The sequence below is a fragment of the Paracoccus sulfuroxidans genome (assembly GCF_007830335.1).
In the GTDB taxonomy this organism is placed as follows: Bacteria; Pseudomonadota; Alphaproteobacteria; order Rhodobacterales; family Rhodobacteraceae; genus Paracoccus; species Paracoccus sulfuroxidans.
Genome location: NZ_VLKU01000008.1, coordinates 161,611 through 216,718, shown reverse-complemented (window position 1 = coordinate 216,718; position 55,108 = coordinate 161,611). Strand labels below are relative to the sequence as shown.

The 55,108-nt window shown below is 65.2% G+C and carries 52 protein-coding genes, 1 tRNA gene, 1 pseudogene and 1 riboswitch (2 of these 55 running past the window's edge); of the genes and pseudogenes, 25 read left to right on the top strand and 29 right to left on the bottom strand.

The genetic code is table 11. From position 1 onward, the window contains the following. On the top strand, nucleotides 1–756 hold the 3' end of the coding sequence (locus IQ24_RS14165; RefSeq protein ID WP_145398913.1) for a S8 family serine peptidase. Its footprint begins 993 nt before the window's first position; the window shows 756 of its 1,749 coding nt (coding positions 994–1,749); its start codon lies beyond the left edge, outside the window; it ends in the stop codon at nucleotides 754–756. Nucleotides 757–818: 62 nt separating this feature from the next. Here the strand turns inward: IQ24_RS14165 and IQ24_RS14160 are convergent, their stop codons facing one another. The 5 genes from IQ24_RS14160 to IQ24_RS14140 all read right to left on the bottom strand — a co-directional run bounded on the left by IQ24_RS14160 (nucleotide 819) and on the right by IQ24_RS14140 (nucleotide 6,086). Next, nucleotides 819–1,670 carry a dipeptide ABC transporter ATP-binding protein gene (locus tag IQ24_RS14160; RefSeq protein WP_145398911.1) on the bottom strand — a complete coding sequence of 284 codons (852 nt, stop codon included), beginning with the start codon at nucleotides 1,668–1,670 and terminating at the stop codon, nucleotides 819–821. Continuing rightward, nucleotides 1,667–2,506 (bottom strand): ABC transporter ATP-binding protein, encoded by an 840-nt coding sequence (locus tag IQ24_RS14155; RefSeq protein ID WP_145398909.1) that lies wholly within the window; start codon nucleotides 2,504–2,506, stop codon nucleotides 1,667–1,669. The genes IQ24_RS14160 and IQ24_RS14155 overlap by 4 nt, the downstream gene beginning before the upstream one ends. A 3-nt stretch (nucleotides 2,507–2,509) precedes the next feature. Further along, complete coding sequence (locus IQ24_RS14150) at nucleotides 2,510–3,412, bottom strand: ABC transporter permease subunit (protein WP_145398907.1); 903 nt, start codon at nucleotides 3,410–3,412, stop codon at nucleotides 2,510–2,512. Further along, complete coding sequence (locus IQ24_RS14145; RefSeq protein WP_145398905.1) at nucleotides 3,409–4,416, bottom strand: ABC transporter permease subunit; 1,008 nt, start codon at nucleotides 4,414–4,416, stop codon at nucleotides 3,409–3,411. The genes IQ24_RS14150 and IQ24_RS14145 overlap by 4 nt, the downstream gene beginning before the upstream one ends. A 71-nt stretch (nucleotides 4,417–4,487) precedes the next feature. Beyond that, a complete protein-coding gene (locus IQ24_RS14140; protein WP_145398903.1) occupies nucleotides 4,488–6,086 on the bottom strand; it encodes an ABC transporter substrate-binding protein in 1,599 nt (532 codons plus the stop codon). 256 nt (nucleotides 6,087–6,342) lie between these two features. On the opposite strand from IQ24_RS14140, the gene IQ24_RS14135 reads away from it, so the two are divergent. The 3 genes from IQ24_RS14135 to purN all read left to right on the top strand — a co-directional run bounded on the left by IQ24_RS14135 (nucleotide 6,343) and on the right by purN (nucleotide 8,537). Then, nucleotides 6,343–6,822, top strand: coding sequence for an ABZJ_00895 family protein (locus IQ24_RS14135; protein ID WP_145398902.1), 480 nt, complete (start codon nucleotides 6,343–6,345; stop codon nucleotides 6,820–6,822). 81 nt (nucleotides 6,823–6,903) lie between these two features. Then, nucleotides 6,904–7,950 carry a phosphoribosylformylglycinamidine cyclo-ligase gene (gene purM, locus IQ24_RS14130; RefSeq protein WP_145398899.1) on the top strand — a complete coding sequence of 349 codons (1,047 nt, stop codon included), beginning with the start codon at nucleotides 6,904–6,906 and terminating at the stop codon, nucleotides 7,948–7,950. After that, complete coding sequence (gene purN, locus IQ24_RS14125; protein WP_145398897.1) at nucleotides 7,947–8,537, top strand: phosphoribosylglycinamide formyltransferase; 591 nt, start codon at nucleotides 7,947–7,949, stop codon at nucleotides 8,535–8,537. Before purM ends, purN begins: the two co-directional genes overlap by 4 nt. 73 nt (nucleotides 8,538–8,610) lie before the next feature. Here purN and IQ24_RS14120 read toward each other — a convergent pair whose 3' ends face one another. The 6 genes from IQ24_RS14120 to IQ24_RS14095 form a co-directional block, all read right to left on the bottom strand. After that, entirely contained in the window at nucleotides 8,611–9,951 is a 1,341-nt protein-coding gene (locus IQ24_RS14120) for a branched-chain amino acid ABC transporter permease (protein ID WP_145398895.1), read from the bottom strand. A gap of 15 nt (nucleotides 9,952–9,966) precedes the next feature. Next, nucleotides 9,967–10,974 (bottom strand): branched-chain amino acid ABC transporter permease, encoded by a 1,008-nt coding sequence (locus IQ24_RS14115; protein WP_145398893.1) that lies wholly within the window; start codon nucleotides 10,972–10,974, stop codon nucleotides 9,967–9,969. A gap of 75 nt (nucleotides 10,975–11,049) precedes the next feature. Next, a complete protein-coding gene (locus tag IQ24_RS14110; RefSeq protein WP_145398891.1) occupies nucleotides 11,050–11,760 on the bottom strand; it encodes an ABC transporter ATP-binding protein in 711 nt (236 codons plus the stop codon). Next, entirely contained in the window at nucleotides 11,757–12,545 is a 789-nt protein-coding gene (locus tag IQ24_RS14105; protein ID WP_145398889.1) for an ABC transporter ATP-binding protein, read from the bottom strand. The genes IQ24_RS14110 and IQ24_RS14105 overlap by 4 nt, the downstream gene beginning before the upstream one ends. Before the next feature lie 105 nt (nucleotides 12,546–12,650). Further along, the gene (locus IQ24_RS14100; RefSeq protein WP_145398887.1) at nucleotides 12,651–13,835 is read right to left on the bottom strand and encodes an ABC transporter substrate-binding protein; all 1,185 of its coding nucleotides are present in this window, start codon (nucleotides 13,833–13,835) and stop codon (nucleotides 12,651–12,653) included. Between the two features lie 150 nt (nucleotides 13,836–13,985). Next, the gene (locus tag IQ24_RS14095) at nucleotides 13,986–14,948 is read right to left on the bottom strand and encodes a GlxA family transcriptional regulator (protein ID WP_145398885.1); all 963 of its coding nucleotides are present in this window, start codon (nucleotides 14,946–14,948) and stop codon (nucleotides 13,986–13,988) included. A gap of 150 nt (nucleotides 14,949–15,098) precedes the next feature. Between IQ24_RS14095 and IQ24_RS14090 the strand changes: the two genes are divergently transcribed. After that, the gene (locus IQ24_RS14090; protein WP_145398883.1) at nucleotides 15,099–16,505 is read left to right on the top strand and encodes a class II 3-deoxy-7-phosphoheptulonate synthase; all 1,407 of its coding nucleotides are present in this window, start codon (nucleotides 15,099–15,101) and stop codon (nucleotides 16,503–16,505) included. A 54-nt stretch (nucleotides 16,506–16,559) separates the two neighbouring features. On the opposite strand, the gene IQ24_RS14085 is transcribed toward IQ24_RS14090, so the two are convergent. Further along, complete coding sequence (locus tag IQ24_RS14085; RefSeq protein WP_145398881.1) at nucleotides 16,560–17,300, bottom strand: PAS domain-containing protein; 741 nt, start codon at nucleotides 17,298–17,300, stop codon at nucleotides 16,560–16,562. A 181-nt stretch (nucleotides 17,301–17,481) separates the two neighbouring features. On the opposite strand from IQ24_RS14085, the gene gmk reads away from it, so the two are divergent. The 3 genes from gmk to IQ24_RS14070 are packed head-to-tail and all read left to right on the top strand — an operon-like array spanning nucleotide 17,482 to nucleotide 19,687. Continuing rightward, nucleotides 17,482–18,117, top strand: a complete 636-nt coding sequence (gene gmk / locus IQ24_RS14080) for a guanylate kinase (protein WP_145398879.1) — start codon at nucleotides 17,482–17,484, stop codon at nucleotides 18,115–18,117. Further along, complete coding sequence (locus tag IQ24_RS14075) at nucleotides 18,114–18,638, top strand: gamma carbonic anhydrase family protein (protein ID WP_145398877.1); 525 nt, start codon at nucleotides 18,114–18,116, stop codon at nucleotides 18,636–18,638. The genes gmk and IQ24_RS14075 overlap by 4 nt, the downstream gene beginning before the upstream one ends. Next, nucleotides 18,635–19,687, top strand: a complete 1,053-nt coding sequence (locus IQ24_RS14070; RefSeq protein WP_145398875.1) for an ATP-binding protein — start codon at nucleotides 18,635–18,637, stop codon at nucleotides 19,685–19,687. Before IQ24_RS14075 ends, IQ24_RS14070 begins: the two co-directional genes overlap by 4 nt. A 46-nt stretch (nucleotides 19,688–19,733) precedes the next feature. Here IQ24_RS14070 and purF read toward each other — a convergent pair whose 3' ends face one another. The 6 genes from purF to IQ24_RS14040 all read right to left on the bottom strand — a co-directional run bounded on the left by purF (nucleotide 19,734) and on the right by IQ24_RS14040 (nucleotide 25,701). Beyond that, complete coding sequence (purF, locus tag IQ24_RS14065; RefSeq protein ID WP_145398874.1) at nucleotides 19,734–21,230, bottom strand: amidophosphoribosyltransferase; 1,497 nt, start codon at nucleotides 21,228–21,230, stop codon at nucleotides 19,734–19,736. 157 nt (nucleotides 21,231–21,387) lie between these two features. Then, nucleotides 21,388–22,041 (bottom strand): CvpA family protein, encoded by a 654-nt coding sequence (locus IQ24_RS14060; RefSeq protein ID WP_145398872.1) that lies wholly within the window; start codon nucleotides 22,039–22,041, stop codon nucleotides 21,388–21,390. Nucleotides 22,042–22,082: 41 nt separating this feature from the next. After that, complete coding sequence (radA, locus tag IQ24_RS14055; protein ID WP_145398870.1) at nucleotides 22,083–23,447, bottom strand: DNA repair protein RadA; 1,365 nt, start codon at nucleotides 23,445–23,447, stop codon at nucleotides 22,083–22,085. A 110-nt stretch (nucleotides 23,448–23,557) separates the two neighbouring features. Beyond that, entirely contained in the window at nucleotides 23,558–24,748 is a 1,191-nt protein-coding gene (locus IQ24_RS14050) for a UbiH/UbiF family hydroxylase (RefSeq protein ID WP_145398868.1), read from the bottom strand. Between the two features lie 21 nt (nucleotides 24,749–24,769). Then, complete coding sequence (locus tag IQ24_RS14045; protein WP_145398866.1) at nucleotides 24,770–24,967, bottom strand: hypothetical protein; 198 nt, start codon at nucleotides 24,965–24,967, stop codon at nucleotides 24,770–24,772. A 17-nt stretch (nucleotides 24,968–24,984) separates the two neighbouring features. After that, nucleotides 24,985–25,701 (bottom strand): pyrimidine 5'-nucleotidase, encoded by a 717-nt coding sequence (locus IQ24_RS14040; protein WP_145398864.1) that lies wholly within the window; start codon nucleotides 25,699–25,701, stop codon nucleotides 24,985–24,987. Between the two features lie 64 nt (nucleotides 25,702–25,765). Between IQ24_RS14040 and IQ24_RS14035 the strand changes: the two genes are divergently transcribed. The 3 genes from IQ24_RS14035 to IQ24_RS14025 are packed head-to-tail and all read left to right on the top strand — an operon-like array spanning nucleotide 25,766 to nucleotide 27,689. After that, on the top strand, nucleotides 25,766–26,407 hold the full coding sequence (locus tag IQ24_RS14035) for a GntR family transcriptional regulator (protein ID WP_145398862.1): 642 nt from the start codon (nucleotides 25,766–25,768) through the stop codon (nucleotides 26,405–26,407). Further along, complete coding sequence (locus tag IQ24_RS14030) at nucleotides 26,407–27,030, top strand: DNA-3-methyladenine glycosylase family protein (RefSeq protein ID WP_145398860.1); 624 nt, start codon at nucleotides 26,407–26,409, stop codon at nucleotides 27,028–27,030. The genes IQ24_RS14035 and IQ24_RS14030 overlap by 1 nt, the downstream gene beginning before the upstream one ends. Further along, a complete protein-coding gene (locus IQ24_RS14025) occupies nucleotides 27,027–27,689 on the top strand; it encodes an alpha/beta hydrolase (protein WP_145398858.1) in 663 nt (220 codons plus the stop codon). The genes IQ24_RS14030 and IQ24_RS14025 overlap by 4 nt, the downstream gene beginning before the upstream one ends. Nucleotides 27,690–27,906: 217 nt before the next feature. Here the strand turns inward: IQ24_RS14025 and IQ24_RS14020 are convergent, their stop codons facing one another. Further along, the gene (locus tag IQ24_RS14020) at nucleotides 27,907–28,326 is read right to left on the bottom strand and encodes a VOC family protein (RefSeq protein ID WP_145398960.1); all 420 of its coding nucleotides are present in this window, start codon (nucleotides 28,324–28,326) and stop codon (nucleotides 27,907–27,909) included. 96 nt (nucleotides 28,327–28,422) lie between these two features. On the opposite strand from IQ24_RS14020, the gene IQ24_RS14015 reads away from it, so the two are divergent. After that, nucleotides 28,423–28,740, top strand: coding sequence for a DMT family transporter (locus IQ24_RS14015; protein WP_145398856.1), 318 nt, complete (start codon nucleotides 28,423–28,425; stop codon nucleotides 28,738–28,740). A 398-nt stretch (nucleotides 28,741–29,138) separates the two neighbouring features. After that, nucleotides 29,139–29,705 carry an HNH endonuclease gene (locus IQ24_RS14010; RefSeq protein ID WP_145398854.1) on the top strand — a complete coding sequence of 189 codons (567 nt, stop codon included), beginning with the start codon at nucleotides 29,139–29,141 and terminating at the stop codon, nucleotides 29,703–29,705. Nucleotides 29,706–29,709: 4 nt separating this feature from the next. On the opposite strand, the gene qhpG is transcribed toward IQ24_RS14010, so the two are convergent. Further along, complete coding sequence (gene qhpG, locus IQ24_RS14005) at nucleotides 29,710–30,960, bottom strand: flavin-dependent monooxygenase QhpG (protein ID WP_145398852.1); 1,251 nt, start codon at nucleotides 30,958–30,960, stop codon at nucleotides 29,710–29,712. 210 nt (nucleotides 30,961–31,170) lie between these two features. On the opposite strand from qhpG, the gene peaA reads away from it, so the two are divergent. The 6 genes from peaA to IQ24_RS13975 are packed head-to-tail and all read left to right on the top strand — an operon-like array spanning nucleotide 31,171 to nucleotide 38,061. Next, on the top strand, nucleotides 31,171–32,718 hold the full coding sequence (peaA, locus tag IQ24_RS14000; protein WP_145398850.1) for a quinohemoprotein amine dehydrogenase subunit alpha: 1,548 nt from the start codon (nucleotides 31,171–31,173) through the stop codon (nucleotides 32,716–32,718). Nucleotides 32,719–32,730: 12 nt separating this feature from the next. After that, nucleotides 32,731–34,215 (top strand): quinohemoprotein amine dehydrogenase maturation protein, encoded by a 1,485-nt coding sequence (gene peaB, locus IQ24_RS13995; RefSeq protein ID WP_145398848.1) that lies wholly within the window; start codon nucleotides 32,731–32,733, stop codon nucleotides 34,213–34,215. Further along, entirely contained in the window at nucleotides 34,212–34,538 is a 327-nt protein-coding gene (gene qhpC, locus IQ24_RS13990; RefSeq protein WP_145398846.1) for a quinohemoprotein amine dehydrogenase subunit gamma, read from the top strand. The genes peaB and qhpC overlap by 4 nt, the downstream gene beginning before the upstream one ends. 5 nt (nucleotides 34,539–34,543) lie before the next feature. Next, nucleotides 34,544–35,632: a quinohemoprotein amine dehydrogenase subunit beta gene (gene peaD, locus IQ24_RS13985; RefSeq protein ID WP_242008190.1), complete on the top strand. Its 1,089-nt coding sequence runs from the start codon at nucleotides 34,544–34,546 to the stop codon at nucleotides 35,630–35,632. Between the two features lies 1 nt (nucleotide 35,633). Beyond that, the gene (qhpE, locus tag IQ24_RS13980; RefSeq protein WP_145398845.1) at nucleotides 35,634–36,317 is read left to right on the top strand and encodes a subtilisin-like serine protease QhpE; all 684 of its coding nucleotides are present in this window, start codon (nucleotides 35,634–35,636) and stop codon (nucleotides 36,315–36,317) included. Then, the gene (locus tag IQ24_RS13975; protein WP_145398843.1) at nucleotides 36,301–38,061 is read left to right on the top strand and encodes an ABC transporter ATP-binding protein; all 1,761 of its coding nucleotides are present in this window, start codon (nucleotides 36,301–36,303) and stop codon (nucleotides 38,059–38,061) included. Before qhpE ends, IQ24_RS13975 begins: the two co-directional genes overlap by 17 nt. Here IQ24_RS13975 and qhpR read toward each other — a convergent pair. After that, on the bottom strand, nucleotides 37,965–38,906 hold the full coding sequence (gene qhpR / locus IQ24_RS13970; protein ID WP_242008181.1) for an AraC-like transcriptional regulator QhpR: 942 nt from the start codon (nucleotides 38,904–38,906) through the stop codon (nucleotides 37,965–37,967). The genes IQ24_RS13975 and qhpR overlap by 97 nt on opposite strands. A gap of 388 nt (nucleotides 38,907–39,294) precedes the next feature. Here qhpR and IQ24_RS13965 point away from each other — a divergent pair, with 388 nt between their 5' ends. Both IQ24_RS13965 and IQ24_RS13960 read left to right on the top strand, forming a co-directional pair. Further along, a complete protein-coding gene (locus IQ24_RS13965) occupies nucleotides 39,295–40,698 on the top strand; it encodes an aldehyde dehydrogenase family protein (RefSeq protein ID WP_145398840.1) in 1,404 nt (467 codons plus the stop codon). Between the two features lie 142 nt (nucleotides 40,699–40,840). After that, nucleotides 40,841–42,511, top strand: a complete 1,671-nt coding sequence (locus IQ24_RS13960; protein ID WP_199756581.1) for an acetate--CoA ligase — start codon at nucleotides 40,841–40,843, stop codon at nucleotides 42,509–42,511. 32 nt (nucleotides 42,512–42,543) lie between these two features. Here the strand turns inward: IQ24_RS13960 and IQ24_RS13955 are convergent, their stop codons facing one another. Beyond that, complete coding sequence (locus IQ24_RS13955) at nucleotides 42,544–42,966, bottom strand: DUF1489 family protein (protein WP_145398838.1); 423 nt, start codon at nucleotides 42,964–42,966, stop codon at nucleotides 42,544–42,546. A 97-nt stretch (nucleotides 42,967–43,063) separates the two neighbouring features. On the opposite strand from IQ24_RS13955, the gene IQ24_RS13950 reads away from it, so the two are divergent. Further along, complete coding sequence (locus IQ24_RS13950; RefSeq protein WP_145398836.1) at nucleotides 43,064–44,296, top strand: multidrug effflux MFS transporter; 1,233 nt, start codon at nucleotides 43,064–43,066, stop codon at nucleotides 44,294–44,296. Between the two features lie 136 nt (nucleotides 44,297–44,432). Continuing rightward, entirely contained in the window at nucleotides 44,433–45,098 is a 666-nt protein-coding gene (locus tag IQ24_RS13945; RefSeq protein WP_242008178.1) for a L,D-transpeptidase, read from the top strand. Between the two features lie 152 nt (nucleotides 45,099–45,250). Here the strand turns inward: IQ24_RS13945 and IQ24_RS13940 are convergent. The 4 genes from IQ24_RS13940 to IQ24_RS13925 form a co-directional block, all read right to left on the bottom strand. Then, nucleotides 45,251–45,325, bottom strand: a tRNA-Glu gene (locus IQ24_RS13940). Between the two features lie 127 nt (nucleotides 45,326–45,452). After that, entirely contained in the window at nucleotides 45,453–47,195 is a 1,743-nt protein-coding gene (gene recJ, locus IQ24_RS13935) for a single-stranded-DNA-specific exonuclease RecJ (protein WP_145398834.1), read from the bottom strand. Nucleotides 47,196–47,243: 48 nt separating this feature from the next. Further along, nucleotides 47,244–48,209: a class II fructose-bisphosphatase gene (gene glpX, locus IQ24_RS13930; RefSeq protein WP_145398831.1), complete on the bottom strand. Its 966-nt coding sequence runs from the start codon at nucleotides 48,207–48,209 to the stop codon at nucleotides 47,244–47,246. 84 nt (nucleotides 48,210–48,293) lie between these two features. Then, entirely contained in the window at nucleotides 48,294–48,545 is a 252-nt protein-coding gene (locus IQ24_RS13925) for a BolA family protein (RefSeq protein WP_145398956.1), read from the bottom strand. 69 nt (nucleotides 48,546–48,614) lie between these two features. Between IQ24_RS13925 and IQ24_RS13920 the strand changes: the two genes are divergently transcribed. Continuing rightward, a complete protein-coding gene (locus IQ24_RS13920) occupies nucleotides 48,615–49,241 on the top strand; it encodes a J domain-containing protein (protein WP_145398829.1) in 627 nt (208 codons plus the stop codon). A gap of 150 nt (nucleotides 49,242–49,391) precedes the next feature. Here the strand turns inward: IQ24_RS13920 and metK are convergent, their stop codons facing one another. The 3 genes and pseudogenes from metK to IQ24_RS13905 all read right to left on the bottom strand — a co-directional run. Then, complete coding sequence (gene metK / locus IQ24_RS13915; RefSeq protein WP_145398827.1) at nucleotides 49,392–50,558, bottom strand: methionine adenosyltransferase; 1,167 nt, start codon at nucleotides 50,556–50,558, stop codon at nucleotides 49,392–49,394. Between the two features lie 6 nt (nucleotides 50,559–50,564). Beyond that, nucleotides 50,565–50,616, bottom strand: a riboswitch (SAM-SAH riboswitch). A 33-nt stretch (nucleotides 50,617–50,649) separates the two neighbouring features. Further along, the gene (lnt, locus tag IQ24_RS13910; RefSeq protein ID WP_145398824.1) at nucleotides 50,650–52,194 is read right to left on the bottom strand and encodes an apolipoprotein N-acyltransferase; all 1,545 of its coding nucleotides are present in this window, start codon (nucleotides 52,192–52,194) and stop codon (nucleotides 50,650–50,652) included. A 570-nt stretch (nucleotides 52,195–52,764) separates the two neighbouring features. After that, nucleotides 52,765–54,327 (bottom strand): annotated as a pseudogene (locus IQ24_RS13905) (DEAD/DEAH box helicase); the annotation flags it as partial. 372 nt (nucleotides 54,328–54,699) lie between these two features. On the opposite strand from IQ24_RS13905, the gene argS reads away from it, so the two are divergent. After that, a protein-coding gene (gene argS, locus IQ24_RS13900; protein ID WP_145398820.1) for an arginine--tRNA ligase crosses the window boundary here: on the top strand, nucleotides 54,700–55,108 show its 5' end (the start). Its footprint extends 1,337 nt past the window's final position; only the first 409 of its 1,746 coding nucleotides appear in the window; its start codon is at nucleotides 54,700–54,702; the stop codon falls past the right edge of the window.

Below are 55,108 nucleotides of genomic sequence, written 5' to 3'. Positions count from 1 at the left end.
CCGAACGGGCCGCTGGGCCAGATCGCGCGGCTGAAGGACAGCCGGGGGCGCGAGCTTGCGCGCTTCATGCTGCAGCGCAGGGCGGTGCTGGACGGCTTCCGGCAATGCCTGACCGTCATCCTGCCGCCGACCACGGGGCCAGAGCAGGGCGACCGCGCGCCGGTCGGGCTGTGGCAGCTGAAGCTGGTGAAGGCCTCCGGTGCCTGCAGCTTCGATATCCAGCGCGATGACAAGATCCCGGGCTTTCGCGGCGGCGGGCGGCAGACGATCTTCCGCGATCCGCGCTATCAGGCCCGGCAACCGGACGGATTGTGGATCGACCGTGACCCGCAGCCTGCGGACTGTCTGGTGCGGCGCAATGGCACGCTGAACGCTTATGCGGGCGGGACGCGGCAGATCCGGGCCGGGGCGGCGATCCTGAACGCCGTGCCGGGGCAGGGGGCGCCGATCTCGCATTACTGCTCACTGCTCGATACGGGATTGGGCGGCGATATCGTTATGGCGGGGGACCGGGGGAATGCCGCTTATGGGCTGAACCTGCCGGGCGTGAGGGGCAGCGCGATGCAGACGGTGACCGGCACCAGCATCACCGCGCCGCAGGTCACCCGCTGGCTGTCGGGGAAACTGTCGGCGGGCGACAACCTGCAATCGCGAGCGCAGATCGTTGCGGCCGCGCAGGCCTCGGCCCGGCCCGGCAGCGTGCCGCCGCTGGTCGACACCGATCTGCCATGGCGCTGGAACGGGCAGGGCGAGTGAGCCATGAAAAAGGGCCCGGGCGTTTCCACGCGCCGGGCCCTTGATCCATTCGGCAGGGCGGTTCAGCCAGCCGCCATCGCCTCTCGGGCCGCCTTGCGGCGGGCGACGCGGGCGCGGATCGCCTCGATATCGGTGACCGGGGTCGCGGCGAACAGCTTCTTGGTGTAATCGTGCTGCGGATTGCTGAAGACCGCCTCGCGGGGCCCGTATTCCACCACCTCACCCTTGTAGAGCACCAGCACGTCATCCGCGATGTAACGCACCACCGACAGGTCGTGGCTGATGAAGACATAGGTCAGGTTGAATTCATCCTGCAGATCCGCCAGCAGGTTCAGCACCTGCGCCTGCACCGACAGGTCCAGCGCCGAGACCGGCTCGTCCAGCACCAGAAGCGCGGGGTTCAGCATCAAGGCGCGCGCAATCGCGATCCGCTGGCGTTGCCCGCCCGAGAACATATGCGGATAGCGGTTGTAATGCTCGGCCTTCAGGCCGACGCGCTCCAGCATGGCCTGCGCCCGCGCCCGCCGCTCGGCGGCGGGGACGTCGGTGTTCAGGATCAGCGGCTCGGTCAGGACGTCGCCAACCTTCTGGCGCGGGTTGAGGCTGCCATAGGGGTTCTGGAAAACGATCTGCACCTTCGAGCGCATCGCCTTCGTTACCGCCTGCCGCGAGATGTCGATCTTCTGCCCCTCGATCAGCAGATCACCCCCGGACGCCGGGTCGATCAGCGTGATGATGCGCGCCAGCGTCGACTTGCCCGAGCCGGATTCGCCCACGATGGCCAGCGTCTTGCCACGCTCGACCGAGAAGTTGATCCCATGCAGGGCGCGCACGGTTTCGGGACCGCGGAACATCCCGCCGCGCGAAACATAGTCGCGCGTCAGATTGCGGCCTTCGATGACGACCTCGCTCATGCGACACCTCCTTCGGGAATGAAGTCGCCCACGGTCGGCAGGCGGTCCCCCGTCGCATTCTCGGGCAGGGCCGACAGAAGCGCGCGGGTGTAGGAGGATTTCGGGTTCTCGAACAGGGTCAGCACATCGGCCTCTTCCATCTTGCGGCCCTTGTACTGGACCATGACGCGGTCGGCGGTTTCGGCCACCACGCCCATGTCATGGGTGATCAGGATCAGGCCCATGCGGTGTTGTTCCTGCAGCTTCATCAGCAGGTCGAGGATCTGCTTCTGAATGGTCACGTCCAGCGCCGTCGTCGGCTCATCGGCGATCAGCAGGCGCGGGTTCAGTGCAATCGCCATGGCGATCATCACCCGCTGGTTCTGCCCGCCCGACAGCTGGTGCGGATAGGATTTCAGCCGCTCGGCCGGGTTCGGGATGCCGACCGAGGACAGCAGTTCCACCGCCCGGTCCCGCGCGGCCTTGCGGCCAAGGCGCAGGTGCTGGCGCAGCACCTCCTCGATCTGGAAGCCGATGGTGAAGCTGGGGTTCAGACTGGCCATCGGTTCCTGAAAGATCATGGTGATGTCGCGGCCGATCAGCTTGCGCCGCTCGCGCGCGGGCATGGTCAGCAGGTCGCGGCCATCGAAGCGCATGACATCGGCCGAGACCGTGGCGGTCGAGGGCAGAAGCCCCATCGTCGCCAGCATCGACACGGATTTGCCCGAGCCGGATTCGCCGACGATGGCCAGAACCTCGCCTTCATCGACATGGGCGTCGATGCCGTCCACGGCCTTGAAGGGGCCGGTTGCGGTGTCGAAACTGACGGTCAGATTGCGGATTTCCAACAAAGGCATGGGTCAGCTCCGCTTCAGTTTCGGGTCAAGCGCGTCACGCAAACCGTCGCCCATCAGGTTGATGGCCAGCACGGTCAGCAGGATCGCAAGGCCGGGGAAGGTCACGACCCACCAGGCGCTTTGAATGAACTCACGCGCTTCGGCCAGCATGGTGCCCCATTCCGGCGTCGGCGGCTGCGCGCCCATGCCAAGAAAGCCCAGTGCGGCAGAATCGAGCACCGCCGACGAGAACGAGAGCGTCGCCTGCACGATCAGCGGCGCAAGGCAGTTGGGCAGGATGGTCTTGAACATCAGCCGCAGATTGCCTGCACCCGCGACCCGCGCGGCCGAGACATATTCCCGCTCTTTCTCGCCCATCACGGCGGCCCGTGTCAGACGCGCGAAATGCGGCTGATAGACGATGGCGATGGCGATCATCGCATTCGTCAGGCCGGGGCCAAGAATCGCCACCAGCACCAGCGCCAGCAGCAGCGAGGGGAAGGCCAGGATCACGTCCATGACGCGCATGATGACCGTATCGACCCAGCCGCCGAAGAAGCCCGCGACCAGCCCGATTAGGATGCCGCCGAAGAGCGCGATCGAGACGACGACGATGCCGATGAACAGCGAATACTGCGAGCCATAGATCAGCCGCGACAGCACGTCGCGCCCAACCGCATCCGTGCCCAGAAGGAAGGCCGCGCGGCCATTCTCTTCCCAGGCGGGCGGCAGCAGGAAGGCATCGCGATACTGCTGCGAGGGGTCATGCGGCGCCAGCAGCGGCGCAAAGATCGCCGTCAGCACCAGCAGCACGAAGAACACAAGGCCAATGACGGCACCGCGGTTCTGGCTGAAGTAGAACCAGAACTCTTTCAGCATCTGCCGACGGATGGCGCTGTCCGAAATTTTAGTTGTCATATCGGTCATTGGCGCCGGATCCTCGGGTTGATGAGACCATAGGTCAGGTCGACGAGAAGGTTGACGATCATCACGATGCCCGCCGTCAGCAGCAGGCCCGATTGCACGACCGGATAGTCGCGCCGCGAGATCGAATCGATCATCCACTTGCCGATGCCCGGCCAGGAGAAGATGGTCTCGGTCAGGATTGCCCCGGCCATCAGCACCCCGATCTGCAGACCGATGGTGGTGATCACGGGGATCATCGCGTTGCGCAGCGCATGGACGCCGATGACGCGGGCGGGGCTCAGGCCCTTGGCCTTGGCGGTGCGCACGTAATCCTCGCCCATGACCTCAAGCATGGCCGAGCGCGTCTGCCGCGCGATCACCGCAAGCGGGATCGTGGCCAGAACGATCGAGGGCAGGATCAGGTGCGAGACCGCCGATTTGAAGGCGCCCGCCTGACCCGACAGCAGGCTGTCGATCAGCATGAAGCCGGTCACCTGCGGGAAATAATACATCAGCGAGATCCGCCCCGAGACGGGCGTCCATCCCAGCGTCCCCGAGAAGAAGATGATCAGCAACAGACCCCACCAGAAGATGGGCATCGAGAAGCCGACCAGCGCGCCGGTCATCGAGATCTGGTCGAACCACGATCCGCGTTTGATCGCCGCGATGACGCCGACGGGAACACCGATCACCGTCGCGATGATGATCGCGACCAGCGACAGTTCGACCGTGGCGGGAAACAGTTGCAGGAACTCGGTCAGGACCGGTTTCTTGGTGACGATCGAGTTGCCGAAGTCGCCTTGGAACAGGTTGCCCAGATAGGTCAGATACTGCTGCCAGATCGGCTTGTCATAGCCAAGCTGCGCCGAGATCTGGGCATAGCGCTCGGCCGAGACGCCGCGCTCGCCAGCCATAAGAAGGACAGGATCGCCCGGAAGCAGCCGGATGAAACTGAATGAAATCAACGTGATTCCGATAAACGTTGGAATCAGGTACAGCAGTTTTGAGAATATGAATCTGAGCATCAAACCCTAGCCCGATGGGCCGCGCAAGGTTTGCATTGCGCGGCCCGAAAGTGAAAAGCCTATAGCGCCGCTTATTCGGTGATATCTACAGTATCGAAGGCGTAGTCACCAAGCGGAGATTGCACGAAGCCGGTCACATTCTTGGCCATCGGCACATATTGGGTCGAATGCGCCAGCGTGGCCCAGGGAGCCTGGTCCTTGAAGATCACCTGGGATTCTTCGTAAAGCTTGGTGCGCTCGGCCTGATCGGTCGAGGCCTTGGCTTTGGCCAGAAGGTCCGAGAACTCTTCGTTGCACCAGAACGCGCGGTTCGCACCTCCGTCCTTGGCGGCGGCGCAGGACAGCAGCACCGACAGGAAGTTGTCGGGGTCACCGTTGTCGCCGGTCCAGCCCAGGATGACGGCGCCCTTGCGGCCCGGCTCCATCGACTTCTTCAGATATTCGCCCCATTCGTACGAGACGATGTCGACCTTGACGCCAACCTTGGCGAAGTCGCTCTGGATCATCTCGGCCGCGCGGCGGGCGTTGGGCATATAGGGACGCTGCACCGGCATCGCCCAGACTTCCATCGCCAGATCCTTGACGCCTGCGTCCTCGAGCATCTTCTTCGCGGCTTCGGGGTCGTATTTGTCGTCCTCGATCGCGTCGTTATAGCTCCACATGGTCGGCGGGATCGGGTTCTTCGCCACGACGCCCGAGCCCTGATAGACGGCATCGACCAGCGCTTTCTTGTCCATCGCCATGTTCAGCGCACGGCGGACTTCCGGCTTGTCGAAGGGGGCGACGGTGGTGTTATAGGCCAGATAGCCGACGTTCAGGCCAGCCTGCTCGTCCAGCTTCAGGTTCGGGTCGTTGCGGATCGCCTCGATGTCGGCGGGGGCCGGATAGGGCATCAGGTGGCATTCGCCGGCCTTCAGCTTCTGCAGGCGGACCGAGGCGTCAGGCGTGATCGCAAACACCAGATCGTCGATCTTGGGCGCTTCGCCCCAGTAATCGGCGTTCTTCTGGTAACGGATCACGGCGTCTTTCTGGTAGGCCACGAATTTGAACGGACCGGTGCCGATCGGCGTGTTGTTCATCTCTTCCATGGTGCCTGCGGCCTCAAGCGCGTCCGCATATTCTTTCGACACGATCGAGACGAAGGGCATGGCGATGTTCGCAAGGAACGGCGCTTCCGGTTGGTTCAGCGTGAACTTCACCGTGTAATCGTCAACTTTTTCAATGGATTTGATCAGCTTGGCCATCTCCATCGAGCTGTAATACTCATAGGTGATGCCCGAGATATAGTTGTGCCAGGGGTTCTCGGTGTTGCCCTGACGGTCGAACGAGAAGATCACGTCATCGGCGTTGAAGTCGCGGGTCGGGGTGAACTTGTCGTTCGAGTGGAACTTCACGCCCTTGCGCAGGTGGAAGGTGTACTCAAGCCCGTCCTCGGACACGTCCCAGCTTTCGGCCAGCGCAGGCTCGACCTCGGTCGTGCCCGGCTTGAACTGCGCCAGACGGTTGAAGATCGCATGCGCCGTGGCGTCGAAGGTGGTGCCAGCGGTGTAGGGGGCCGGATCGAAGCCCTCGGGCGAACCTTCCGAGCAATAGACGAAGGTTTTCGCGCTGGCAGCGCCCGCGGCCATGACGGCCAAGGCGGACACAGCAGCAAGATGACGGATTTTCATTGTAAACTCCCTGATTTGGCCGGTGGCTTTCATTATGCCCCCAGTTTGCCAGATCGCCAAACACAGCATGTCGGGCGCAGCCGAGGCAAGACGGTTATATCTGATTGACCCAGCGTCAAATCGTCGTTCTGCCAATATGCCGATGCTTTTCGTCATTCTGACATCGCAATGCGCCGCATCGGGGCAAACATCCTGACTTGCGTGGCGCGCCAACATGTGTGTGATGGCCGCAGATATTTCTGAACGAGGGCCGATCTTGTCTGTCAATTCCATCTCTCTGGGCCGTCTGGCCGTCCAATATGTGCTTTATTACGTGTTGATGTTGCTGGCTTTTGCCGCAATCGTCTGGGCGCTGGCCACATATGCGAACTTCACCTCATCGAATTCGGCCATGGGGGTCGTCATTCCGATGGTCGCGGCCATGCAGGCCGGGCAGTATTACTTCACCCGCACCGGGCAGCGCCCCGCATCGGGGCTCAGCTGGCGCGCGGCGCTCATCTTCACCGTCATCGCGATGATCCTGCCGATCACCCTCGCCGTCCTGCTGATTCTGGGCGCGGGTACGGATATGGCGATCCCCGGCATGCCCTATAGTGTCTCGCGCGAGGATCAGCAGATCATTGCCATCATTCTGGGCGTCTTCGCGCTGCTCTTCCTGCTCATTCACCGCTGGTTCTTCGGCATGGGCGCGCGTCAGGCGGAAAAGCTGGCACTGAAACGACAGAAGCAGGCCTGAACCGCTGCTTTCCGGTCCCGGCGTCATTGCCTGACCGCAGACCTTGCGCTATCGGAGCGCAGGCGAGCGAAAGGAATGACGATGACCGAGCGCAAGAATGGCCTGTCCTATGCCGAGGCCGGAGTAGATATCGACGCAGGCAATGCCCTGGTCGAGCGGATCAAACCGGCAGCCGCCGCGACCCGGCGCTCGGGCGTGATGGAGGGTCTGGGCGGCTTCGGCGCGCTGTTTGACCCGCGCGCCGCCGGTTACAACGATCCCGTGCTGGTGGCGGCGACCGATGGCGTCGGCACCAAGCTGCGCATCGCCATCGATACGGGTGAGCTCGACGGCGTCGGCATCGATCTGGTCGCCATGTGCGTGAACGATCTGGTCTGCCAGGGCGCCGAGCCGCTTTTCTTCCTCGACTATTTCGCCACCGGCAAGCTGTCCATTGATGAAGCCGCGCGCGTCATCAACGGCATCTCGGAAGGCTGCCGCCTCTCGGGCGCAGCCCTGATCGGCGGCGAAACGGCCGAGATGCCCGGAATGTATGCCAAGGGCGATTTCGACCTCGCAGGTTTTGCCGTCGGCGCGATGGAACGTGGCACCGCGCTTCCCGCCCATGTCGCGGACGGAGACGTCCTGCTGGGCCTCGCCTCGGACGGCGTGCATTCGAACGGCTTCTCGCTGGTGCGCAAAGTGGCCGAGCACGCGGGGCTTGACTGGAATTCCGCCTCGCCCTTCGGTCCGGGCACGCTGGGTCAGGCGCTGCTGGTGCCGACGCGGCTTTACGTCAAACCGCTGCTGGCGGCGATTGCCGCAGGCGGTGTCCATGCGGCCGCCCATATCACCGGCGGCGGCATCACCGAAAACCTGCCGCGCGTCCTGCCCGAAGGTCTGGGCGCTGAGGTCGATCTAAACTCCTGGAGCCTGCCGCCCGTCTTCGACTGGCTGGCCGAGGCCGGTGGCATCGCCGATGCCGAGATGCTCAAGACCTTTAACTCGGGCGTAGGCATGATCCTGACCGTCGCACCCGACCGCGCCGCCGAGATCGAGGCGCTACTGCAAGCCGCTGGCGAGACGGTCTATCGCCTCGGCACGGTGACGCCGGGCACGGGCGTGCGCTACAGCGGCGCGCTTCGGTGAAACGTGTCGCGATCCTGATCTCGGGCGGCGGGTCGAACATGGTCAAGCTGGTCGAATCGATGACCGGCGACCATCCCGCGCGGCCCGTGATCGTAGGCTCGAATGACCCGGGGGCCAGCGGCCTCCAGCGCGCCGAACGCCTCGGCGTCGCAACCTTCGCCGTCGATCACCGCCCCTTCGGCAAGGATCGCCGTGCCTTCGAACAGGCGCTGCTGGAACCCCTGCTTGCGGCAGAACCCGACATCCTCTGCCTTGCCGGTTTCATGCGCATCCTGACGTCCGATTTCGTCGCGGCCTTCAAGGGCTGGATGCTGAACATCCACCCCTCGCTGCTGCCGAAATACCCCGGGCTCCACACCCACCAACGCGCCCTTGACGCAGGCGATGCGGTGGCCGGTGCCAGCGTCCATCTGGTCACGCCCGAACTCGACGCCGGCCCCATCCTCGGCCAGGCGCAGGTCCCGATCCTGCCGGGCGACACCGCCGACACACTCGCCACCCGCGTCCTCGCGATGGAACATCAGCTCTACCCCGAGGTCCTGCGCCGCTTCAGCGCCGGTGACACCCGCCCCGTCCAGCTCGGCTAAGACGGGACGCCCCTCTCCATTCTCCGTTGAAAAATACCCCGGGGGTGCGGGGGCAGCGCCCCCGCGTGCCCGCTCATTTCTCCGGCAGCAACCCGCGCGGCGCGAAACGCAGAACCAGAAGCAACACCACCCCCATCGCGATGAACCGCATCTGCGGCGCACTGCCGATCAGATGGGAACGCAGCCCGCCATCGGGCAGCGGCATGGTCAAGAGGCGCATGATCTCTGGGCCCCAGACCTCGGCCTTGATCCATAGGAACCAGATCAGGATCGCGCCCAAAGCCGCGCCCCAGTTGTTGCCCGAGCCGCCGACGATCACCATCACCCAGATCAGGAAGGTATAGCGCAGCGGGTTATACCCGGAAGGCGACACCAGCCCGTCCAGCGTGATCATCATCGCGCCCGCTAGCCCGATCACCGCGCTGCCGATCACGAAGATCTGCAGATGGCGGCGGGTGACGTTCTTGCCCATGGCCTCGGCGGCAGTCTCATTGTCGCGGATCGCGCGCATCATCCGCCCCCAGGGCGATTTCAGCGCCAGTTCCGCCAGCAGGATCAGCAGCAGCAGAACCACCGTGAACAGCCCCGCATAACAAAGCTTCACCCAGATACCCGAGGCCGTGGCCGGGTCCAGCCCCCATTCGGCGGCGCGGGCCACAAAGCCCGGATCGTTCTGCAGGTCCAGCTCATAGGGGACCGGGCGCGGAATGCCGGAGACGTTCTTGACGCCGCGCGCCAGCCACTCCTCGTTGCGCATCACGGCGACCACGATTTCGCCAATGCCTAGCGTCGCAATCGCCAGATAGTCCGAGCGCAGCCCAAGCGCCACCTTGCCCACGCCCCAGGCGACGGCGGCAGCGAACAGCGCCCCCACCGGCCAGGCCAGCAGCACCGGCAGGCCCAGCCCGCCGATATTCCCGGCCGAGGCGGTGTTATTGGCCTCGATGGCGGTGACAGCCGGGTCAAACAGCCAGCGGTAAAGGACGAAGCCAAGCGCGAGAGTCGCGATCAGCGCCCAGACGCGCAGGTGCCGGTCGACCTGCTTCCAGACCTGTGCGGCCAGAACCAGCGTGCCGATGCCGACGAACAGCGCCAGCAGCAGCCGGACCCCGCCCGCATCCCAGGCACCGGGCACGGGCGCGGTCGCGATCAGGACCGGCGCCAGCCCGCCAAGGGCCAGAAAGCCCACGACACCGGCGTTGAAAAGGCCCGCATAGCCCCATTGCATATTGACCCCAAGCGCCATGACGGCCGAGATCAGCCCCATGTTCAGGATCGCGAGCGAGGTGTTCCAGCTGCCCGAGAAGAAGGCGTTGCGCACGCTGCCCTCAAGGACGAACAGGACCACGATCACCAGGAACAGCAGCACCCCGCGCCAGGGGCTGGAGGCTTCGGCTTGACGAGTATTTGACATGATCTGCCTCCTTTCTCAGACGGATTTGCCGCGGAACAGGCCGGTGGGCTTGAACAGCAGGACGACGATCAGGATGACGAAGCTGACCGCGAACTTGTACTCGGTCGAGAGCAGCTGCAGCAGCCCCTCGGGTTGCCAGTCCGGGAACAGATAGCCCGCGACCTTCTTCCAGGGATAGGTGATCGCGACCTCCGAGAAGGCCACGACGAAACCGCCGACGACCGCGCCCAGCGGGTTGCCAAGGCCACCCACGATGGCGGCCGCAAAGATCGGCAGCAGGATCTGGAAATAGTTGAAGGCCTTGAAGGTCTTGTCGAGGCCGTAAAGCGTCCCCGCGATGACCGCCAGCGCCGTGCCGATGATCCAGGTGATGCGCACCACCTGATCGGGGTCGATGCCCGACAGCAGCGCCAGATCCTCATTGTCGGAATAGGCGCGCATGGCCTTGCCGGTGCGGGTGCGGTTCAGGAAGACGAACAGCCCCCAGCAAACCAGCGCCGTGATGATCAGCGTCAGCAGCTGCGAGACGCGCAGCGACAGCCCTTCGGTCAGCCCGGACCAGGCGCGGAAATCCTGCACGCTGAAAAGGAAGCGCGCGCCGTCGTCGAAGCGGATCTCCTCGACCCCGATCAGCACGCGGGTCAGCCCGTTCATCACGAACATGACGCCGACCGAGGCCATGACCATCACGATCGGATCGACCTTCTTGCGTCGATAGAAGCGATAGACGATGCGGTCGGTGAAAAGCACGATGAGCGCGGTGACGGCGATGCCGAAGGGCAGGGCGATCAGCGCCGTGGGCAGCGGGAAGATGGCAATGCCTAGCGCCTGGATCGCCCAGGTTACCATGATGGTGAAGGCGGTGCCCATGGCCATGGTGTCGCCGAAGGCGAAGTTCGAAAAGCGCAGGATGCCATAGATCAGCGTGACGCCAAGCGCGCCAAGCGCCAGCTGTGCGCCATAGGCGGCGGCGGGCACCACGACGAAGTTCAATAGCGCCACACCGGCATTCAGAATGTCCATGGGGCGACCTCCGGGCGGTAAGATTTGCGGCCCAAGGCCTTCGGGTTGCAGCAGGGGCGAGAGGATTTGCTCATGTCAGCCCCCCAGGAAGGTGCGCCGGACCTCGGGATTGGCCAGCAGGGCCTCACCGGTATCCGTGTAGCGGTTGGTGCCCTGCACCAGCACATAGCCCAGATCCGCGATCTCGAGCGCCTGACGCGCGTTCTGCTCGACCATGAGGATCGAGATGCCGGTGCGGGCGATCTCGATGATGCGGTCGAAAAGCTCGTCCATGACGATGGGGCTGACGCCCGCGGTCGGCTCGTCCAGCATCAGAAGCCGGGGCTGGGTCATCAGGGCGCGACCCACGGCGACCTGCTGGCGCTGACCGCCCGACAGTTCGCCCGCGTTCTGGCGGCGCTTGTCGGCGACGGCCGGGAACAGCTCATAGACCTGCGCCAGCGTGCCGCTGTAATCATCCTTGCGGATGAAGGCCCCCATCTGAAGGTTCTCTTCGACCGTCATGTTGGGGAAGATGTTATGCGTCTGGGGCACGAAGCCCATGCCCTTGTGCACGCGCTGCTGCGGGGTCAGCGCGGTGATGTCCTCGCCCGCCAGCCGCACCTCGCCCTCGCGCAGGTTCAGCATGCCAAACACGGCCTTCATCGCGGTGGATTTCCCCGCGCCGTTCGGCCCGACGATGACGGCGATCTGGCCCTGATCGACGGTGATGGTGCAATCGTTCAGGATATCGGCCTTGCCATAGCCGCCGCGCATCCCGGTCGCGGAAAGATAGGGCGCGCTCATGCCGTGCCTCCTGCCGTGACCTTGTTCTTCAAGCCGGTGCCCAGATAGGCCTCGATGACGTCTTCGTTCTGCATGATATGCGCGGCCGAGCCCTTGGCCAGCACCTGACCCGCCGCCATGACGATGACCGGGTCGCAGATGCGGCCGATGAAGTCCATGTCATGCTCGATGACGCAGAAGGTATAGCCGCGTTCCTTGTTCAGCCGAATGATGGCATCACCGATGGTGCCCAGAAGGGTGCGGTTCACGCCCGCGCCGACCTCATCCAGAAAGACGATCTTGGCGTCGACCATCATCGTGCGGCCCAGTTCCAGAAGCTTCTTCTGCCCGCCCGAGAGGTTTCCGGCCTTTTCATCGGCGACATGAGAAATCGTCAGGAATTCAAGGACCTCGTCGGCCTTCTTGCGGATCTCTCGTTCCTGTTCGCGGATGCGTCCCCGGCGGAACCATGTGTTCCACAGCGTCTCGCCCGCCTGCATGTCGGGCACCATCATCAGGTTTTCGCGCACCGTCAGCGATGAGAACTCATGCGCCAGTTGGAAGGTGCGCAGCAGCCCCTTCTTGAACAGCTCATGCGGCGGCAGGCCGGTGATGTCTTCGCCATCCATCAGAACCGTGCCGGAAGTCGGCGGAAGAACTCCGGCTATCACGTTGAAAAGTGTGGACTTTCCCGCACCGTTCGGACCGATCAACCCGGTGATCGAGCCGGTTTCGATTTCGATGCTGGCACCCTGGACGGCCTTGAAGCCGCCGAAACTCTTGTGAAGATCCTTGACCTGGATCATTAGCGCTCCCCAGTCTTCATGTATTTCATGAAGTTTTCCCGTTACGGGATTGTTATATTTTTAAAAAAGGCCCGGAAATCCGGGCCTTTCCTGATGTGATGCGGCTTAGTGATAGCCTACGGTGTTCAGCTTGCCGCCCTTGAAGTCGACTTCGCGATAGACACCAGCGCTTTCGCCCGGCTCGATCAGCTCGACCGCGGTCGCGCCGACATAGTCGATGTCGGTGCCTGCAGCCAGCAGCTCCAGCGCCTTGGCCAGCTCGCCCGGGTAGATCTTCTCACCCGGAGCGTTGGCGATCTCCATGACCTTGTCCTTGTAGACCTTCGGGTCCGAGGATTTGGCCGCCTGCATCGCCAGCAGCATCAGCGCGGCTGCGTCATAGGATTCGCCCGCGAAGGCCGAGGTGCCGTCGAAACCGGCTTCCTTGGCCATGGCGACGAATTTCTCGTGCCCTTCGCCTTCGGCGGTCGGGTTCTGGCCGAAGGAATTCTCAAGCTGCGTGCCGAACTTGTCGACTGCGGCCTGGCTGACCATGCCGTCGGGGAAGACGAAGGTGTCAAACGCACCGGTGTCGAGCGAGCCCTGAACGACGCCCGCGCCGCCCTGATCGACATAGCCCGCCACGACCAGCGCATCGCCGCCCGCTGCGGCCAGTGCCGCGACCTCGGCCGAATAGTCGGCCTTGCCGTCGTCATGGGCGGCGTTGATGGTGACCTTGCCGCCTTTGCCTTCGTAGGCTTTGACGAAGCTGTCGGCCAGACCCTTGCCATAGTCGTTGTTGGTATAGGTCACGGCGACCGATTTGATGCCACGCGCCAGCACGATATCGGCCATCACGTCACCCTGACGGGCATCCGACGGCGAGGTGCGGAAGAAGAAGCCCTTGTCGTCGATGGTCGACAGCGCCGGCGAGGTGGCCGAGGGCGAGATCATCACGATGCCGTTCGGCACGCCGACCTTCTCGAGCGAGGCGATCGTCTCGCCCGAGCACATGCCGCCCATGATGCCCTTGACGCCTTCCGAGGTCACCAGACGCTCGACCGCCGCGACCGAGGCCGCAGCATCCGCGCAGGTGTTGTCGGCGGTCACCGCAACCACGGTCGAGCCATCAAGGAACTTGCCGCTGTCGGACACTTCCTTCATGGCCATCTGTGCGCCTTTTTCCATGCTCGGCGACATGGATTCCAGAGGTCCGGTATAGCCCAGCGAAATGCCAAGCTTGACCTCTTCGGCGAATGCCGCGCCTGCCAGCAAGGCACCAGCGGCGCTGGCCAGAAGAAGCTTTTTCATCATTATTCTCCCTGTTTGGAACATTGTCCTGAGTGAAGGCTATAAAAGCCCGAACCAAAAAGAAAGTGAGATTGCGGCGGATTCATGCCTCCGCTGAGGCCGGGGCGCAGCGTCATGCGCGCAAGGCCTGCTGCGGCCCGGCGCAGGCCCTTAACCGGCCGCCGCCGCCTGCGCGCCGCGCTGGCGATAGGGCGTGCCGCCAAACGCCGTCCGGTAGCATTTCGAGAAATGCGCCGCCGAGGTGAAACCGCAGGCCAGCGCAATCTCCATGACGCTCAGCTCGGTCTGCATCAGCAGGTTGCGCGCGCGTTCCAGCCGCACTTCCATATAGTATTTCTTCGGGCTGCGGCCCAGATAGCGTGCAAACAGCCGCTCAAGCTGGCGCGGCGACAGCCCGGCATCAAGGGCCAGACGCGCGGGGCTGACCGGGTCTTCCAGATTGGCCTCCATCCGCGCGACAATGGCGGCAAGGCGCGGGTGACGTGCCCCGATCCGGGTGGGGATCGACAGGCGCTGGTGATCCTCTTCCGACCGGATCGAGGTGTGGATCAGCTGATCGGCGACCTTGTTGGCCAACTCGCTGCCATGATCGACGGCGATGTGGCGCAGGATCAGGTCCAGCGCCGCCGTACCGCCCGCCGCCGTCACCCGGTTGCCATCATCGACGAAAACCGTGCGGATCAGCGTGACATCGGGGAAATCCTCGGCAAACCCGTCCTGGTTTTCCCAATGGATCGTGGCGCGGCGACCATCCAGCAGCCCGGCCTCGGCCAGCGCCCAGGCGCCGGTGCAAAGCGCGCCGATACGCTCGGCCCGGCGCGACTCGCGGCGCGTCCAGGACAGCAGGCGCGGGGTGGTCGTGCGGGCAATGTCGACGCCGCCGCAGATCAGTACGGTGTCATGGCGTCCGGTCTCGATCAGGCCCGCGTCCAGCATGATCCGCGTCCCGTTCGAGCAGGTGGCGAAATCGCCGCTTTCGCCGACGACGATCCAGTCATAGACCTTCGATCCGGCCAGCCGGTTGGCCAGCCGCAAAGGCTCGATCGCCGCCGCGAAGGGCATCATCGTGAAGCGGTCGAGAAGGCAAAAGACATAGCGGCGCGTAGAGGACATTTTTGCGGACCGGGCGAAAGGCTGAGTGGGCAGGTGTTCCCTGATATCTTGGCTTCGGCGCGGCAACAGTCAATCCACCCCGATGCAAGGCTTTTCCTTTCGGGTCGCCCGCTCTATATCCCGATGAGCTTCCAGATGAAGGATAGGATCATGGCTCAGAACAAAACCGGCTCTGCGACCCCGCCCAATACTTGGGACAAGCGCGGCTGGCGGGCCTATCCGCGCGTGCAGATGCCTGATTATCCCGATGCCAGCGCGCTGGCCTCGGTCGAGGATCTGCTGGCGAAATATCCGCCGCTGGTCTTCGCGGGTGAGGCCCGCCGCCTGCGCAATCAGCTGGCCGATGTGGCCGAGGGCCGCGCCTTCCTGCTGCAGGGCGGCGATTGCGCCGAAAGCTTCAACGAATTTTCCGCTGACAACATCCGCGACACCTTTAAGGTGATGCTGCAGATGGCGGTCGTGCTGACCTGGGGCGCTCAGCTTCCCGTGGTCAAGGTGGGCCGTATGGCGGGTCAGTTCGCCAAGCCGCGCTCGGCCCCGACCGAGGTAATCGGCGGCGTCGAGCTGCCCAGCTATCGCGGCGACATCATCAACGGCTTCGATTTCACCGCCGAGGCCCGCGTGCCCGATCCGCAGCGCATGCTGGCGGCCTATACGCAGGCTGCAGCCTCGCTGAACCTGCTGCGCGCCTTCTCGACCGGCGGCTATGCCGATATCCACCGCGTGCAAAGCTGGATCTCGGACTTCACCGATGCCGCCGATGCCGCGCGCTACCGCGACATTGCGGACCGCATCTCGGATGCGATGGCCTTCATGTCGGCAGCCGGCGTCACAGGAGAGACCGCGCATCAGCTGGCGCAGGTCGAATTCTATACCAGCCATGAAGCCCTGCTGCTGGAATATGAAGAGGCGCTGGCGCGGATCGACTCGACCACCGGCCTGCCGGTGGCAGGCTCGGGTCACATGATCTGGATCGGCGACCGCACCCGTCAGCCCGATGGCGCGCATGTCGAATTCTGCCGCGGCGTGCAGAACCCGATCGGCCTGAAATGCGGCCCCTCGACCACGGTTGACGACCTGAAGGTCCTGATGGAGAAGCTGAACCCCGAGAATGAGGCCGGTCGTTTGACCCTGATCGCCCGTTTCGGCGCGGGCAGCGTCGGCGACCATCTGCCGCGCCTGATCAAGGCCGTCCAGCAAGAGGGCGCCAATGTCGTCTGGTCCTGCGACCCGATGCACGGCAACACCATCAAGGCGGCCTCGGGCTACAAGACGCGGCCCTTCGATTCGGTGCTGCGCGAGGTGCATGAGTTCTTCGAGGTGCATCGCGCCGAAGGCACGATCCCGGGCGGCGTCCATTTCGAGATGACCGGTCAGGACGTCACCGAATGCACCGGCGGCGTGCGCGCGGTCACGGATGAGGACCTGTCCTCGCGCTATCACACCGCCTGCGACCCGCGTCTGAACGCCAGCCAGTCGCTGGAACTGGCCTTCCTCGTGGCCGAGGAACTGCGCAAGCGCCGCATTCAGGAAGGGCTGCAGGCGAAGGCCAGCTGAGCTTCCGAACAGATTGTGATGAAACGGCAGGGGGCAACTCCTGCCGTTTTGCATTCAGCCCTTGGGCGCGTCCGATGAGATGACGCGAAACTGCGCCCTGCGTTCCTCGGGCGAGGCGGGGGCCTCGACAGCGCGACTGGCGGCCTGCCATGGGCTGGACGGTTCGGCAAAGCCAGCCGCCGATGCGGTGGGCTGGATGATCTCGGCGCCCGGAATGACCGGGGTCAGCTCATGCGAGACCAGATCGAAGCGCCGGGGCGCGCGGCCCACCTCGCCCAGACCGATGACGCAGCCAAGCGCGCGCGTCACATCGCCCAGATCGGATTTCAGCGGCAGGATCAGCATATGCCCCGACATGGCAGCGCGGCCGTAGCCCGCCTCGGAGCGAAGGGTCAGCTGGGCAATCTGCGGCCCCTTGAAGACGGTTTCCAGAACGTCCGAGAAAAGCCCCCGTGACGAGGGGTTCACCACGGCGCAGATCGGCATGCCGCGCACCTCCATCCCCAGCAGGTCGACCAAATGCCGCCCGGCCAGCCGGATGCGTGCCGCGCCGGGGGCGATCCGCTCCAGCACGAAGGCATAGTCAAGTCCACGCCGGATGCCCTTCGGCTCGACATCGGCGCGTGCGGGAATGGCGCGACCGTGGCGCAGCTCTTCCCAATAGCTGCGCAATTCGGTCAGCACGCGCTTGGCCTGCGGCTCACCGAAATCGGAAAGATGGACCAGATGCCCGATGCTCCGGTCCGGGAATTGCGGGTCGTCCGGGCCGCGATTCTGGCCGTCGTCCTTCGACATGCTGCGAATGTTCCGTGTTACTCGTTCCTAACCTTGTACAGGTTTAGCGGCGCTGGCGGAATTCTCCGAGAGAATTCTTGATCAATGGTTAAGAGAGCCCGCCCAAGGGAATGTGGGCTTGCCCCCACGCCTCCCCTGCGCCATTCAGGCCGCAGCAACGACGACTTGAAAGGTGTGGGCCATGGACCGCAGCGGGCTTTTGATCATTCTCTCATCGCCTTCGGGGGCGGGGAAATCGACGCTGGCGCGGCGGCTGATGGAATGGGACCCGGCGCTGCGCTTTTCCGTCTCGGTAACGACCCGCGCGCCCCGTCCGGGCGAGGTTGACGGCCAGCACTACTGGTTCCGCTCGGCGGATGAATTCCGCACCATGGTCGAGGCGGACCAGATGCTGGAACATGCCGAGGTTTTCGGGAATTTCTACGGCACGCCCCGCCCGCCGGTCGAAGAGGCGATCCATGCGGGCCGCGACACGCTGTTCGATGTCGACTGGCAGGGCGGTCAACAGATCCGCACCTCGGGCCTTGGGCAGTCCGTCGTCTCGATCTTCGTGCTGCCGCCCAGCCTGACCGAGCTAGAGCGGCGGCTGATCTCGCGCGGGCAGGACGCCCCCGAGGTGATCGCCGGGCGCATGCAGAAAAGCCGGGATGAAATCAGCCATTGGGCTGAATATGATTACGTCATCGTCAACGAAGACATCGACAAAAGCACCGAAGACCTGAAAACAATCCTGACGGCCGAGCGGTTGCGCAGGCAGCGCCAGACCGGGCTGGGACAATTCGTCCGCAATCTCATGGAAGAGGAAGTCGCGAAATGATCTGGGAACTGGATGGAATCGCACCGCAAATCGCCGCCGACGCCTGGGTCGCGCCGGATGCGCAGCTGATGGGCAAGGTCGTGCTGGAAGAGGCCAGCAGCGTCTGGTTCGGATCGGTCTTGCGCGGTGATAATGAGGAAATCCGCATCGGCAAGGGCTCGAATGTGCAGGAACTCAGCGTCTTTCACACCGACCCCGGCTATCCGCTGATCGTGGGCGAGAACTGCACCATCGGCCATCGCGCCATCCTGCATGGCTGCACCATTGGCGATGGCGCGCTGATCGGCATGGGCGCGATCATCCTCAACGGCGCGAAGATCGGGGCCGGTGCGCTGATCGGCGCGGGCGCGCTGGTCGCCGAGGGCAAAGAGATTCCTCCCGGCGCGCTGGTCATGGGCTCGCCCGGCAAGATCATCCGCGAGTTGGATCATCCCGCGCGTGAGCGCCTTCTGGCCTCGGCGCAGCGCTATCGCGACAATGCCGCGCGGTTCCGCGCCGGGCTGAAGCAGATCGGCGCATGACCCCGGGCCAGGTGAACCCGATCCTGGCCGCGATCCCCGTGCCGATGCTGGTGACGGATGGCGGCAGCCGCATTCAGGGCGTGAACGAGGCTGCCGAGGCCCTTCTGGGGGCCGAGCTGACCGGCCGCCCCTTCGTCACCGCCCTGCGCCAGCCCGAGATCAACGCGGCGCTGGATGCGGTCCTGAACGGCAAGCCTGAGGCCAATGTGACGACCGTCATCGGGCTGAGGGGCCGCGATCTTCCCTGCGAAATCACCGTGCGCCCGCTGGTCATCGGCGGGCGTCGGGGGGCGGCCGTGGTGATCGTCGACCGCAGCCGCGATGAGCATACCGAGCAGATGCGCCGCGATTTCGTCGCCAATGTCAGCCACGAACTCCGCACGCCCCTGACCGCGCTGATGGGCTTCATCGAGACCCTGCGCGGCCCCGCCCGCAATGATGCGGCGGCGCGCGACCGCTTTCTTGACATCATGGAGCGTGAGGCGGGCCGGATGAACCGCCTTGTCGCCGATCTTCTGTCGCTGAGCCGGGTCGAGCAGGATGAACGCAGCCGGCCCGCTCAACGCGTCGATCTGGCCGCCCTGCTGCGGGGCGAGGCCGCGACGCTGGCCCCCGCCGCCCGTGCCGTTGGTGTCGAGCTGCGCTTCGAGGGGATCGAGGATGAGGTGCTGGTGCCCGGCGATGCCGACCAGCTGGTGCAGGTGTTCCACAATCTGGTCGAGAACGGCGTAAAATATGGGGGCTCGGGCGGGGTGGTGACGCTGAGCCTGACCCATATCCCGCATGAGCCGGTCCTGCGCGGCCCCGCCTGGTCGGTGACCGTGGCCGATCAGGGCGAAGGCATCGCGCCCGAGCATCTGCCCCGCCTGACCGAACGGTTCTACCGCGTCGACACCCATCGCTCGCGCGAGCAGGGGGGGACGGGGCTGGGCCTTGCCATCGTCAAGCACATCATCAACCGCCATCGCGGACGACTGAAGATCGAAAGCGAAAAGGGCAAGGGCAGCCGCTTTATCGTCATCCTGCCCGACGGCAGTTCCCGGATATGAAAAAGGACCCCTCGGGGTCCTTTTCCTTTGGCTGTGTCAGCCGGGCCTATTCGGCGGCGTGATCGGCAAGCGAGCCGGTCTCGGACCCCGGGCGCATGCGGAAGCCGCGCTCCATCTGGTCGAAGGGCGCGACCGGATAGTCACCCGAGAAGCAGGCGTCGCAATATTGCGGGCTGGCCGGGTTGCGGCCATTCGCCTCGCCCGCCGCGCGGTAAAGCCCGTCCAGCGAGATGAAGGACAGGCTGTCGACGCCGATCCATTCGCGCATTTCCTCTTCCGTCATCTGCGCGGCCAGCAGCTTGTCGCGGTCGGGCGTGTCGACGCCATAGAAGCAGGGCCAGGCCGTGGGCGGAGAGGCGATGCGGAAGTGCACTTCGCGCGCGCCCGCGTCGATGATCATGTCCTTGATCTTGCGCGAGGTCGTGCCGCGCACCACCGAGTCATCGACCAGCACCACGCGCTTGCCCTTGACCAGCGCGCGGTTGACGTTGAGCTTCAGGCGCACGCCCATGTTGCGGATCTGCTCGGTCGGCTCGATGAAGGTGCGGCCGACATATTGGTTGCGGATGATGCCCATGCCGAAGGGGATGCCGCTTTCATGGGCATAGCCGATGGCGGCGGGCGTGCCGCTGTCAGGGACCGGGCAGACCAGATCCGCGTCGACTGGAGCCTCGCGGGCCAGTTCCACGCCGATCTGACGGCGGGTTTCATAGACCGAGCGCCCGCCGATGATGGAATCGGGGCGCGAGAAATAGACATGCTCGAAGATGCAGAAGCGGCCCTTGGACGGACCGAAGGGGCGCGAGCTTTGCACCTCACCCTTCGAGATGACCACCATTTCGCCCGGCTCGATCTCGCGCACCAACTCGGCCCCGACGATGTCGAGGGCACAGGTTTCCGAGGCAAGGACGAAGCCGCCATCGCCCAGCTTGCCCATGACCAGCGGCCGCACGCCTAAGGGGTCGCGCACGCCGATCAGCTTGGTGCGGGTCATGGCGATGACGCTGAACGCGCCTTCGACGCGGCGCAGCGCGTCCTTCATCCGCTCGGGGATGTTGCGCTGGATCGAGCGCGCCATCAGGTGGATGATGCATTCGCTGTCCGACGAGGACTGGAAGATCGAGCCCCGCTCGATCAACTCGCGGCGCAGCGCATCGGCATTGGTGATATTGCCGTTATGGGCGACCGCGCAGCCCCCCATGGCGAACTCGCCAAAGAAGGGCTGGACGTCGCGGATCGCGGGCGCGGCCTTGGTGCCTGCCGTCGAATAGCGGACATGGCCGATGGCCAAGGGGCCCGGCAGCGTCTCCATGGTGGATTGCTTGGTGAAGTTGTCGCGCACATAGCCGAAGCGATGGGCGCTGTTGAACCCGTGCTCGGGGTCGTGGACGACGATGCCCCCGGCTTCCTGTCCGCGATGCTGAAGCGCATGCAGACCAAGGGCGACGAAATTCGCGGCATCCGCGACGCCAATGACACCGAAAACGCCGCATTCCTCATGCAGGCGATCGGAATCGAAAGGATGGGCAAGGAATGGCTTCATCTTCTTCGACTCTCTGGGGTTGGGCCGGGCTTATATGGGATGACTTCAGGCGCCAATCTAGGCCTTCGGGCGAATGAAGTCACGCCCCGGCGGAATACCGGGACGCATTTTCTGTCATTCACTGGTTACATGGCTGGTCAGGCCGCTACGCGTGACCTCAGTTCGAGGGGGTGGTGGTGACCGCACCATCCGCCGGTGCTGCCGGGGCAGGGGTGCTGGCCGCCGGAGTTTCAGTTGCCGGGGTGACGGCTTCGCCCGTGGGGACACAGCTGCGCACCAGTTGCTCATAGCGGGCGACGACCCAGCCGGGCGCGTCCTGCGGGATGGTTTCGTCCATCTGGCCGCTCAGCCGGGCAAAGACCTGCGCCGAGCGCGAATTATCGACGATCTCCATCGGCTGGTTCGACATCACTCGCTCATAGACGATGAAGGCGATGGCCACCAGCAGCATGCCGCGCGCCACGCCGAAGAGGAAACCGATCCCCTGATCGACGCCGCCAAGCGCCGAGCGCTGCACGACCGAAGAGAAAAGCGGCGTGATGATCGAGAAGACGACCAGCGCCACGGCGAAGACCGCCGCAAAGCCCGCGATGGTCGACAGCTCGCAGCTGTCCGCCAGGAATTTGTTCAGGCCAGGCACCTGCGCAATCATCGGACGGACCGAGGCCGCGAAGATGAAGGCAAGCACGGCAGCGCCGATCCAGCCCAGAATCGAAAGCGATTCGCGGACGAAGCCGCGCGCATATGCCAGAATTGCAGACAAGATGATTACCGCTGCAACAATGCCGTCGATGATGGTGAAACCGTCCATACTTACGCCCTTTTGCGGTCCTGGCCGCGTTAGGGGAGAGATCATCCAGCGCCGAATGTCTCGCCCACAAATGCCGTGAGATCGGCAATCCGGTCTATCCGCATTCCCGATATGCCGTCGCCCTTCTGGGGTTCCGGCAGGATCGCACGTGAAAAACCAAGTTTCTGCGCCTCTTTCAACCTGTTTTCCGCCTGCGACACCGGACGTAACGCCCCCGAGAGGCTGATTTCGCCGAAAAGGACAGCTTCTGGCGGCAAGGAAACGTCCTCGCGCGCGGAAAGCAGCGCGCCAGCAATGGCCAGATCGGCGGCGGGTTCGCTGACCCGCATGCCGCCCGCCACGTTCAGGAAGACGTCGAGGCCCGCAAAGGGGATGCCGCAGCGCGCCTCGAGCACAGCAAGGATGGTCGAGACGCGGCCGGAATCGAGCCCCACGACCGTGCGGCGAGGGCTTGCCAGCGTCGAGGGCGCGACGAGTGCCTGAATTTCGGTCAGCACCGGGCGGGTGCCCTCGATCCCCGCGAAGACCGCCGAGCCGGTGACCGGCTGGCCGCGCTCCGACAGAAACAGCGCCGAGGGGTTTCCGACCTCGGCCAGGCCGCCGCCGGTCATCTCGAAGACGCCGATCTCATCGGCGGGGCCGAAGCGGTTCTTATGGGCGCGCAGGATGCGGAACTGGTGGCCGCGCTCGCCCTCGAAGTAGAGCACGGTGTCGACCATATGCTCGACCACGCGGGGGCCGGCGATCTGGCCTTCCTTGGTGACATGGCCCACGAGGATGACGGCGGTGCCGCGGCGCTTGGCGAAGGTCACCAGCTCATGCGCCGAGGCGCGGACCTGCGCGACCGAGCCCGGCGCGGCCTCGATCTGGTCGGACCAGAGGGTCTGGATCGAGTCGATGATGGCGACATCGGGGCGCTCGGCATCAAGCGTCGTGAGGATGTCGCGCAGCGCGGTTTCCGCGCCAAGGCGCACGGGCGCATCGCCGAGGCCCAGACGCTGCGCGCGCAGGCGCACCTGCGCGCTGGCCTCTTCACCCGAAATATAGATGGCGTTCTGTCCGGTGCGGGCAAAGGCGGCGGTGGCCTGCAAAAGCAGCGTCGATTTGCCGATGCCCGGATCGCCGCCGACCAGAATGGCCGAGCCGGGCACCAGCCCGCCGCCCAGCACGCGGTCGAATTCCTGAATGCCCGACATTGCCCGTGGTGGCGGCGTGTCGGCGGTGTCGAGCCCGCTGAGTGGGATCGCGCGGCCCTTCAGCGTGCCGAGGCCGCGCCCCGGTCCCTGAGAAAGCGGCGCTTCCTCGATGATCGTGTTCCAGGCGCCGCAGGCGTCGCAGCGACCGGCCCATTTGCGTTGCGAGGCACCGCAGGCGGTGCAGGTGAAAGCGGTGACGGGTTTGGCCATGGGGGTCTTATAGGCTGATTGATGTCAGGGACGCCATGGGGGCGCGCAGGCCGCGTGATGGCGCTGTCGGCTTTGGGTATTTGGACAACAGAGAAGTTGTCTAGGGGGGCTTAGTTTAGGCCGAGGCCTGCCCGCATCAGCACACGGCGCACAGGGGCGATGGCGTAGAGGCCACCGAGTGCGGCGGCTCGGAGGTCGCGGAGCGGGCGGGGAGTGGCCATGCTGGCGCGGTTCAAGGCGTCGATGCCCAAGACGCGCGCGAGAGCCTCGGGGCGGCGGTGGCGGGCGTAGGCGGCGAGCGACGAGGCGCTGCCGGGGTCGCCCGAGGAGAGCGAGACCAGCGAGGCCAGATCGGCGAGGCTCATGTTCAGGCCCTGTGCGCCGATGGGCGGGACGACATGGGCGGCCTCGGCGATCAATGCGGTGCGCGGGCCGGTGAAGCGGTCAGCGATCTGAGAGATGATCGGCCATTCGCTGAGCGCCGTGACCGGCGTCAGATGGCCCAGCACGCCGACCGAGCGGCGGTTCAACTCCTGGATGAAGTCTTCCGGGGGGAGGGCGCGCAGGCGGGCGGTCTCGGTCCCACGCTCCATCCAGACGACGCCCGAGCAGGGTTTGCCGTCGCGGTCGGGCAGGGGCACCAGCGTGAACGGGCCGCCGGAGCGGTGGATCTCGGTCGAGATGTTTTCATGCGGGCGGTCATGGGTGACGCTGAAGGCCAGGGCCTTTTGTCCATAGCGCATGGTGCGGACGCCGATGCCCAGGGCCTGACGGACCGCCGAGTTGCGCCCGTCCGCCGCGACCACCAGCGCCGCGCGGATCCGGCTGCCGTCGGTCAGGGTGACCAGAGCGTGGTCATCCTGCGGCAGGACGCCCGCCGTGCCGGTGCCGGGCTGGAACTGCACATTCGGCAGCGTGGCGAGGCGTTGCGAGATTTCCCGTTTCAAGAGCCAGTTCGGAAGGTTCCAGCCGAAGGGCTCATCCGAGATCTCGGAGGCGTCGAATTCGCGGGTGAGGCGGGCCTGCGGCTGGGCACCGCCTGCATCGACGATGCGCATGATCTGCAGCGCGGTCGCATGCGGGGCGAGCGTCTGCCACAGACCGGCTGCGCGCAGCACCTGGATCGAGGGCGTGAGAAAAGCCGTCGAGCGCAGGTCGGCGCCCTTCTGGCTTTCGTCGCCGATGGGTGGGGCAGGATCAACGCAGATTACCGAATGCCCGGCATTGCCGAAGGCGGCAGCCGCAATCATGCCGGCAATGCCGCCGCCCGAGATCAGGATGTCCGTGGAGCGCAGGGTCATGCTGTGGTCAGGCCGTGGCGCCTAGAAGCCAGCGGCATAGGCCACGAGCAGCAGCATCACCAGCGCGGCCCCAACGAGCGCAGCCATGGTCAGGGCCTGCAGGCCAAAGGCATAGACGGCGAGGCCCACTGCCACGATGACCAGTGCGACGATCATCAGCAGGATGGCGGCGATGCGGTCTTCGGACTGCACGGCGGCAGCTTTCGAGGGGTTCGACATGAGAGAGTCTCCTGGACTTAGACCCTGGCTGATGAATATTCCGACGCGGGCAGAATAGCGTTTCCGCCGGGCGAGACAAGATTGCCCAGAAAGGCCAGCAGATCCGCCGTCTGGTCCTGAACATGGTCTCCGTGCTTCTGGCCGGGCGGCAGAGGGTCGGCGCCATGGCTGCCATCGCCCACCAGAATCGTGCGCATGCCCAGCGAATGCGGGACTTTCAGGTTGCGCGGGTCATCCTCGAACATGGCGGCGCGGGTCGGGTCGAAGCCCTGCGCGCCGATCACTGCGGCATAAGCGCGCGGGTCGGGCTTGGGGTGGAAATCCACCTCTTCGACGCCGAAGATCGCGTCGAAGACGTCAAGCTGAAGCTGGGCCAGCACTTTGCTGGCGTAAAGGCTGTCGCCATTGGTGTGGACGATCTTGCGGCCCGGAAGCGAGCGGATCGCGTCGGCCAGCGCCGGGTTCGGGGCCAGCACCGACATGTCGATGTCATGCACATCGTGCAGGTAGGGCACGGGCTGTATCCCATGCTCGGCCATCAGCCCGGCCAGCGTGGTGCCATGAGTGCGCCAGTAGTGGTTGCGCAGGCGGTTGGCCTCGGCCTCATCCACGCGCAATTCGCGCATGACATAGGCGGTCATCCGGGTCTCGATCTGGGAAAACAGCCGCGCCGACGGATCGTAAAGGGTGTTGTCCAGATCGAAGATCCAGGTCGTCACATGTTCGAAGGTCATTTATCCAGCCTATTCCTTGGGCGCGGTGCTTGCAATCGGCGAGACAAGGGCGGATCGTGCGCGCATGAAAGACGCATATTCCCTGATCCTGTCGGCCATCGACAATGGACTTTACCGCCCCGGCGACCGGCTTGTCGAATCCGAGCTGGCCGAGCGCTTCGGCGTGTCGCGCACCCCCGTCCGAGAGGCGCTGCAGCGCCTCGAGACGCAGGCGATGCTGAAACGCGACGGCCGCAGCCTGATCGTGGCAACGCTCGATCACAACCAGCTGGCCGAACTTTACGCCGTCCGGACCGAGCTTGAGGCTTTGGCCGCGCGGCTGGCCGCCCAGCACGCCACGCCCGAGGAGATCCGCGTGCTGGCCGGAATGGTGCGCGATGACCATGCCTCCAAGGGCGATCCGCAGGCTTTGGCGCGGGCCAACCGCCGGTTTCATCACCAGATCCATCTGGCCTCGCACAACCGCTATCTGGTGCAGCAGCTGGACATCGTGCACCGCTCGATGGCGTTGATGGCGCGCACGACCTTTGCCGCCGAGGGCCGCGATGATGTGGCGCTGGATGAGCATCAGGCCATTGTCGATGCGATCTCGGACCGCGATGGCGCCCGGGCCGATGCGGCGCTGCGTCATCATATTTCAATGGCTTATGAGACAAGATTGAAGGAAGATGTGAGGGCATCACAGCCCTTGGGCGCGACCGGCTGATGCGCCAGATCCTTGGCCCCGAGGATCTTGAGGAAGGGGTCGCCTATCTGGTGGCGATCTGTCCGGTCTGGGCGCGGGTGATGCCCGACCTGCTGCCCCTGCCGCTGCGGCGGCGTGAGGACGGGTTTCCGGCGCTGGTCGATGCCGTGGTCTCGCAGATGCTGTCGACGCAATCGGCGGGGGCGATCTCGGGGCGCATGGTCGAGGCGGGGCTGATGACCGAGGCCGCGATCCGCGCCGCTGATGATGAGATGCTGCGGGCCGTGGGCCTGTCGCGTGCCAAGATCCGCTATCTGCGCGCGCTGGCCGAGGCAGGGATGGACTGGCCCGCCTTGCGCACGCTGCCCGATGATGAGGTGATCGCGCGTCTGACCGCGCTGCCGGGCATCGGGCGCTGGACGGCCGAGATCTATCTGAAATTCGCCCTGGGCCGCGCGGATGCATTCGCGGCCGGGGATCTGGCGCTGGCCGAGGCCGCGCGCATGCTTTACGACCTGCCCGAACGGCCTGGCCCGGCCGCGCTGACGCAGCTTGCCGAGCCCTGGCGGCCCTGGCGCTCGGTTGCGGCACGCGGGCTCTGGGCCTATTACAGGCTGGCAAAGGGACGCGAGGGAATTAGATGACACGAGACCTGCAATCCGGACGCCGGGGGCCCGAAAAGGCCGATTCCGCCGTGATTTTCCTGCATGGCTATGGCGCGGATGGTGCTGACCTTCTGGGGCTGGCCGATCCGCTGGGGCCGCATCTGCCGGGCACCGCCTTCTATGCGCCCGACGCGGCCGAGCGTTGCGTGAACAACCCCATGGGTTTTCAGTGGTTTCCGATCCCCTGGATGGACGGCTCGACCGAAGAGCAGGCCCGCAGCTCGATGTCGCAGTCGATTGATGACGTGAACGCCTTCATCGACACCGTGCTTGCCGCTGAAGGTATCGCGCCTGAGCGTTTGATTCTGGTGGGTTTTTCGCAAGGCACGATGATGTCGCTGCATGTCGCGCCGCGTCGCGACAAGCCCATTGGCGGCGTCGTCGGCTTTTCCGGGCGTCTGCTGGTGCCCGAGCTTCTGGAGGCCGAGGCGAAGGTCAAGCCTCCGGTCCTGTTGCTGCACGGCGATCAGGACCCGGTCGTTCCCTTCGAAAGCCTGCAACTGGCCGCCGAGGGGCTGCATGGCGCCGGTTTCGAGGTCTTCAGCTATGTCATGAAGAACACCCAACACGGGATTTCGCCGGACGGGCTGTCGGTGGCGCTGTCCTTCATCCGTGACCGGCTGGGGCTGCAAACGTAGCAGGGGCACGAAAGCCCCTTGCAACCGCCGATTCTGCAATTACCTTTAATGCAGAGCATAAGAGGAGATTCCGCATGGACCTGATCTGGATGTCGCTGATCGCATTGATCCCGGCCAGCCTGATGGTTCTGAGCGCCTCTCAGCGCAAGCCGGCCAAAGTGAAAGCGGTGGCGCGGGCGCGTCGTTAATTAAGCGCGCCTGCCTTCGACTGCGGACCTCAGCCCCAGATGGCCGGGTCCGCGATCTCGATGGAGTTTCCGGCGGGATCGCGGAAATAGATCGAACGGCCGCCTTGCGGCCAGATGAAATCAGCCTCGATCTGAATTCCCTTGGCCTCCAGATGGTTGCGCCAGATATCTATATTTTCTGAAGCTGCGGCCATGCAGAAATGCCCGGGGCCTCTCGTGCCATGTGGCGGCACCGGCAAGCGGGCGTCAGGCTTCGGCGGGGTCAGGGTGGCATCCGCCTTGAAGAGCAGCAGCACCTGTCCGCCGATCCGGAAAAAGGCGTGCCGTCCCGGTACTTCGGCAATCAGTGAAAGCCCGATCACATCGCGCCAGAACGCCGTGGCGGCCTCCAGATCATCGGCGTAAAGCGCCGTTTCCAGCACGCTGAGCGGGGGTAAATCCTGTTCCATCCCTCGATACTGCCAAAGTATGAAGCGCGGCGCCACTGTTGCAAAACGCCCGGTCGCGGGTCATGAATTTCCCGTTCTGATCGGGAAGGAGAAGCGATGCCTTGGGTGCTGTTGGTGATTGCGGGGCTGTTCGAGGTCGTCTGGGCCTTCTCGATGAAGCAATCGGAAGGGTTCACCCGGCTTTGGCCCAGCGTCGTGACCATCGTCGCCATGCTGATCAGCTTTTACCTTCTGTCGCTGTCGATGAAGACGCTGCCCCTGGGCACGGCCTATGTGATCTGGACGGGGATCGGCGCGGTCGGCTCTTTCCTGCTGGGGGTGTTCTTTCTGGGTGAGCCAGCGACGGCGCTGCGCATGCTCGCGGCGATTCTGATCGTCTCGGGGTTGCTCCTGCTGAAATTCGCGACACCCTGAGGAGCTTGCGAAAATCGCGCGCTGTCATGCTGTTGTCACCGCACCGGGATACCTCTGGCCGCAACATATATTCGGGGACTTGTCAGGCCTTCGTCGCGATATATAGTTTGCAGGCAGGTTCTGACGGTTCCCTAGGGTAGCGGGCTGACATGAATGCCAGATCAGGAAAGTAAATCTCGAATGTCTGGAGGGCGCGGCCCGGTCGCGGGGCCGCAGGCTGTGCCTATGCTTGAGAGCAGTCAGGCCGATGCGGGCGGTGAGGCCAAGCGGCATCAACGACTGCCGAGTAGCAAGCATATTTTCGGCGTTTCGACGCAATCCAGCAAGCGCGTGTCAGACACGCGCTTTATTTTTGCCCGCTCGTTCGCCTATCGCGGGCTGCGGATCGGAGGTGGCGCATGAACGCTCCGGTCGGCAATCTTCGCACTCTGGTCCTGAACGCGGATCTGCAGCCGCTCAGCTGGGCGCCGCTCTCGGTCTGGAGCTGGCAGCAGGCGCTGGTCGCCGTCCTGCAGGAACGGGTGATCCAGCTGAAGGCCTATGACGACGTGCTGGTCCATTCGGCAACGCGCCCCTTCGAGGTGCCTGCCGTCGTCGCGCTGAAACGCTATCGCAAGCGCAAGCGCGTCTCGTTCACGCGCTACCACGTCTTCCTGCGTGATGAGTTCACCTGCCAGTATTGCGGCCAGCGGTTCCATGCCAAGGACCTGACCTTCGATCATGTGATCCCGCGCAGCCGCTTGGGGCGGACGCGGTGGGACAATATCGTCACCGCCTGCGGGCCGGACAATTTGCGCAAGGGCAGCAAGACCCCGCGCGAGGCCGGGATGCGCCTGCTGCGCCCGCCGTTCGAGCCGACCCCACGTCAACTGGACGCCGCCGCGCGCCGCCTGCCGGGCGCCAAGGACGATCTGCACCAGACCTGGCTCGACTTCCTTTACTGGGGCAGCGAACTCGAGACCTGAGAGGCTAGTGGTTCGCTACGGCCTCGGCCTGCAAGGCGGCGATCAGGGCGGGCGCGGCTGGGCCGTAGGCCTGATGCAGCGCCGTCTCGCCCCTTTGCCAGTGGTGATAGGCCTCGACCGCGGGGATGCGGCCGAACCAGCCGACGCCCCCGGGACTGCGCGGGGTGATCAGCACCTCGGCCTCGGAAATCAGGCCGTTCACGATCAGGGGGGCGAGGGTCGTGCTGAACCCTTGCGCTTCCGGATGGGCGGGCAGGGCGTCGGGCAGGTCGCGGCGCGTGGCCCAGAAAGGCAGGTCTGAATAGCGCCCCTCGTGGCGCAGAAAATCGCGCCCGATCCGGGCCATGCGCAGGGCGGTTTCGCCCGCGCGGTGGTCCAGAAAGCGGCGGCACAGATCCTGGCTTTCGGGGTTGGCCGTCAGGGTCCGACGGACGGCGGCGACGGCCAGCGCGCTTGAGACCGCCCAGAACTGGCCGTGGCCCGACAGCGGGTCCATGGCCGCCAGCGCATCGCCGACGGGCAGGCAGCGCAGATCGCCCGTGGGGGCTGGCATGCGGGGCGCGGCCTCGCGCGCGATCAGCTCACCTTCTAGGGAAATGTCGCGCAGATCGGGCTCGGCCTCCGCAACTGCGGCCAGAAGACGTGCGGGGGCGGGGATGGGGCTGGCGGCATCGGTCACGAGTTGCGCCCATATCCGGCCATCGGGCAGCGCCACGCGCCAAAGCCAGCCCTGCGGCAGCGCGGTGATGCGGATGCCCGGAGGCACAGCCTCCGCAGCCCGCAGCCAACCGCAAAGCGCCAGCGTCGCCGGCCATCCACCCGCAGCGGGGCGTCCGGCAGCGCGCCCGCGTGCGTCGATGATCCAGTCGGGGTGCAGGCGCTGGCCGCCGTCCAGCACAGCCTCACGCCCTTCGATCCGGGCGCTGGTGGTCAGGCGCGTCGCGCCCGCTGCCTCGGCGCGGGCCTGCAGATGCGCATCAAGCGCGGCGCGCTCGACGACGAATTCGCGGTTGCTTTCGCTGATCCCCGACCAGTCGACCTGCCGCGACAGCGGCCCGATGATGCCCGAAAACCCCTGCAAGAGCCCGTGCCGGTCCAGCCATTGATGCAGTCGGGGGCTGAGACCCTCCAACCGCGCTGCATGGCGCGGGGGCGAGATCAGCGTGACCTGCATCCCGTCCTGTCGGGCCAGAATGGCCGAAATCGCTCCGGCAGGTCCGCCCCCCAGAATGACCAGATGTTGGTCGCGCGTCATGGCCGCTCCTTCCGCCGCATTCCGAAACCTCGCCTGTCAAACCCGCGCGCTGCCTGACATTTGCGGCCAATCCGCGCTGGCCTGCGTCAGATTGCCGCAAGTTTGGCCGCAAATGACAAGAAAATGACGGGCCGTGGCGCCTCCATTGGGGAAACAGCAAGGGTTCGGCCGCAACTGGCCTGACCCACAAGCCAGAGGATAGCCCGACCGATGAAATCCATCACCCGTCTCGCTCTTGCCTCCAGCTGCGCTTTCGGTTTCGGGGCGCTGGCATTGCCAGCCTTCGCCGTGACCGGGGCAGAAGTTCTGGAGAACACCTGTTCGGCCTGCCACGTCACCGGTGACGACGGCAAGATCGACCGCATCGATTCCGTGCGTAAGACGCCGGAGGCCTGGGACATGACCGTGACGCGGATGATCCGCAACCACGGCGTCGGCCTGACCGATGAAGAGCGTGTGGCCGTGGTGCGCTATCTCTCGGACACGCGCGGGCTGACCTTCGCGGAAAGCGAGCCCTACCGCTATATCCTTGAGCGTGAGCCGGTCGCGAATGACGACGGCCCGAACCAGTTGATGACCGAGACCTGCTCTCGCTGCCATTCCTATGCACGCGTCGGCCTTCAGCGCCGCACGCCGCAGGATTGGGAACATCTGATCAACTTCCACCTGGGCCAATTCCCGACGCTGGAATATCAGGCGCTGGCGCGTGACCGCGACTGGTGGGGTATCGCGCAGACCGAGATCCTCGACTATCTGTCGAAGACCTACCCGCTGGGCGAAGCGCCTGCGGCGATGGATCGCGATCTGTCGGGCAATTACGTGCTGGCCGGTCGCCAGCCGGGGCAGGGCGATTATACCGGCGCGCTGACCCTTGCGAAGGACGGCGATGACTACAAGGTCGAGATGGTCCTGAACGGCGCCGCCGAGCGCAAGTTCACCGGCACCGGCCGCCTGTTGGGCGCGGGCGAATGGCGCGCGACCCTGACCGATGGCACGACCGAGATCCGCCAGATCTTCGCAATCAGCGACAGCGGCAAGATTACCGGGCGCTGGCATGACGCGAAATACGACGTCATCGGTGGCCGCATCGCGGCGCTGCCGGAAGGGGCCGAGGCTCAGATCCTTTCGGTTGCTCCGACGCGGCTGAAGATCGGTGAGGCGACGACGGTTCAGGTCTCGGGCACCGGGCTTGGCGACCAGCTGGTCCTGCCCGAGGGCGTTACTGGCGAGATCACCGGCACCACGCCGACCGGCGTCACCCTGTCGCTGACCGCTTCGGGCGATCCGCGAGCGGTCGAGATTGCGCTTGGCGAGCAGAAGGCGAACCTTGCCGCTTTCGTGACGCCCGACCGCATCAGCGTCGTGCCCGAACTGACCTTGGCCCGCGTCGGCGATGGTGGTGGCCCGATCCCGAAAGTTCCCGCGCAATTCGAAGCGATGGGCTGGCTGAACGGTCCTGATGGCCAACCCGGCACGGAAGATGACATCGCGCTTGGCTATTTCCCGGCGAAATGGTCGCTCGACAATTTCGACGCTGCCGCGATCGAGATGAAGGACACCGAATTCGCCGGTGGCATAGACGAAAACGGTCTGTTCACCCCGGCCGAGGCCGGTCCGAACCCCGAACGTCCGATGATGACGAACAACCTTGGCAACCTGAAAGTCATCGCCGAGGTCACCGAGGGCGACCAGACCCTGACGGGCGAGGCGCATCTTTACTCCACCGTTCAGCGCTTCGTCGACGCGCCGATCCGCTAAAGGGAGGCTGAAATGGGAGACCTGACCCTTATCCGTCACAATGCCCACCGGGTCGATGTGGATGGTCACGCCATGCTGATGCATGTGCCGACGACCAGCCTGTTCGAACTGGACGGCGTGGCGCAGGACGTCTTCGATCTGTCCCGCAAGCACGAGCGTTTCGACGCCGGGCTGATGCAGGCAGAGCTTGGGGGGCGTCATGCCCCCGATGATCTGGCCGATTGCGTGAAAAGCTTCCTGTCGCTGGATATCCTGCGCGACGCCGCGACCCCGGATGTGCCGCGCCAGATCGTCAAGGTGACCGAGGTGCCGCTGTCGACGATCATCCTGAACGTCAACACCGGCTGCAACCTCGCCTGCACCTATTGCTACAAAGAGGATCTCGCGATCCCCTCGAAGGGCGAAAAGATGCGGTTCGAGACGGCGAAAGCCTCGTTCGAGCTGCTGTTGAAGCAGGCGGTCGACCGTGACCGGGTGAACGTCGTCTTCTTCGGCGGAGAGCCTCTGTCGAACGTGCCGCTGATCCGTCAGGTGGTGGAATATGCGGTGCCGCGCGCGGCGGAGCTTGGCAAGACGGTCGACTTCTCGCTGACGACCAACGCGACGCTGCTGAGCGAAGAACTGGTCGACTGGTTCAACGCCCATAACTTCGCGCTGACCGTGTCCATGGATGGCCCGAAGGCGCTGCATGACGCGAACCGCAAGACGGTGGGCGGCAAGGGCACCTATGACGTGGTGGCGCGCAATGTGCGTATGCTGCTCGCGCGTTATACCGCGCGGCCGGTCGGCGTGCGCGTGACGCTGACCCGCGGTGTGACCGATGTCATGGCGATCCACGATCACCTGAAATACGACCTCGGCTTCCACGAGGTCGGTTTCGGTCCTGCCACTTCCGGCCCGATCGCGGTTTTCAACCTTGATACCGACGCGCTGAAAAACGTCTTCGAGGATATGAAGACCCTTGGCCGCCGCTATACCGAAGCGGCCTGCCGGGGCGAGAATATCGGCTTCTCGAACATGCACCAGCTGCTGACCGATATCGCGCAAGGCACCAAGAAGGCGATCCCCTGCGGGGCCGGTCTTGGGATGCTGGCCGTCGATAAGGAAGGCGATCTGCACCTTTGCCACCGCTTTGTCGGTTCGGACCAGCCGACCTATGGCAATGTCGATACCGGCATCGACGTGCCGAAGCTTGCCGCCTTCATCGAGGGCGCGCAGGACCGCAGCCAGTTCGGCTGCAAGACCTGTCGCATCCGCTCGATCTGCGCAGGGGGCTGCTATCACGAGTCCTATGCGCGTCAGGGCGACCCCTTCGCGCCTGTCTATCACTACTGCGACCTGCTGCGGGATTGGGTGGACTTCGGTCTGGAATCCTATGTCCGCATCATGCAGGCGAACCCGTCATTCTTCCGCAGCCAGCTCGAACCCCGGATGACCCGTCCGAGCCTGAATTCGAGCGCCGCGCCCGGCCCAGCCAAGGAGGCAATTTCCGCATGAAACACCTGACCCCCGCCAATGCGAAGGCCAAAGCCTTCGTCGAAGCCGAAGCCGAGGGCCGCGAAGAAGAAGTCGTGGCGATGAACGCGCTGGTCGGCTGCACGACCTCGTTCGACCCCGGTTGGGAAGTTGACGCGTTCGGCGCCGTCGCGAACCTTTGCCAGCCGATGGAGGCCGACCTTTATGGCTGCGCCGACCCCTGCTGGTGGCCCGCGCAGGTCGCCGACACGCTGAACACCTACCCCGAGTGGAGCGAAGGCGCCGACAACCTGACCCGCGACTGGCGCAAGCTGCAGTCGGTCTTCCCGGAAGCGAAAGGCTGAACCCGATGATGAAACCTGGCCTTTTGCCTGCACTGGTCGCCGCCGGTCTGATGCTCGGTGCCGATACGGCGCTGGCCCGCGACTATATCCTGGCGCCCGCGCGCCCGAACAAGCTGGTCGTTGTCGATACCGAGAAGATGGCGGTCGACAAGGTCGTCACGCTCGACGATGACGCCGGCCCCATGCCGATGACGCCCACCGTCGATCCGACCGGCAAGTTTGCTTACGTCTCGATCAACAAGACCGAAAGCATCGCCAAGGTCGATCTGATCTCGGGCGAGACGGTGGCGCGTGTTGACCTGAGCACGCCGGAAATGCGGGTGAAGAACCTGTTCGGTCTGGCGCTCTCGCCCGATGGCAAGACCATCGCGGCCTATCAAAGCCCGGTGAAGCTGGAACTGGCGCATTTCGAGGTGCAGCCCACCCAGATCACGCTTTACAATGCCGAGGATCTGACGCCGATCAAGACCTTCCCGGCCCCGCGTCAGGTGACGCTGCTGATGTTCTCGACCGATGGCAGCAAGCTTTATGGACTGGGCCGCAGCATGTACACTTTCGACGCCGCCTCGGGCGAGCAGTTGGACGAACGTCCCGTCGTCGCGTGGAACACCGAGAAGTACAACCCGTCCGACGTGCTGGACGTCTGGAGCCAGTATGAGAATTCGGGCGTCATGGTCGCGCCCTTCTATACTTCGCTGAAGGACGGCAACCCCGAGGACCCGGAAAGCTTCCGCACCGGCCTGCTGACGCTGGATCTGGCCACGGATGAGATGAAGATGCGCGATGTGCGCACCATGGACGTCTTCTATTTCTCGACCGCCGTCAGCCCGGACAAGACCCGCGCCTATGGCGTCTATAACGTGCTGGAAAGCTTCGACCTGACCAAGGACGAACCGATCAAGCGCGTGCCGCTGCCGCACAGCTATTATTCGATCAACGTCGCGTCGGACAACAAGACGATCTTCATCTCGGGCGCGATGGGCAATATCGCGGCCTATGATGCGGAAACGCTTGAGCGGAAGGCCGATGTTGAGCTGCCGGACGGCGCGTCGATGTCGCTCTCCTCGGTCCGCATGTTCCAGCGGGACGAGTAAGATGATCCGGGTGGGCGTCATCGACAGCGGTGGCCCTGCCGACGATCCGGCCCAGCCCTTGGCTTCGGGCCGGGCCTTTCTGGTCGATGGAACTGCGGTTTCGGCGCGACCGGACCGGCTTGGACATGGGACGGCGGTCGCCTCGGTGATCCGCCGTGCCTGCCCATCGGCCGAAATCCTTCATGCCCAGATCTTTGACGATCGGCCCGTGACCAGCGCCTTGCGCGTCGCGGCGGCTTTGCGCTGGCTGGCGGCGCTGCCCGATGAAGAACGCCCGGCGCTGATCTGCATGAGCCTTGGGCTGGCGCAGGATCGCGCGCCCCTGCGCGCTGCCTGCGAGGCCGTGCTGCAGGCTGGCATCCCCCTGATCGCCTCACATCCCGCGCAGGGCGCGCCCTGTTTTCCGGCCGCCTATCCCGGCGTGATCGCCGTCACCGGGGACGCGCGCTGCGGGTGGGAGGATCTGTCGCTGCCCCGTCCCGGCGTCATCGGAGCCTGGAACAACTCGCCCGAGCAGGGTGGGGATGGCATGGGCGGATCAAGCCTTGCCGCCGCCCGCGTCGCGGGCGAGCTGGCCGCGATGATTTGCGCGGGCGGCGCCTTGGCCGATCCGGCGATGGCGCTTGCGGCGCGCGCGAAATGGCACGGACCTGAACGCAAGATTGCCCATGCGCCCGCCCGCTGAGCCGCCAACCGCTGAACCCCGGCGCGAAGCCTTGGCCCGCCGCTTGGCGCGGCTGATCTTCGACGCGAAGAATACCGGCTGGCTGGCTCCGGTGCTGGCGGCCTCGCTGCCTGCGATCTCGCTGGTGCTGCTGACCTCGCTGATGGCGGCGGCCATGGGGCTGGCGCTGCCCCTACTGACGAAACAGGTGATCGATCAGGGCATCATGGCGCGCGACATGGGCGCGCTGGTCAACTGGTCGGCGCTGAGTTTTCTTCTGGGCCTCGCGTCGGTGGGGCTTGGCATCCTGAACGGGATGATCCACCTGCGCGCCTCGGCCCGGATGCTGATGGACCTGCGCGCCCGCGTCCATGACGCCGCCATGCGCCGTGACCCCGCCCATCCCGAAATGCCTTTGGGCGAGGCGATGGCGCGGCTTGATGGCGACAGCGGTGAGATCCAGCGCTTTGCCTTCGACACGGTGTTGGTGGCCATCGGCGCGATCTTCCGGCTGGTGGGCGGCATCGTCCTGATGGCGATGCTGGACTGGCGCATGGTGCTGCTTCCGCTGCTGATCGCGCCGATTGAACTGGCGTTTCTCAGCGTTGCACGCCCCAAGACGCAGGCGCTGGCCGAGGAGGTGCGCGACCAGCGCGGCGCGCTAAGCTCGACACTGGCCGAGAACCTCGCGACCCGCGCGACCCTGACCGCCGTCGGCGGCATGCCCGCGCGTGAAGGGCTGTTTCAGCAGCAGCAGGACACCCAGATCACCGGGCTGATCCGCCAGCGCCTCTGGTCCGAGACGGTGGGCGCGGTGAGCCAGATCCTGTCGGCGCTGACCCGCGCGGCGATCCTGCTGATCGGCGGCTGGCTGGTGGTGCAGGGGCAATGGCAGCTGGGCACGCTGATTGCCTATCTGGCCTATGCGACGATGATGCAGGGGCCGCTGCGCAACCTGCTGGGCCTCTATCACGCGCAGGCGCGCAGCAAGGTTGCAGTCGCGCGGCTGGCGCAGGTCTTCGCCGATGCGCGGCCCGATGCGGGGAACACGCCGCCGCACGCCCCGCAGGTGCTGGAGCTGATCGGGCTGCGCGCAGCGGGCGCGCGTCACCAGCCGGTCGATGCCACCCTGCCGATGGGCGCACGGGTGTTGATCGACGGGCCCTCGGGCATCGGCAAGACCCGGCTGCTGTCGGCGCTGACCCGCGCCGCACCCGTCGAGGCGGGGCAGGCGCTGCTGGACGGCGCGGCGATTGACGCCATGCAGCCCTCGGCGCTATGCGCGTTGATCCTGCATCTGCCGCAGCGTCCCGGCATCCTGCGCGGCACCATCGCGATGAACCTGCGCCTTGCCGCGCCTGACGCGGATGAGGCCACCATGTGGCTGGCGCTGGAGCAAGCCGATCTGGCGGCTTGGGCGCGCAGCAAGGCGGGACTTGAGACCGATCTGGCCGAGACGGGTGCCGATCTTTCGGGCGGCATGCGCCAGCGTCTGTCGCTGGCCCGAGCCTTCCTGAGCCGTAGCCCGATCCTCATCTTCGACGAAAGCTTTTCCGAGATCGACGAGCCCTCAACCCGCCGCATCCTTCAGGCCATCGACGCGGCCTTCGCGGACCGGCTGCGGATCTTCACCGCCCATAACGGCCCGGTCCGCGAGCAGGCCTTCGATCAGCGGATCACGCTTTCCTCGATCGCGCCATTGCGGCGGATCTCCAGCGGCGACAGCCCGAACCAGCGCGAGAACGCGCGCGAAAAGGCGGTCTGATCGGAATAGCCAAGTGCCAGCGCGATCTCGCTGAGGCGCTGGTCGGTGCGCACCAGAAGCGCAAAACCCTGCGCGCGGCGGCATTCCTCAAGAATCTCGTGGAAGGGCCGTCCCTCCTGTGCCAGCGCCCGGCGCAGCGAACGTTCCGACATCCCCAAAGCCGATGCGACAGCCTGCTGGCTGACATCTCCGCGCCCGAGTTGGCTCAGAACGGTCTGACGGACCCGCTGCGAGGCGGGGGCGGTGCGGCGCTGCTCGGTGAGGGCGTTTTCCAGCACCTTGAGCGATTGGCGCTCGACTTCGGGCGAGGGCTCGGTGCTGCGGCGCTGCGACAGTGCCTGCGTCGGCAGAGTCAGCCGGTTTTCCTCATGCCCGAAGCTCAGCGCGCAACCGGCATGCTGCGCGAAGGGGCGGGTGTCGCTGTCCTGCTGATGCTCGAACCCCACGGCCCGCACGGCGTCGCGCCGCAGCCCGAAGGCCGCGCAGATCCCGCGGATCAGGCCAAGGCTCAGCTCGGCATCGGCGCGGCGCGGCCAGATATGCGGGTCGAGCACGCGATAGGTCACATGGGTCTCATTCTCATCGACCAGCGTTTGCACCTGCGTGTTCGACTGGATGACCGCGAAGCCCTGCGCAAAGACACGCAGCGCCTTGCCCAGGGTGGCGCTGTTCAGCACCGCTTCGCCCAGACAGCCCAGACTGCGCAGGTCGATGGCCTCACCCAGAGACCACAGCGCCATCGGGTTCTTCGAGTTGCTGCGGCTGGCTTCCAGCTGGCCGACAAAAAAATCCAGAGGCACGGCGGCCTCGCTGGGCCCGGATTCACCAATCAGCGACGGGATCACGGGCGCCCGTATCCATGATGTTTGCATCCAACCATCCTCATGCAGCCGTCCGCTTTTGACTTTCCCGTCGCGGTTCGGCGTCACTTCCCTGTTACCGAACTATAGCACAGCCGTTTGAAACGGGTCAGAATCCTGTCGAACCCGTGAATTCTGGGAATGCATCGTAAGTACCGGCAATCATGGTGCTTTACGCGCCAGTGTGGCGCTGCGCGAAAATCCGGGTTTGACATTTGCGGCCAGAATTCCGGCGCGGTGGCGCGCGAAATGCGAACTGGCCGGAATTGGCAAGAATCAACACAACGCCCGCGCTTTGCTGGTGCAAACCGCCATGGCGGCGGACGCCTGGCCCCGATCCCGGGGGGCGAACCGGCATTTCAGGAGGATGAAGATGACCGAATACAAACTGCTGATCGGCGGCAAACTGGTCGATGGCGCGAACGAGATGGACGTCATCAACCCCGCCACCGAAGAGGTGCTGGCCCGCGCGCCCCGCGGCTCGGCCGCGCAGATGGATGAGGCGATTGCCGCCGCAAAGGCCGCTTTCCCGGCTTGGGCCGCGACCCCCATCGAGGCGCGCCGCCAGCTGATCCTGGACCTCGCTGACCGGATCGAGGCGCAGATCGACGATCTTGCCCGCCTGCTGACGCAGGAACAGGGCAAGCCGCTGCCCGAGGCCACCGCCGAGATCGCCTACAGCTGTGCCTTCATCCGCCACCTTGCCAGCTATGACCTGCCGGTGAAGGTGATCGAGGACAATGAAAACCGTCTGGTGCGCCAGTTCCGCAAGCCTCTGGGCGTGGTCGGTGCGATCATCCCGTGGAACTTCCCGGTCCTGATCATCGCCTTCAAACTGCCGCTGGCGCTGTTGGCGGGCAATACCATCGTCATCAAACCCTCGCCCACCACGCCGCTTGCGACGCTGAAACTGGGTGAGATCATGGCCGGGATGCTGCCCGCAGGCGTCGTCAACATCGTGACCGACCTGAATGATCTGGGCGGGCAGCTGACCGCGCATCCGGATGTCGCGAAGATCACCTTCACCGGCTCGACCGCGACCGGGCAGAAGGTCATGGCGAGTGCTGCGGGCACCATCAAGCGGCTGACGCTGGAGCTGGGCGGCAATGACGCCGCCATCGTGCTGCCGGGCGCGGACCCCGCGAAGGTCGCGCCGGGCCTTTTTGCGGGCGCCTTCATGAACGCGGGTCAGGTCTGCCTTGCGATCAAGCGCGCCTATGTCCACGAGTCGATCTATGAGGACGTCTGCGACCGTTTGGCCGAGCTTGCCAATGCCGCCGTTGTCGATGACGGGTTGAAGCAGGGCACCACCATCGGCCCGATCCAGAACCGCGCCCAATATGAGAAGGTGCAGGAATTCATCGCCTCGGCCCGCGCCGATGGCCGCATCATCGCCGGTGGCGAGGTCGAGGATCGCAAGGGCTTCTTCCTGCGCCCGACCATCGTCGCCGACGTGCAGGACGGCCACCGCATCGTGGACGAGGAACAGTTCGGCCCGATCCTGCCGGTGATCCGCTTTGACGACGCCGACAGCATCGTGCGCGCGGTCAACGCGGGCGAATACGGGCTGGGCGGCTCGGTCTGGGGTGAGGACCGCGAGGAAAACACCCGCATCGCCGAGCAGATGGAAAGCGGCACCATCTGGATCAACAAGCACCTCGATTTCGGTCCGAACATGCCCTTCGGCGGGGCCAAGCAATCCGGCCTTGGCGTCGAGTTCGCCGAGGAAGGTCTGGCCGAGTTCACCCAGATCCGCGTGGTCAACGAAGCGCGCTGATTGAAAATAGGGATTGCGCGGCCCGTTCTGGCCGCGCAGCCTGACGCAATAGCCGCGACGCATCGGCATGCCGACTGGCCCGGAGGAGGGGCGGCGGCATGTCCTTGCGTCGCGCATCCGTCCTTGGAGGAGAGCACCCGAGATGCAAGCACCCACCCGGCACGAACAGGCGGCTCAGGCCGTCGCGCGGCTGATGGCCAGCCCCCGTGACTATGATCAGGCGGTGAAGGATTACCGCTTCGAATGCCCCGAGTATTTCAACTATGCCTATGATGTCATTGACGATATCGGCGCCAATCGGGACAAGGTCGCGGTCATCACCGTGTCGGGCGACGGCAGCCAGATCGGGCAGCTGAACTATAGCGATCTGTCGCGTCGATCATCTCGCTTCGCCAATGCGCTGGACGCTTTGGGGCTGAAGAAGGGCGATTTCGCGGTGCTGGTCGCGGGGCGGATTCCCGAATGGTATGACGCGATCTTCGGCTGCATGAAGATGGGCGTCGTCTCGCTGCCCGGCACCACGCAGCTGACCGCGAAGGACATCGCTTACCGGGTGAATGCCGTGGGCGCGCGCGCCGTCATCGTCTCACCCGAGCATTGCGGCAAGGTCGATCAGATCCGGGCCGATTGCCCCTCGCTGGAATATTTCATCGTGCTGGGCGGGCCGGTCGAGGGGTGGACCTCGTCACAAGAGATCACCGAGACCGCCGCCGATACCGTCCCCGAGGATCGCCGCCCCGAAACGCGCCGCGACGACGTGATGATGGGCTATTTCACCTCTGGCACCACGGGCATGCCCAAGATGGTGCCGCGCGATTATTCCTATGCGCTGGCCCATGCCTCGACGGCGCTCTTCTGGATGGACCTGACGCGGGACGATGTGCACTGGACCCTGACCGATACGGGTTGGGCGAAGGCTGCCTGGGGGATGCTGTTTCCCCAGTTTCTGGCCGAATGCACGGTGGTTCTGTTCAACGGCACCGGCTTTGACGCCGATCTGCATCTGCGGTTGGTCGGCAAGCTGGGCGTGAACACCTTCTGCGCGCCCCCGACCGTTTATCGCGCCTTCGCGCAGATGGATCTGTCGGGCTACGACCTCTCATCGATCCGCCGCTCGCTTGGCGCGGGCGAGCCCTTGAACCCCGAGGTGATCCGCTTCTGGAAGGACAGCACCGGCACCACCATCGCCGATGGCTATGGCCAGACCGAGACCCTGAACATCATCGGCAACTTCCCCGGCAAGCCCGTCAAGATCGGCGCGACCGGCCTGCCGGTGCCGGGTCTTGACATGCGGGTCGTCGATGATGCGGGCAATGAGACCCCGCAGGGCGAGGTCGGCAATATCGCAATGCGCGTCACCGAGCCCTGGCCGCCGGGCCTCTTCACCGGCTATTTCACCGCGAATGGCCCCGACCGGAAAGCGTTCCGCAACGGCTGGTATTACACCGGCGACACCGCCCGGCGTGACGAGGACGGCTATTTCTGGTTCGTCGGCCGCGCCGATGACCTGATCACCTCATCCGGCTATCGCATCAGCCCGTTCGAGGTCGAAAGCACCCTGCTGGAGCATGACGCCGTCGCCGAAAGCGCGGTGATCGGCGAGCCCGACCCCGAGCGGGGCGAAATCGTCTCGGCCTATATCATCCTGATGAAGGGCATCGAGCCCTCGGACGATCTGGTCAAGAACATCCAGAGCTTCTGCCGCGAACGCACCGCGCCTTACAAATACCCGCGCAAGGTGACTTTTGTGACCGAACTGCCAAAGACCATCTCGGGCAAGATCCGCCGGGTCGAGCTGCGCGCGCGCAGCTAAGCCAAAGCGCGGGGCAGGGCCGGTCTCTGCCCCTAGCGCAGGCCCATATCGGCCAGCGCCTGCGCGATGTCGCTGGGCAGCGACGGCTCGGCCTCGCGGCCCTTCGGCAGGTCCGGCGGGGCATCCGTGCCCGCCAGATAGCGCCAGCCCTGAAACGGGCGGCGGGGCACGGCGCTGACCCGCACCAGCCCCGGCGCCAGAATCAGCGCGCAGCGGCGGATGCCATCCTCGCCCGTGACTTCCTCAAGCGCGACGATGGGCTGGCGCGCCTGCAAGACCCCCTTGAAGACCCAATAGATCGAGCCGCCGTCCAGCAGTTCGGCCTCGCGCTTGGGCCACATGCGGGTGACGTGGCGGGCGTTCCCGCCCTGCCAGCGCGTCGCCTGCCAGGCTTCCAGCTCGGCCGGGTCGTCGCAGCCGACGCAGAGTTTGATGAGATTCAGCGTTCCACTCATGCCCTGCAGATACAGCCTTCCCCGGTCCGGGCGCAAGATTGCCGGGTTGTAACCTTGGAAGGGCGGGGGTAACGCGGATGGGCATATGGGGAAGACGATGACCGACCCGAACCACAGACCCGCCAATCGACAATCTTTGCCGGAATTCATCGCCATGCAGGCGGTGATCATGGCGCTTGTCGCCTTCTCGATCGATTCCATGCTGCCCGCTTTACCCGAGATCGCGCAGAAGCTGACGCCGGAAAATGTGAACCGCGCGCAGCTGGTGCTGACGGCCTTCATGGCGGGCATGTCGCTGGGCACGCTGGGGGCGGGGCCGCTGTCCGATGCTTTCGGGCGCAAGCCGGTCATGACAATCGGTTTCATTATCTATGCGCTGGCGGCCTTCGCAGCGATCTTTGCGGATTCGCTGTGGCTGCTGCTGCTGGCGCGCTTTGTCCAAGGGTTCGGTGCGGCCGCCCCGCGCATCGTCGGGCTGGCCATGGTCCGCGACCTTTATCAGGGGCGCGAGATGGCCAAGATCACCAGCTTCGTGATGATGATCTTCATCCTTGTGCCCGCCGTCGCGCCCTCGCTGGGCTCGGTGGTGATCCATGTCGCCGGTTGGCGGGGGGTCTTTGCCTCGTTCATCCTGCTGGCAATCCTGGGTGCGACTTGGCTGAACCTGCGCCGGGACGAGACGCTGCCCGCCCCCCGGCGCATCCCGCTGAGCGTCGGCAACCTGATCGCTTCGGCGCGCGAGGTGATCGGCGATGGGCAGGTCCGGCTGGTCATCGTCGTCATGGCGCTTGGCTTTGGGCAAATGTTTTCGCTGCTCAGTTCCTCGCAGCAGATCTATGCGGATCTGTTCGGCAAGACCGATAGCTTCCCGACCTGGTTTGCGGTGATGGCGCTGCTGTCGGGCACGGGCACCATCCTGAACGTGCGCTATGTCGTGCGACTGGGCATGAAGCGCATCGTGACCGTGGCCTATGCCATGCAGACGGTGGTCTCGGCGGTGATGCTGCTGCTGGTGGTGTCGGGCATCGTCCCCGAGGGCCTGCGGTTTGCGGTTTTCTTCGCCTGGGCGGTCAGCGTCTTTTTCATGGCGGGGATCACCTTCGGCAACCTCAACGCCATGGCGATGCAGCGCAAGGGGCATATCGCGGGCATGACGGCCTCGATCGTCTCGGCGGCCTCGACGCTGGGCGCGGTGCTGATTGCCGCGCCGGTCGGGCTGATGTTCGACGGCTCGCTGCGTCCGCTGGTGGCGGCGACGCTGATCTGTTCGGGGCTGGCGCTGTTCCTGATGCGCCGCATCTCTGAGAATGAGGCGGTCGCGACCTCGTGATCGCATCCCGGACGTCTTGGTCCGGGAGGTTTAAGCCTGCCTTAAGCTCCGCTTTGCACACCCGCCCCAGATGGTCGCCCCGTCCGGGGCTTTCGGCATGGTGGCGGCCCGGAACAAAGGAAAAAGGGCAGTCGAGATGGACAAGACAGGACAGATGCATCGGTTGGGCAGGCGCGGCTTTCTGGGCAGCGCATTGGCCTTTGGAACGCTGGGCGTGACCGCACCGGCATGGGGGCAGGCGATCGACCCGACGACCGGGCAGCAGATCCTTGGCCAGTCGCAGGGCGGTGCCGCGCCGGATCTGGGGACCTATCAGCTGGACCCGAATGCCGACAGCCGCCGCAACATCTCGAGCTTCCGGGGGCAGGACTGGCGGCCCTATTTCCCCAGCCTTCAGCATGGGGCGATTCTGGTCGATGTCACCTCGCGCGCGCTGCATTACTGGTCCGAGGATGAGGCGACCTATCGCCTGTTCCCAAGCTCGATCCCCATCACCGAGGAACTGACCCGTCGCGGCCGGACCGAGATCGTCCGCAAGGCGCAATCCCCCACCTGGACCCCCACGCCCAGCATGCGCGAGCGCAACCCCTCGCTGCCCGTGCAGGTCAAAGGCGGTGCGCCCGAGAACCCGCTGGGCCCCTATGCGCTTTACCTGACCTGGCCCGCCTATCTGATCCACGGCACGCATGACACGCGCAAGATCGGGCGCAAGTCCTCGGACGGCTGCTATGGGCTTTACAATGAGCATATCACCGAACTGTTCGGCCTTGCCGGCGTCGGCACGCAGGTCCTGATCATGTAGTCGCCGCACAAGGCACGAAAGACACGCAATCCGCCGGTGGATCACTGGCGGATTGTTGCGTTTCAGCGGGGATTTGACCTGCGTCGCAGACATGTGTGATCGCATGCAATACTGCGCTCAAGGTGTTGATCTGAGGTGATTTTCAGGTGGAGTGGCAGCCCGTAGGGGAGTCGAACCCCTCTTTTCAGGTTGAAAACCTGACGTCCTAACCGATAGACGAACGGGCCACTTTCTTCTTCCGTCGGGCAGTGCCCTGCGGTGTGGAGCGGTGTTTAGGCCAGGTCCCTGAGGGGCGCAAGGGTAAAAATCGACCTTTCCGCATTTATTTCCGAAAGGTCAAAATTTCCCGGCGATTCAGGCCGGTGCGGCGTCATCAAGGCGCAGGCGGACCCGCTCGCGCCCGCCCCATTGCGACAGTTCCAGCTTGCCCGCCAGATGGAAGCGCCGCCCCTTGGCGGCCAGCAGCGCAGGCCCCAGCGGGCCGGACATCGCGCCCCAGGCCACGGCCTCAAGCGGCGGGCTGCCGGGGCTGCGGAAGCGCAGGCGCAGGTGGCTGTCGCCCATGGTCGAGGCGCTGTCGATCAGCTGCTCGGCAAAGGCAAAGCGTGGGGCAGGGGCGGCCTGTCCGAAGGGACCGGCGCGCTCCAGCAGATGCAGCAACTCGACATCCGCGCCCGCCGGGTCCAGAAGGCCCGAGATGCGCAGCTCTCCCGCGCCCGAGCGGGTGGCCATCTCGCGCGACAGCAGCTCTGAAAGGCGCGCCATGGCGGCGGGAATCGCCTGTTCTTCGACTGTCAGGCCTGCGGCCATCGCGTGACCGCCGCCCTTCAGCAGCAGCCCTTCGGCCGCCAGCCGCTGGATGGCGCGGCCCAGATCGACGCCCGCGACCGAGCGGGCCGAACCCTTGCCGATGCCACGCTCGACCCCGATGACGACCGAGGGCAGGTCCTTGGCCTCTTTGACGCGGGCGGCGACGATGCCGACGACGCCCGGGTGCCAGCCGTCGCCTGCCGCCCAGGCAAGAGAATCGGAGGGCCCGCGCGCATCGACCTGCGCCAGTGCCTCTTCCCGCACGGCGGCCTCGATGGCGCGGCGGTCGCGGTTCAGCTCATCCAGTTCGGTCGCCAGCCGCGCCGCTTGATGCGGGTCGCGGGTGGAAAGACACAGCGCCCCCAGATCGGCCCGCCCCACGCGACCACCCGCATTGATGCGCGGCCCAAGCAGGAAGCCAAGGTGGAAGGCCGTGGGCGCGCTGTCGAGCCGCGCCACATCCGAAAGCGCTGCCAGACCCGGCCGGTCGCGCCGCGCCATGACGACCAGCCCCTGCCGCACGAAGGCGCGGTTCACGCCCACCAGCGGTGCCACATCGGCCACCGTGGCCAGCGCCACCAGATCCAGCAGCCCGATCAGGTCGGGCTGGGGACGCCCCTCGGCGCGCAGCAGGCGGTTGGCATGGACCAGCGTCAGGAAGACCACGCCAGCGGCGCAGAGATGGCCCAGACTGCCGTCCTCATCCGCGCGATTGGGGTTCACCACGGCCAGAGCAGGGGGCAGCGTCTCACCCCCCTGGTGGTGGTCCAGCACGACGACATCGGTTGGGCCAGCGGCGGCCAGCGCCTCATGGCTCAGCGTGCCGCAGTCGACACAGATGATCAGGTCGTGATTGGCGGCCAAAGCCGCGATGGCCGGGGCGTTCGGGCCATAGCCCTCGTCGATGCGGTCGGGGATATAAAGGGTCGCGTCATGCCCCTGCTGGCGGAACCAGTCCAGCAGCAGCGCGGCCGAGGCACCGCCGTCCACGTCGTAATCGGCAAAGATCGCGATGCGCTGCCGCGCGGTGGCCGCAAGGGCGATGCGCCCGGCGGCAATGGCCATATCGCGCAGCGTCAAGGGATCGGGCAGCAGGTCGCGCAGGCGCGGGTCCAGAAAGGTCTGCGCATCGGCAGGCGCGACCCCGCGCGTGGCCAGGATCCGGGCCACGGCCAAGGGCAGGCGGCTTTCCTGCGCCACGGCCTCGGCCGCGCGTTCGATGGCGGGGTCGGGGCCGATCCAGCGGCGGCCCGACAGCGAGGCGGAGACATCAAGAAAAGCGGTCATGGCCTGCTTCTGGGCCATGACCGCTTCATGTTCAAGTCCGCAGAAGGATCAGCGGATCGGGTTGCGATAGATCATGCGGCGGACCGACCCGGTCTTCGAGCGCATGAGGATCGTTTCGGTTTGCAGGTAGTGCGGCTCGCGCTTGACGCCCGCCACGATCGAGCCATTGGTGACCCCGGTCGCGGCAAAGATCACATCGGCGGTGACCAGCTCATCGCGCGAATAGATGCGGTTCAGGTCGGTGATCCCGGCCTTGGCGGCGCGGCCCCGCTCATCATCGTTGCGAAACAGCAGCTTGCCCCACATCTGACCGCCCATGCATTTCAGCGCCGAAGCGGCCAGAACGCCCTCGGGCGCGCCACCCGAGCCCATGTACATGTCGATGCCGGTCAGTTCGGCCTCGGCGCAGTGGATCACGCCCGCGACGTCGCCATCGGTGATCAGGCGGATCGCCGCGCCGGTCGAGCGGACCTCGGCGATCAGGTCCTCATGGCGCGGACGCTCGAGGATGCAGACGGTGATGTCGCTGTCCTTGACGCCACGGGCCTTCGCCAGTGCGCGCACACGCTCGGCCGGCGACATGTCGAGGCTGACGATGTCCTTGGCATAGCCCGGGCCGATGGCGAGCTTCTCCATATAGACGTCGGGCGCGTGCAGCAGCGTGCCCTTGGGGGCCATGGCGATCACGGTCAGCGCGTTCGGCATGTCCTTGGCGGTCAGCGTCGTGCCTTCCAGCGGGTCCAGCGCGATGTCGACCTCGGGGCCTTCGCCGGTGCCAACCTCTTCGCCGATGAACAGCATCGGAGCCTCGTCGCGCTCACCCTCGCCGATGACCACCACGCCCTTGATGTCGAGCATGTTCAGCTGATCGCGCATGGCGTTGACGGCGGCCTGATCGGCAGCTTTTTCGTCGCCACGACCGATCAGACGGGCCGAGGCATGCGCAGCCGCCTCGCTGACACGGGCCAGCCCAAGCGAGAGCATGCGGTCATTGAAATCCTTGGGCGCGGTCATCGTTGATAATCCTTGTACGCAAACTGGTTTGCGCGGGTTCTAGGCCCTGACCGCCCTCCGGGCAAGACTGAGCGCGCTAACGGGCTAGATTTCCGCCAGTTCCAGCGCCAGAGCATGGATGCGCAGCACGATGTCGCCCAGTGTGCGATGGACCAGTCGGTGACGGGCCACATGGTTCAACCCGGCGAAATCGGGGCTGGCCATGCGGATGCGGAAATGGGTCTCGCCCCCCTCGCGCCAGCCGCCATGGCCGCGATGGCTTTCGCTTTCGTCCAGAATCTCCAGCCGCGACGGTGACAGCTCGGCCAGCTTCACGCGCATCTCATCCGCAATCATCCGAATTCCCTCTTTCATGTCCTGTTGAATAGCTTAAACTGCCGGTCCCGTTCAGGACAAGGCAGGCAGATGAGCAGTAGTGACCCGTTCGGTTTTGACATTTCCGCGGCTTCTGACAAGAAGCGCCGCGCCAAAGGACGGCGCGGTATGTCCGGTGCGTTCGAGACCTCGACCCGCAGATGCGACAAGGAAGGCTGCGACCTTCCCGGCCAGTATCGTGCGCCGAAATCCCCTCGGGCGCTGGATGATTATTATTGGTTCTGCAAGGATCACGTCCGCGAATACAACCTGAACTGGAACTATTTCCAGGGCCAGTCCGAGGCCGAGTTCCAGCAGTTTCTGGACAATGCCACGGTCTGGGAGCGTCCGACGAAACCCTTCGGTCGCTCGACGCAGGAACAGAAATGGGCACGCCATGGTGTGGACGATCCGCTGGACATCCTCGGAGCCAATGGCACCAACCCTGAGGTGCGGCTGAAATCCACCCGCAAGCTTCCGCCGACGGAACGCAAGGCGCTTGAGATCCTCGAGGCGCGGGAAACTTGGACGCGAACCGAAATCCGAAAGCAATACAAATCCTTGGTGAAGGATCTTCACCCCGACATGAACGGTGGAGATCGCTCGGACGAGGACCGGCTGCAAGAGGTCGTCTGGGCCTGGGACCAGATCAAGGACAGCCGCAGCTTCAAGGACTAGTCCGAGTAAGAAGAGTGGGGGCTTTGCCCCCGCGCTGACGCGCTCCCCCAGGATATTTTCAGCATGAAAGAAGACGGATGCGTGTTTCTTTCATGTCCAAATATCCTGCGGGGTCCGGGGGCGCATAGCCCCCGGTGCTGAGCGTGATTTTCAGACCGCTGCTTTCAGTGCGTCGACCAGATCGGTCCGCTCCCACGAGAAACCACCGTCAGCTTCAGGCGCGCGGCCGAAATGGCCATAGGCGGCCGTGCGGCGATAGATCGGCTTGCAGAGATCAAGCTTTTCGCGAATGCCGCGCGGGGTCAGGTCCATGACCGTGCCAAGCGCCTTTTCGATCTGCGCCTCGGGGACCGTGCCGGTGCCGAAGGTGTCGGCATAGATCGACAGCGGTTTCGCAACGCCGATCGCATAGCTGAGCTGGATCACGCAGCGCGTAGCGAGTCCAGCCGCCACGACGTTTTTCGCCAGATAGCGCGCGGCATAGGCGGCAGAACGGTCGACCTTGGTCGGGTCCTTGCCCGAGAATGCACCGCCGCCATGCGGGGCCGCGCCGCCATAGGTGTCGACGATGATCTTGCGGCCGGTCAGGCCCGCGTCGCCATCAGGACCGCCGATGACGAAAGTGCCGGTCGGGTTGACCCACCATTCCGTGCGCTCGGTCAGCCATTCGGCGGGCAGCACTTCGCGGATATAGGGCTCGACGATGGCGCGGATGTCATCCGAGGTCTGGCTTTCGTCCTTGTGCTGATGCGACAGCACGAGGCTTGTGACCTCGACCGGGCGGCCGTTTTCATAGCGCAGGCTCAGCTGCGACTTTGCATCCGGGCCAAGGCTGGGCTCGGCGCCGGACTTGCGGGCCTCGGCGAGGCGGCGCAGGATCGCGTGCGAGTACTGGATCGGAGCTGGCATCAACTCGGGCGTCTCATCCACGGCATAGCCGAACATGATACCCTGATCGCCCGCGCCATCCCGATCAACGCCTTGGCTGATATGGGCGGATTGTTCGTGCAGGAAGTTCTGCACGTGGCAGGTGTTCCAGTGGAACTTCTCCTGCTCGTACCCGATGTCGCGGATGGTGTCGCGGGCGATCTCGCTGATCTTGCCCATATAGTCGGCCAGACGCGCCTGATCGGTCAGGCCGATTTCGCCGCCGATGACAACGAGGCCAGTGGTAGCGAAGGTCTCGCAGGCCACCCGCGCGGCGGGGTCCTCGGCCAGAAGTACGTCAAGTACCGCGTCAGAGATCTGATCGCAAAGCTTATCCGGATGCCCTTCGGAAACCGATTCCGAAGTGAACACATAGTTCTGTCTGGCCATTGAAAGTGCTCCGTTACATAGAAAACCCTGCCACGCCAGGAAGCCGTTGTGGCAGATCATCGGCCTGCGATAGGGCACGCAGGGAGTGCAGTCAACCGTGAAGCTTGGGGCGCCGGGCCGCAGCCCAAAGCGCAAGCGCCAGCATCAGGGCCAGGATCGGCCAGTCACCAAAGCGCGACCAGAGCGTGGGCGGCAGGTGACCGGGGAGGCTGGCATCGATGCGGCCCTCCAGCCCAAGGCCGAGCGTTGCCCGCAGTTCTCCGCGCGGACCGATGACGGCCGAGACGCCGGTATTCGCCGCCCGCATCATCGGCAGGCCGGATTCGATCGCCCGCAGCCGTGCCTGTGCCAGATGCTGCCAGGGCCCCGAAAGCGCGCCGAACCAGGCGTCATTCGTCACCTGCAAAAGCCAGTCGGGTCGATCCGCACCGGTGATGAGGTGGCGCGAGAAGACCGCCTCATAGCAGATCAGCGGCTGCACCAGTGGAAGGTTCGCCAGCGACATGGTCTTGGGACCGTCACCCGCCGAATAGCCCGCGCCATAGCGGGCGGCGAAGGCACGAATGCCGAAGCGCGCGGCGACATCGCCAAGGGGCGTGTATTCCCCGAAGGGCACGAGGTGGAACTTGTCATAGACCGGCCCGATCCCGTTCGAGGAGAACTCGGTCAGGCTGTTGAAATAGCGCTCATCTTGCGCGCGTTGAATGCCAAGGATCACGGGCGCTCCGGCGACTTCGGCGATTTGTTGAGGAGCATCGCCGGATTGATCCAGCAAGAAATTGACGGCAGTCTCGGGCCAGATGACTGCGTCCGGTGCAGCTTGCCCCTCATCGCGCGCGGCAGACAGATCGATCAGGCGCTGGAAAAAGACCTCGGACCAATATGGGTCCCATTTCAGCGCCTGCGTGGCATTGGGTTGCACGAGGCGCAGGTGAACATCGGTGTCAGGCGGGGCGGGTGCCGCCAATCGCGCAAGGCCGAAGCTCCAGGCGGTGGCGATCAGGAGGGCGGAGAGCAGAATGCCGGGGAGGAAGGCGCGAGGCGTAGTCGGGCCCGCGCGCCGTAGCCAAACCGGCAGGCAGGCTGTGATCATCGTCAGGGCGGACAGCCCAATGCTGCCCGCCACTGCGGCGAGTTGACCGGCGGGCGTGTTGATCCAGATATGTCCCGTCAGAGCCCAGGGCAGGCCGGTGAAGATCCAGCCACGCAGCCAGTCCGACAGCACCAGCGCCGTCGCGAAAAGCACGGCACGCGTCGCGAGTGAGCGACCGAAGCGACCGGCGATCCAGCCCGGCAGGGTCCAGAACAGCGCCCCGCCCGCCGCCATCAGGGCCAGCGCAAAGGGGGCCATCCAGCCATAGACTTCCGGTTCGACCAGAAACGGCTCGGTGATCCAGGACATGGCGACGGCGAAATAGCCAAGGCCAGCCATGAAAGCGTGCCAGGCCGTGGCTCGGGCCGAACCGCTGCCCGACATGCGCCAGATCAGCACGGCCAGAGCCGGGATCGTCAGATACCACAGATCCCAAGGCGCTTGCCCGAGCGCCGCAAGAGCGCCCAGCACAAGGCTCAGCGACAGCGCGCCCAGACCGGGCCGGAGTCGCTGGACGCCGGGGGCCTTTGCGCGCGCCGTCATGTCGCGGGCTTAGGCCTCGGCCTTCGGCGCTTCGGCAGAAGGCTCGGACGGGTCCTGCGGGCTCGCCTCGGGAGCGGCTGCATCCGCAGCCTTCTTGCGCGTCCGGCGGACCGGCTTGGCCGGGGCGTCAGCGGCCTCGGCTTCTGCGGCAGGCTTGGCGCGGCTGCGCGTGCGCTTGGGCTTTTCGGCCTGAGGCGCGGCCTCGTCAGCAGCCGCAACCTCAGCGGTGTCGCTGGTTTTGGCGCGGGACGCGCGGCGCGGCTTCGGTGCTTCAGTCGCCTCACCCTCGGGCACGGCCTCGGCAGCGGGCTTGGCTTTCGCGCGGCTGCGCCGGGGCTTGGGGGCCTCGGGTGCGGCGACGATTTCCGCAGGCGCTTCGACCGGCACGGCCGCTTCGACCTCGGCCACCACAGGGGCAGGGGACTCGACGGCGATCTCGGCCGCAGGCGCGGTGTCCGGCGTCGAGATCTCGATCCGGGTCACCTCGGGGTTCAGCTTCTGCTGGCGCGATCTTTCGCGACGCGACTGGCCGCGCGGCTGTTCGTTGCGCGCCTGCTCCGGCCGTGCCTCATCGCTCGACGCACCACGGGCTTCGGCCTCCGAGGCCGGAGTCTCGATGATCGAGGGGCGGAAGCTGCGCGTCATGAAGTCCGGCATATGCTCGCCCATACCAAGGACCGGGGCGCGGTCGCCCTGACGATCCTGACGGCGATTGTGCTCGCGATGTTCATGCGGCGTGTCGTGGCGACGCTCCTCGCGGTTGTTCTCGCGACGCTCATCACGACGCTCTTCCCTGCGGTCTTCGCGACGCGGCTCCTGGCGCTCCTCGCGACGATCATGGGCGCGGCCCTCGGTCGTGCGGTCTTCACGCGGCGCGGCAACCTCATCCTTGCGGCCATGGCGCGAGGAGCGGTTGCGACCCCGGCCATTCTCACGCTCACGCGGAGGACGCGGAGCCTCTTGCGCGGCTGCCGAAAGCTGGAAGCCCTCGGGCAGTTCAGCACGCGGTAGCGTCTGGTTCACCAGCGTCTCGATCGCCGTCAGGTATTTCTCATCAGCGGGGGTCGAGATCGAAATCGCGGTCCCCTTGCGGCCAGCCCGACCGGTGCGGCCGATGCGGTGGACGTAATCCTCGGCATGGCTGGGCAGGTCGAAGTTGATCACATGGCTCACGGCCGGAATGTCCAGCCCGCGAGCCGCGACGTCCGAGGCCACCAGAACCCGCAGCTTGCCGTCACGGAAATCGTCCAGCGTCGCCATGCGGTGGCGCTGATCCAGATCGCCATGGATCGGGGCTGCATCAAACCCATGCGCTTTCAGCGACTTGGCGACGATATCCACATCCGTCTTGCGGTTGCAGAAGATGATCGCGTTCTTCAGTTCATCGCCTTCGGCGCGGATCAGGGCGCGCAGCAGCTCACGCTTCTGCTTGGCCGACTGGTCGCGGCGCGTCGGCGTGATCTCGACCAGCCGCTGCGTGATGGTTTCCGAGGTCGTCGCCTGACGCGCCACTTCGATGCGCTCGGGCGAGTGCAGGAAGGTGTCGGTGATCCGCTCGATCTCAGGCGCCATGGTGGCCGAGAAGAACAGCGTCTGACGGGTAAAAGGCGTCAGCTGGAAGATCCGCTCGATATCGGGGATGAAGCCCATGTCGAGCATCCGGTCCGCCTCGTCGACGACCATGATCTGCACGCCGGTCAGCAGCAGCTTGCCGCGCTCGAAATGATCGAGCAGACGGCCGGGTGTCGCGATCAGCACGTCGACGCCACGGTCGATCAGCTTGTCCTGCTCACCAAACGAGACGCCGCCAATCAGCAGCGCCTTGGTCAACCGGGTATGCTTGGCATAGGTGTCGAAGTTCTCGGCGACCTGAGCCGCCAGTTCCCGCGTCGGGCACAGCACCAGGCTGCGTGGCATGCGCGCACGGGCACGGCCACGACCCAGAAGCGTGATCATCGGCAGGGTGAAGCTCGCCGTCTTGCCGGTGCCGGTCTGGGCGATGCCCAGCACGTCGCGGCCCTCAAGCGCAGGGGGAATCGCCCCGGCCTGGATCGGCGTCGGGTTTTCATACCCCGCCTCCGAGACGGCTTTCAAAACCTTGGGGTCGAGCTTCAGATCAGTAAATTTTGTCATCAAGGGCTTTCGTATTTAGCGCAAGATTGCGTCCGTGAATGCCGCGTGGTTCGATTTTGCAGCAGTTCGGGACGTATCTCCGCACGCCCCTCGGGTGACCTGCCGGATGCAGGCTGTGCGCGGACTAGCCGAATTTGTCAGCGACGTCAATCTGAAGCCGCCAATCCGCCGGACCGCCTGATGCTGCATATGGGAAGTCACACCCGCTCTGCAAGGACGCCAAAGCAGGATATCCATCTTCTTCGTTGCCCAAATACCCAAAAGCCGACGCTCCAGCCTGGCACAGCACCACCGTCTGACGCGCTTTCCGGGCCGCAGTTGACTGTCATATGCAAGGGACGTTATCCCGCAACCATCACTTGGATGGACATCATGAACCTTTTTTCGGATATCCGCGCGCTCGTTCTGGATGCGCTGGCGCAGATGCAGCAAGCGGGCGAACTGCCCGCCGGTCTCGACACCGCAGCGGTCACCGTCGAGCCTCCGCGCGATCCGGCACATGGCGACATGGCGACCAATGCGGCGATGGTGCTGGCCAAGCCCGCTGCGAAAAAACCGCGTGAGATCGCGGATCTTCTGGCCGCACGGCTTGCGCAGGACCCGCGCATCACCTCGGCCGAGGTGGCGGGACCGGGCTTTCTGAACCTGCGTCTCGCGCCTGCCGAATGGCAGGGCGTGTTGCGCGCGGCCCTGACCAAGGGCGCGGATTACGGCCGCTCGACTCTGGGGGCCGGGCGCAAGATCAACGTCGAATTCGTCAGCGCGAACCCCACAGGCCCGA

Excerpts from the sequence above, each read along its gene's own strand:
- peaA (WP_145398850.1), top strand. The coding sequence starts at position 31,171 with ATGAAATCCATCACCCGTCTCGCTCTTGCCTCCAGCTGCGCTTTCGGT.
- glpX (WP_145398831.1), bottom strand. The coding sequence starts at position 48,209 with ATGACCGCGCCCAAGGATTTCAATGACCGCATGCTCTCGCTTGGGCTG.
- IQ24_RS14155 (WP_145398909.1), bottom strand. The coding sequence starts at position 2,506 with ATGCCTTTGTTGGAAATCCGCAATCTGACCGTCAGTTTCGACACCGCA.
- IQ24_RS14010 (WP_145398854.1), top strand. The coding sequence starts at position 29,139 with ATGAACGCTCCGGTCGGCAATCTTCGCACTCTGGTCCTGAACGCGGAT.
- peaB (WP_145398848.1), top strand. The coding sequence starts at position 32,731 with ATGGGAGACCTGACCCTTATCCGTCACAATGCCCACCGGGTCGATGTG.
- IQ24_RS14020 (WP_145398960.1), bottom strand. The coding sequence starts at position 28,326 with ATGGAACAGGATTTACCCCCGCTCAGCGTGCTGGAAACGGCGCTTTAC.
- IQ24_RS14145 (WP_145398905.1), bottom strand. The coding sequence starts at position 4,416 with ATGCTCAGATTCATATTCTCAAAACTGCTGTACCTGATTCCAACGTTT.
- recJ (WP_145398834.1), bottom strand. The coding sequence starts at position 47,195 with ATGACCGCTTTTCTTGATGTCTCCGCCTCGCTGTCGGGCCGCCGCTGG.
- IQ24_RS14115 (WP_145398893.1), bottom strand. The coding sequence starts at position 10,974 with ATGGACATTCTGAATGCCGGTGTGGCGCTATTGAACTTCGTCGTGGTG.
- IQ24_RS14035 (WP_145398862.1), top strand. The coding sequence starts at position 25,766 with ATGAAAGACGCATATTCCCTGATCCTGTCGGCCATCGACAATGGACTT.
- lnt (WP_145398824.1), bottom strand. The coding sequence starts at position 52,194 with ATGACGGCGCGCGCAAAGGCCCCCGGCGTCCAGCGACTCCGGCCCGGT.
- IQ24_RS14015 (WP_145398856.1), top strand. The coding sequence starts at position 28,423 with ATGCCTTGGGTGCTGTTGGTGATTGCGGGGCTGTTCGAGGTCGTCTGG.
- IQ24_RS14120 (WP_145398895.1), bottom strand. The coding sequence starts at position 9,951 with ATGTCAAATACTCGTCAAGCCGAAGCCTCCAGCCCCTGGCGCGGGGTG.
- IQ24_RS13920 (WP_145398829.1), top strand. The coding sequence starts at position 48,615 with ATGAGCAGTAGTGACCCGTTCGGTTTTGACATTTCCGCGGCTTCTGAC.
- qhpE (WP_145398845.1), top strand. The coding sequence starts at position 35,634 with ATGATCCGGGTGGGCGTCATCGACAGCGGTGGCCCTGCCGACGATCCG.
- IQ24_RS14045 (WP_145398866.1), bottom strand. The coding sequence starts at position 24,967 with ATGTCGAACCCCTCGAAAGCTGCCGCCGTGCAGTCCGAAGACCGCATC.
- IQ24_RS14090 (WP_145398883.1), top strand. The coding sequence starts at position 15,099 with ATGGCTCAGAACAAAACCGGCTCTGCGACCCCGCCCAATACTTGGGAC.
- IQ24_RS14070 (WP_145398875.1), top strand. The coding sequence starts at position 18,635 with ATGACCCCGGGCCAGGTGAACCCGATCCTGGCCGCGATCCCCGTGCCG.
- IQ24_RS13955 (WP_145398838.1), bottom strand. The coding sequence starts at position 42,966 with ATGAGTGGAACGCTGAATCTCATCAAACTCTGCGTCGGCTGCGACGAC.
- IQ24_RS14040 (WP_145398864.1), bottom strand. The coding sequence starts at position 25,701 with ATGACCTTCGAACATGTGACGACCTGGATCTTCGATCTGGACAACACC.
- radA (WP_145398870.1), bottom strand. The coding sequence starts at position 23,447 with ATGGCCAAACCCGTCACCGCTTTCACCTGCACCGCCTGCGGTGCCTCG.
- IQ24_RS14030 (WP_145398860.1), top strand. The coding sequence starts at position 26,407 with ATGCGCCAGATCCTTGGCCCCGAGGATCTTGAGGAAGGGGTCGCCTAT.
- qhpG (WP_145398852.1), bottom strand. The coding sequence starts at position 30,960 with ATGACGCGCGACCAACATCTGGTCATTCTGGGGGGCGGACCTGCCGGA.
- IQ24_RS14160 (WP_145398911.1), bottom strand. The coding sequence starts at position 1,670 with ATGAGCGAGGTCGTCATCGAAGGCCGCAATCTGACGCGCGACTATGTT.
- IQ24_RS14050 (WP_145398868.1), bottom strand. The coding sequence starts at position 24,748 with ATGACCCTGCGCTCCACGGACATCCTGATCTCGGGCGGCGGCATTGCC.
- IQ24_RS14110 (WP_145398891.1), bottom strand. The coding sequence starts at position 11,760 with ATGAGCGCGCCCTATCTTTCCGCGACCGGGATGCGCGGCGGCTATGGC.
- IQ24_RS14075 (WP_145398877.1), top strand. The coding sequence starts at position 18,114 with ATGATCTGGGAACTGGATGGAATCGCACCGCAAATCGCCGCCGACGCC.
- peaD (WP_242008190.1), top strand. The coding sequence starts at position 34,544 with ATGATGAAACCTGGCCTTTTGCCTGCACTGGTCGCCGCCGGTCTGATG.
- IQ24_RS13960 (WP_199756581.1), top strand. The coding sequence starts at position 40,841 with ATGCAAGCACCCACCCGGCACGAACAGGCGGCTCAGGCCGTCGCGCGG.
- IQ24_RS13925 (WP_145398956.1), bottom strand. The coding sequence starts at position 48,545 with ATGATTGCGGATGAGATGCGCGTGAAGCTGGCCGAGCTGTCACCGTCG.
- purM (WP_145398899.1), top strand. The coding sequence starts at position 6,904 with ATGACCGAGCGCAAGAATGGCCTGTCCTATGCCGAGGCCGGAGTAGAT.
- IQ24_RS14025 (WP_145398858.1), top strand. The coding sequence starts at position 27,027 with ATGACACGAGACCTGCAATCCGGACGCCGGGGGCCCGAAAAGGCCGAT.
- purF (WP_145398874.1), bottom strand. The coding sequence starts at position 21,230 with ATGAAGCCATTCCTTGCCCATCCTTTCGATTCCGATCGCCTGCATGAG.
- IQ24_RS14150 (WP_145398907.1), bottom strand. The coding sequence starts at position 3,412 with ATGACCGATATGACAACTAAAATTTCGGACAGCGCCATCCGTCGGCAG.
- metK (WP_145398827.1), bottom strand. The coding sequence starts at position 50,558 with ATGGCCAGACAGAACTATGTGTTCACTTCGGAATCGGTTTCCGAAGGG.
- IQ24_RS13975 (WP_145398843.1), top strand. The coding sequence starts at position 36,301 with ATGCGCCCGCCCGCTGAGCCGCCAACCGCTGAACCCCGGCGCGAAGCC.
- qhpC (WP_145398846.1), top strand. The coding sequence starts at position 34,212 with ATGAAACACCTGACCCCCGCCAATGCGAAGGCCAAAGCCTTCGTCGAA.
- IQ24_RS13950 (WP_145398836.1), top strand. The coding sequence starts at position 43,064 with ATGACCGACCCGAACCACAGACCCGCCAATCGACAATCTTTGCCGGAA.
- IQ24_RS14095 (WP_145398885.1), bottom strand. The coding sequence starts at position 14,948 with ATGTCCTCTACGCGCCGCTATGTCTTTTGCCTTCTCGACCGCTTCACG.
- IQ24_RS13965 (WP_145398840.1), top strand. The coding sequence starts at position 39,295 with ATGACCGAATACAAACTGCTGATCGGCGGCAAACTGGTCGATGGCGCG.
- IQ24_RS14140 (WP_145398903.1), bottom strand. The coding sequence starts at position 6,086 with ATGAAAATCCGTCATCTTGCTGCTGTGTCCGCCTTGGCCGTCATGGCC.
- IQ24_RS14085 (WP_145398881.1), bottom strand. The coding sequence starts at position 17,300 with ATGTCGAAGGACGACGGCCAGAATCGCGGCCCGGACGACCCGCAATTC.
- IQ24_RS13945 (WP_242008178.1), top strand. The coding sequence starts at position 44,433 with ATGGACAAGACAGGACAGATGCATCGGTTGGGCAGGCGCGGCTTTCTG.
- IQ24_RS14060 (WP_145398872.1), bottom strand. The coding sequence starts at position 22,041 with ATGGACGGTTTCACCATCATCGACGGCATTGTTGCAGCGGTAATCATC.
- IQ24_RS14100 (WP_145398887.1), bottom strand. The coding sequence starts at position 13,835 with ATGAAAAAGCTTCTTCTGGCCAGCGCCGCTGGTGCCTTGCTGGCAGGC.
- gmk (WP_145398879.1), top strand. The coding sequence starts at position 17,482 with ATGGACCGCAGCGGGCTTTTGATCATTCTCTCATCGCCTTCGGGGGCG.
- IQ24_RS14105 (WP_145398889.1), bottom strand. The coding sequence starts at position 12,545 with ATGATCCAGGTCAAGGATCTTCACAAGAGTTTCGGCGGCTTCAAGGCC.